The organism is Streptomyces sp. NPDC001401 (assembly GCF_042895385.1).
In the GTDB taxonomy this organism is placed as follows: Bacteria; Actinomycetota; Actinomycetes; order Streptomycetales; family Streptomycetaceae; genus Streptomyces.
Map to the genome: position 1 here is coordinate 397,845 of NZ_JBIAWI010000007.1, position 56,653 is coordinate 454,497.

Here is a 56,653-nt window from a genome sequence, read left to right on the forward strand (position 1 = left end):
TCAGGCCCGCACTGCTCGAACGTCAGCCGGAGACCGAGCGGTTGACGCACTACCCGAAGGACACCCACGACGACTTCCTCAGGGCCGGCTTCTACCGGATCCTCCAGCCGCGGCGCTACGGCGGCTACGAGTTCGGCCTGCCGGTCTTCTACCGCGTGGTCACCGAGATCGCGCGCGGCTGCCCCTCCACCGGGTGGGCACTCTCGCTCACCGCCGCCCACGTCCTTCAGGTCGCCACACTCTTCGACGAGCGGGCGCAGGACGAGATCTTCGGCGCCGACGGCGATTTCCGGGCAGCGTCCACCGTCGTACCCGTCGGGGTCGCACAGCCCGACGGCGACGGCCATGTCGTCCTGGACGGCACCTGGCCGTACTCCTCCGGCGCCCCCTACTCCACGCACTACGTCGGCCAGACCCTGCGTGCCCCGGCCGCACCGGGCGAGGCGCCGGGACCGCCGGTGCTGTTCGTCGCGCCGCGCTCGGTGTGGACGGTGCTCGACGACTGGCACGGCGTCCTCGGCCTGCGCGGCAGCGGCTCCAACAGCATCCACATGGAGCAGGCCCGCATCCCGGCGTACCTCACCCGCGAGGCGTTCCTGCTCGACCTGCCGGTCGAGGGCGGCAGCGTCGGCTCGAAGCTGCACGGCAATCCGATGTACGCCGGGCGGGCACCGAGCTTCTTCCACGGTGAGCTGGCCGCCATCATGATCGGCACCGCGTACGCCGCCGCCGACGAGTACGCCCGGATCGTCGCCGCCCGCCCGCTCACCCTGGAACCCGACCGCACCCGGGCCGACCTGCACGACTACCAGCGCCACCTCGGCGAGGCGCTCGGCATCATCGACATGGCCGAAGCGGCGCTGCGCCAGACCGCGCAGGACTGGATGGAGACGTGCCGGCGCAACGTCACCGGCGAGGCCCCCTTCACCGTCGTCGAGGACAACCGGCTCGCGCTGATGTTCCTGAACGCCGGGCGCGCGGCCTGGGACGTGCTGCAGGGCATCCTCTTCCGCACGGCCGGCTCCCGGCATGCCCGCGACGGCGAGCGGATGCAGCGCTACTTCCGGGACGCGGCCACGTACTGGACACATGTGGGGGCCGGCATGGCGGAGCCGCTGGCCCGCCGGGTCGGCTGCGATCGCCTGGGGCTGCCCTCGGCGGACATACCGCTGATTCCCTGAGCCGATTCCCTGAGCCGATTGCCTGAGGCGACTACCTGAGGTGAATTCCTGCCGAACGGATGAATGGGCTCGCCCGGATCGGGTACGCGAGCAGGACCGTGCCGGGGGCCGATCTTGTCCCGGGCGAGCCGTACGACCGCCGCTACCAGGGGATCTGCCATGGAGATACCTGCCAACGACCACACCAGCACACCGGCCAGGCAGGCGCTGGACGCGCTGGCCGTGAACACCGAGGACACGGCGGCGCTGGACACGCTCGCCGGCAGCGAAGTGCTTGTTCCGGTGCCCGACGACGCAAGCCAGGAGGAAGACGGGGATCCGGGCGCGGTGGCGCTGCCGGTCCTCGAGCAGCCGGGCGGCGACCCGGTGGTGCCCGTGTTCACCTCGGAAGGGGAGATGGCCGGACTTCTGCCCTTCGTCTCCCGCTACCGCCTGGTGCCACTCGGTGCGCTCGCCTCGCAGTGGCCCGCCGACGATCTGTCGCTCACCATCGACGCCGGATCCGAACACCCGCTGACGCTCACCTCGGAGGGCGTACGAACCCTCCTGGCCCGGCCCTGACGGCCACCGACTGACCCAGGGGAGGCGCCGGGCCCGGGAGATGAACGGCGCCGACCCCGCTCATACCCGGGCGCCCACGGTCGCCGTGCCAGACGATACGACTGCTGCGGTCGCCGCGTCGCTGCCGGATGCGCGGCGACTGCCCGCAGAACACGGCGGATGGTGGCATTTCACACGCCGTTACAACGGCCGACGCAAAGAGGCGCGGTGCCCGCTCCTACAGGTGTCCCGGCTCGTATTCGAGCCGATGACCAGACCACTGGACTTCTGGTCCGCGCCGACATCGACAGCGCCGTACTCCTTCAGCCGCAGAAGGACACCTGCCGGATCGACGAAGTAGCCGTTGCCGACGTCCGCCCAGGTGACGTCGCCGATGCTGTCGTAGAAGGTGACCAGGTCGGCAGGAACGGGGCTCATTACCAGCCATGCCCTGTCCAGCCTCCCAATCCAGCGCCGTGGCGCGTGAATTACGGGGAGAGGTCCGGTCCGGCTATGTAGCGGATGCGACGGTCGGAATGGTTCCGGTCGGTGACGTCGGTGCTGTCGACGTATTGGTCGATCGCGCCGACCGGCGGCAGTGCGCGCAGGGCGGGATCGCCGATCGAGGCGATCAGGGCATCGGTGAAGCGGTGGGCGTCCAGGACCAGGAACGGCCTGGTGTGGAAGGGGCGGACCTTCACGTCAAGAGGCTCGGTCAGCCCGAGGCTGTTGTGCATGCCGGCGGCAAGCTCGTATGCCGGCGACAGGTGCTGCTCGCGTTCCTGCCAGCTGCACGCCGACAACGCGCTCGCAAGGAGCGGGGTGAGTTCCGGGGCGCAGGGCAGTGCGGTGAACGCGGTGCCCAGCCACTTGCTGTAGGGCGGGTAGACCCGGTGCATCAGGAGGCACAGCTTCATCAGGTCGCGCACCTGCCGGGCGGCGACCACGGCGGAACCCAGGTCGTCACCGACCTCGCCGCAGCGCCCGACGAACGGTTCTTCCTGGGACAGGCGCATCCACTGGCAGGCCAGCACATAACGCCACACGTCATCGGGATACCAGGCCAGAGTGGTGCGGTAGGACTCGAGCAGGCCGAGGCCGTCGTGGAAAACCGCGCCGCCGGTCAGCTCCCGCAGCAGTTGCGTCGGGACGATCAGCCACTCGCGCGCCGACAACCCCTGGGCAGGGTCGGCGCCGAGCTGATCGGTGAAGAAGGCCCGCGGATCATTGACGTGCACCCAGTGCCGGGCCGGTGTGCCGTCAGGAAAGGGAAACCGAACCGGGTAGCCGCGGAACCGGGCCGGCAGTCGCCGGTCAAGATCCGCCTCCAGGCGTTGCGCACGGGTTTGGAAGTCTTTGCCGGCCAGGAACACCTGCAGGCGCGGACCCCAGGCGTGGTCGGTGGAGCGTACGGTGTCGAACCCCTGCACCTCCGAGCCGTAGCCGATCAGGGCCGCCGAGTACGCCACGCCGTGCAGCACGGTGTCCAGGATCGGGGCGACGACCTGCCGGTAGAACAGCTGGGCCAGCTCGAGACCGGGAAGAAAACGGCGCGTCACGCCCGCCACCCTGGCAGAGCCATGTGGATGGCAGCCAGCCGATATTGGCGTCCTCGCCCGGTGACCGCTGCCCGGATCACGCACCGAGCTGCCTCGGTTTGGCGTGGGCGAGGATTTGGAGGCCGGCAGGGGAGACGGTTGCCGTCTTGTCGTCCAGACCTCACGGTCGAAGGCCGGCGGCCGCCCTGCGGATCTGCGGCACCACTGCGCGAGGGCGATCGGGCGGCAACGGCCGTCGGCCATCAGGCAGATCTTCGTGGTCGGTCCGCCGAGGGAGCGTCCGAGGGCGTGGTCATGCGGCTCGCCGGCCGGGTTCCGTTTGGGCGGGCTCCGGCGGCGTGCTGGTGAGCGAACGCGATCGTGGAGTCGACGGTGACGGCCCGGTCGAGGTCGCCCTCGGCGTCTGCCCGTGCGAGCAGGGCGGTGAAGATCGGTTCCTGCGTGCCGTCGACCGTTCACACCCGCAACCGCCGCCCCGTGCTGACCGACCAAAATCAGCCGAACAGGGCCTGAGCTCGGCCCAGTTGGCAGCGCCGGCGACGCCTCCGGGTTGCCGGTGCGGCACCCCGGAGAACCCCCGTCATCACAGGTCACAAGGCCCGCCTCCGTCGCCACGGCACCGGCAGGCGGTCGCCGATCCGTGGCCACATCTTCAAAACGTAGGCACAAATTCCACACATCCCTCTCTTCATACGGGTCGCGATGGTCTAGATTGACCGTGCCTCACATGCTGGGACACGAGGCGACAAATGGGGATCTATGGGTCCGCTGCTGCGGGCAGTCAGTACTTGCGTCTTCGGGGCCGGACGTGGGGGCGATCAATTCTTGGAGTCCGAGAGGGCTTCGGGTGCGTTGAGCATCCGAGGTTTCGACGGGTTTCCGCGCACCTCAAGAGCCGGGCAGGACATGCGAGTCTGCTGCTGCCGGGTGGGGTGTTCACATAGCTCTCAAAGAGCCGCATGCGCGGGGGGCGGGGGCCTCCCGAGGGGGGAACAGCACGGCGGGAGGCGGGGGCCTCCCGGGGGAGGGACAGTGCGGGGGGCGGGGGCCTCCCGCAGGGGGCGAAACAGTGTTGGGCGAACACGTCTTACCACTGGGGACCTTGGGGGGTTCTGTGCGGCAGGGGGGAATAGTCGGCCCTTTTCCGTCGGCGCGCGGGCGTCTGGCGAACGGGGCAATCAGCCAGCCTGCGATCGACTGGGAGCATCGGTACCGCCGTACCGTGATCATCAGCGACACCATGGCCACCGCCTTCGTGGTGGCGGGGATCGGCGACTTCTTCGGGGCCCGGGACGCGGCCAACTGGCACGAGAAGTGGGGAATACTCGCCTTCGGCACCCAACTGCTGGTGCTGGGAGCGCTGGCGGTGAGCCGGTCGTGGGCTCCGGCCGTGCTCGGCCAGGGCGCCGAGGAATTCCGCCGTCTCGGACGCTCACTGTTCACGGCGACCGTCGTCCTGGCGCTCGGCGGGATCGCCCTGACCTCGCGCAACATCAAGCTCTGGATCTTCGTCGCGGTCCCCGCGATCGCGCTCGTCACCATGACCGCGCGGTATCTGCTCCGGCTCTGGCTGCACAAGCAGCGCAAGGAAGGGCGGTGCCTTAGACCGGTGCTCGCTGCCGGGAGCCCGGACACCGTGCGCGACCTGATCACCCGTACCCGCAAGTTCCCGCACCTCGGCTGGCGTGTGGAGGCGGTGTGCACGACGGACGGTCGCGGGCTCGACGGTGACGAACTGGACGGAGTGCCGGTCGTCGGCCAACTGTCGGACGTCGCCAAGCACGTTCGCCACGACGGCTACCGTGTCGTCGCGGTCACACCGGACCCGCACTGGTCACCGGACCGGCTGCAGCGGCTGGCCTGGAACCTCGAAGGCAGCGATGCCGAGATGGTCGTGGCCCCCGTGCTGATGGAGGTGGCCGGCCCGCGGCTGCACGTCGACGCGGTGCTCGGGATACCGCTGCTGCGGGTCAGCATGCCGACCTTCACCGGGGGCCGCCGGGCGATAAAAGAGGTCGTCGACCGGGTGGGCGCGGCGCTCCTGCTGGTGCTGTTCGCGCCGCTGATGGTGCTCGTCGGGCTGCTCGTGCTGGCGGACAGCCGGGGCGGGGCGTTCTACCGCCAGCGCCGGGTCGGCAAGGACGGCCGCGAGTTCACCATTCTCAAGTTCCGCACCATGGTCACCGGGGCCCACGGGGCACGTGCCCAGCTGGCCGGCCGCAACGAGGGCGCAGGCCTGCTGTTCAAGCTCCGCCGGGATCCGCGGGTGACCCGCGTGGGAACAGTGCTGCGCCGGTACTCGCTCGACGAGCTTCCGCAACTGTTCAACGTGCTCACCGGATCGATGTCGCTCGTCGGACCTCGGCCTCCGCTGCCGGAGGAGTCCGCCGCGTACGGCCCGGACATCCGGCGGCGGCTGCTGGTCAAGCCCGGGCTCACCGGCCTGTGGCAGATCAGCGGACGCAGCGACCTGCCGTGGGAGGAGGCGGTCCGCCTCGACCTGCGGTACGTGGAGGACTGGTCGCTCGCCCTGGACACAGTGATCTTGTGGAAGACGCTGCGTGCCGTCCTCCACGGGCAGGGGGCGTACTGATGCGCGGGGGTCGTCCGACCGGCGCGAGGACCGCAGGCCGCAAGGGCCTGCCTGGGGGGAGAGACGGGGCATGAGAGTCAGCGTTTTCGGGCTCGGCTACGTGGGCTGCGTATCGGCCGCGTGCCTGGCCAGCATGGGGCACGAGGTCATCGGGGTGGACGTCAACCAGGTGAAGGTCGACCTGGTCAACGACGGCAAGGCCCCGGTGGTCGAGGAGCGGATCGGCGAGCTCATCGCCGAGGTGGTGCGGACCGGGGCGCTGCGCGCCACCGGCGACGTCCGCGAGGCGATCATGGACAGCGAGGTGTCGCTGGTCTGCGTGGGCACGCCGTCGGAGCCCAACGGCAGCCTGTGCACCACGTACTTGGAGCGGGTCACCGAGGAGATCGGCGCCGTGCTGGCCGAGGGGGCCAAGCAGGGGGGTCGGCACACCGTCGTGTTCCGCAGCACCATGCTCCCGGGCACCTGCCTGAACCTGCTGGTGCCGATCCTGGAGAAGTACGTCGGCGGCACGGCCGGGGTTGACATCGGGGTCGCAGTCAACCCGGAGTTCCTGCGCGAGGGCACGAGCGTGCGGGACTTCTTCGACCCGCCCAAGACCGTCATCGGCGAGCTCGACCCGGCAAGCGGCGACGCGGTGTTGGCGCTGTACGACGGCCTGCCCGGTGAGGTGTTCCGCGTGCCGGTCCCGACCGCCGAGGCGATCAAGTACGCGGACAACGCGTTCCACGGCCTCAAGATCGGCTTCGCGAACGAGCTGGGCGCGGTGTGCCAGGCGCTCGGGGTGGATTCGCACCAGGTGATGGACGTGTTCCTGGCCGACCGCAAGCTGAACATCAGCCCCGCCTACCTGCGGCCCGGCTTCGCCTTCGGTGGCTCCTGCCTGCCCAAGGACCTGCGCAGCCTGGTCCACGCGGCGCAGCGGGCCGACGTCTCGGTGCCCATCCTCTCGCATGTGCTGCCCTCCAACGCGGACCATCTGCAGCGCGCGGTGGACCTGGTCGAGCGCACCGGCAAGCGCCGGGTGGGAATGTTCGGGCTGTCCTTCAAACCCGGCACCGACGACCTGCGCGAGAGCCCGCTCGTCGAGCTGGCGGAGAGGCTCTTCGGCAAGGGGTACGACCTCAAGATCTACGACGCCAATGTGAGCCTCTCCCGGCTGCTCGGCGCGAACCGCGAGTACATCGAGAGCCGGCTGCCGCATCTCGCGCAGCTGCTCGCGGAGTCCGTCGACGAGGTGCTCGAGCATGCCGAGGTGTGCCTGGTCGGGACCAGGGATCCGGCCGTGCTGTCGGCGCTGCCCCATGGCGACGGCCCCGTGATTGTCGACCTCATCCACCTTCCCGACGCCGATGCGCGCCGGGCCGAACCTGGGTACGTGGGCCTTGCTTGGTGACACAACCGGCGGCGACGGGCCGACCCGTCGCGCGCTGATTCTGGTGGAGAACCTGTCGGTGCCGTTCGACCGGCGGGTGTGGCAGGAGTGCACGACGCTGCGCGACGCGGGCTGGGAGGTGCACGTCATCTGTCCCCGGGGGGAGAAGCGGGACACGGAGCCGGAGGCGGTGATCGACGGGGTGCGCATTCACCGCTACCCGTTGCGCGCGGCCACCGGCGGGCCGGCCGGCTATCTGCGGGAGTACGGATCGGCGTTGTGGCACACGATCCGGCTGGCCCGCAAGGTCGGCCCGGTCGACGTGGTCCATGCCTGCAACCCGCCCGACCTGCTGTTCCTGCCGGCACTGTGGCTGAAGCGGCGCGGCGCGCGGTTCGTGTTCGACCAGCACGACCTGGTGCCCGAGCTGTACCTGTCCCGGTTCGACCGCGGCAAGGATCTGCTCTACCGCGCCGTGTGCGCGCTGGAACGGCGGACCTACCGGGCCGCGGACATCGTGCTCGCCACGAACGAGAGCTACCGGGACGTGGCGATACGCCGTGGCGGCAAGCGGCCGGAGGACGTCTTCGTGGTGCGCAGCGCGCCCGCGATCGAGAGGTTCCAGCCGGTGCCGCCGGAGCCGGAGTTGAAGCGCGGCAAGCCTCATCTGCTGTGCTATCTCGGCGTCATGGGCCCTCAGGACGGCGTCGACTACGCCCTGCGGGCCCTGGCGAAGCTGCGCGACGAGCTCGGGCGGACCGACTGGCATGCGGTGTTCGTCGGCTCCGGCGACGCCTTCGACGCGATGGTGGAGCTGTCCGGGCGGCTGGGTCTCTCCGAGCAGGTGCAGTTCACCGGGCGCATTCCGGACGCCGACCTGGTGCGCTACCTGTCCACCGCGGACGTGTGCCTTTCGCCCGACCCGCGCAATCCGCTCAACGACGTGTCGACCATGAACAAGGTCCTGGAGTACATGGCGATGGGGCGGCCGATCGTCTCGTTCGAGCTCCGGGAGGCGCGCGTCTCCGCCGGTGACGCCGCCGTCTACGCGCCCGCCAACGACGAGGCCGAGTTCGCCGAGCTCATCGCGCTGCTCCTCGACGATCCGGAGAAGCGGGCCCGGATGGGGAAGATCGGCCAGGAGCGGATCGGCGGGCCGCTGTCCTGGCAGAACTCGCAAGCGTCGCTGCTCGCCGCCTACGCCGCTGCCTGCCGGGACCAAGCTCCGGTGTCGGCTGGTGGGCCGGTCCGTACGGGGAAGAGGCTGCTCCATTGAGTGATGACACGATCCGTCTGGCCACGATCGGACGGATACTCCGTCGGCGGTGGCGGCTTCTCGCCGTACTCGCCGTGGTGGGTGCGCTCTTCGGCTACGGCAGCTCGGTGCTGGTGTTTCCGCCGCGGTACACGGCGTCGGCATCGGTACTGCTGCCGGGGCTGTGGGAGGAGCGCGAACTGCTGACCCAGGTGGACATCGCCACCAGCTCGGCGGTGGTCGACCGCGCGGCCGCCACGCTCGGCTGGAAGGGTGTGAACGGCGTCGAACTGCAGGATCAGGTGAGCGCCAAGGCCGCCGACGGGAACATCATCAAGATCTCCGGTACGGCCGACACCCCGGAGCGCGCGCAGCGGCTCTCCGACCAGGTGGCCCAGCAGTTCGTCACCTTCGCCGCGGGGATCGCCGGCGGCAGTGCCGACCCCGCAGTGGCCACGGGGACCGAGGCGCTGCGGAAGAAGGTGGCGGAGACCAACCGCCGCATCACCGACCTGGCCAATGCGGCCGACCCGGGGCAGACCGTGGAGAGCGTGCAGGCCCGCACCGAGCTCGAGAAGCTGCGCACCTCGCTGCAGGACGCCATAAAGAAGCTGGACGAGGCCAATCCGGCCACCAACAAGGCCAGCATGGTCGTCATGGGGCCGGCGCCCCGGCCGACCGGCGCGGCAGCGCCGACGAGGATGCAGCTCATCGTCGGCGGGGCGCTGCTGTTCTTCCTGCTCGCGGTCGTCGGCCATCTCGCCGCCGCACGGGTGAGCCGTCGGCTGCGCACCGAACCGGAGATCGCCGCGGCGCTGGGCTCGGCGCTCCTCGGCACCGTCGACGTGCCTGCTGAACGGCGTACGCACGGGCCGGAAAGCAGTGGCCGACGGGCCCGGATCCGCCGGCTTCTCGGCGTTGACACCCGGTGGGACATACCGACCCCGCAGAGGTCGGGCGACGAGGCCGACAGACGGATCCGCTACCGGCGGGTGTGCGCTCGCCTCCGGGAACAGCTGCCGGCCCCCCGGCGGCTGCTGGTTGTCGTACCGGAAGGCGACGAGGTCGCCCGCCGGGCCGCCGGGCAGCTCGTCGCCGAGGCCAAGATCGATCCGCTGCTGCGGGTGGTGGACGTTTCGGTGGACCGGCCGATCGTGCCGGACCGCGGCACGGAGTCCGGTGCCCTGGTCGTCCTGAGCGCGGGCAGCTGGACGGCGGAGGAGCTCACCGGCATCGCCGAGGCGTGTGCGGACGCCAGGCACGAGGTCGTCGGCATCGTCGTCGCCGGCCTCGTTGTCGCCGGCACGGTGCGCAGCGGTCCGACGCCGACTGCCGAAAGTCCTTTGGACGATGCCACTTTGACGTTCGCGGTTCGCGGCCATGCGACGGGAGGTTCAGCGTGACGACAAGCACGACTTCGGAGTCGTCGGCCGCCACTCCGCTCATCGACCTGCAGGCGCTGGTGGTCGCGGTCCGCAGGCGCCGCCGTCTCTGGTGCGCCATGGCGCTGCTGGGACTGCTGATCGGCGCGGCGGTGGCGGTCCTGCTGCCACCGGCGCCGGCCGCGGTGACCAAGGTGCTGGTCGCGCATCAGGAGGACCAGCCGAACGACACCGGAACGCTGATCCGCACCGACGTCCAGCTGCTGGGGACCACGCGGATCGCCGACCAGGCCCTGCGGTCCCTCAAGTCCCCGGAAAAACCGGAAGACTTCATGCGGGACTACCGGGGCACCGGATTGTCCAACAACGTGCTCCAGATCGATGTGACCGGTGACACCGACGCGGAAGCGGTGGCCCGGGCCAAGGCACTGGCCGATGCGTTCGTCGCCGACCATGCCAAGCGGGTACGGGACATCGCCGACGCCGAGGCCAAGGGCCTGGTCGCCCAGCGCGACCGCATGCAGAACGAGCTCGCCGACGTCAACAAGGAGATCGGCGGCCGATCGCCGGACAGCGACCCGAAAGCGTCGGCGGGCATGGAGTCGCTCTTCGCCCGCCGGGCCGAGCTCACTTCGCGGATCGCCGACTTCAGCCAGCGCGCCGAGGAGGCGCGCATCGGCACGCCCCAGCTCATCGCCGGCACGCAGATCGTGGACGGCCCTCGTGCGGTGCGGCAATCCCTGCCCAAGGCAGCCGTCACCAACGCCGTGATCGGGCTCGTCCTCGGGCTCTTCCTCGGGCTCGCGCTGGCCGCGGTCGGCGTGGTGGTGGCGGACCGCCCCGTGCTGCGCCGGGACATCGCGGCGAACCTCGGCGCCTCGGTCATCGCGGAGCTGCCCCGCCGGTCGGGCAGGCCGTGGCAGCGCCGACGGACCCGGGTGGCACGCGAACGCCTCACCACGAGCCTCGCCCGCACCGTGCGCGGCTCCGCGGAACCGCTGTCGCTGCTGGAACTGGGCTGTGCACGCAGCACCAGCGTGATCGCCCTGAGCCTTGCCCGGGCAGTGGCGGCGGATGGGCCAGTGGTCGTCGTCGACGGTCTGCCCGGCCCGCAGCTCGCCAAGCACCGCCCGAAGCCGGGAGACCCGACCGTGGTCAGCGGCGAGCGTGCCGCGACCGTGTCGCCTCAGGAGCGCCGGATCGGCGTCGGCTCGGTGGCGCCCGGCACGGCGTGGACCGACCTCCAGTACCTGGGCACCCAGACCGTGCTCGTCGTGCGTGCCGGGCGCGGTAGCGCCGCATGGCTGCACACCGTGGCGCGGCAGCTCGCGGAACAGCGCATTCCGGTGATCGGCGTGGTGCTGATCGACCCGGATCCGCGTGACCGGACCGACGGCACGCTGTGGGACGGGCTGCACACCGCGCTGCGCGGTAGGGCCGAGAAGCCGCCCCGGCAGAGCGGGACGGGCCTGCGGCGGACGGAGCGCGAGCCGATGTGGGCCGCACGGGTCCCGGACAACGACCAGGAGGTGAGGTAGGACATGTGTGGCATCGCAGGCACTTACCGATGGCCGGACGGAAAGGTCGTGACCGACCGGCTCACCGACACCCTCGCCCACCGCGGCCCGGACGGGGCGGGCCGCTACGGCCACCCGGTCGCTGACGGCGAAGTGCAGCTCGGGCACCGCCGGTTGGCGATCATCGACCTGTCCGAGACCGGCGCTCAGCCGATGGTCTCGGACGGCCTCGCCCTGACCTACAACGGCGAGCTGTACAACGCGCCCGAGCTGCGTGCCGAGCTGGCAGCCGCCGGGGTGCGCTTCCGTGGCACCTCCGACACCGAGGTGCTCCTCGAGGCCTGGCGGCGCTGGGGCACGGACTGCCTGCCCCGGCTGCGCGGCATGTTCGCGTTCGGGATCTTCGACGAGCGCACCGGTGAACTGGTGCTCGCCCGCGACCAGTTGGGCATCAAGCCGCTGTTCCTGCTCCGGCGCGGCGCGGGCCTGGTGTTCGCCTCCGAGCTCAAGGCGCTCGCCGCCGCGACCGGCGGGTCGCTGGAGGTGGACCATGCGGCGCTGGTGGCCTCGCTCCTCTACTACTGGGTGCCGGACTCGCGCTGCGCGTTCCGCGAGGCGGAGAAGCTGCCGCCGGGCAGCTGGCTGCGGATCCGTCCCGACGGCCGGGTGGAGCGCGGCAGTTACTGGAACCTGAAGGACGTCGCCGCCGAGGGCCGGGAGCGGGCCCGGGCAGGAGAGCAGCCGGACCTGGCCGCCATCGTCGAGGAGTCGACCCGGCGCCACCTGCTGTCCGACGTACCCGTGGCGACGTTCCTCTCCGGCGGCCTCGACTCCAGCTACCTGACCGCGCTTGCGGCCCGCCACCAACCCGGGATCTCCGCCTACACGATCGGATTCCGCGCCGAGGACGCCAAGTTCGAGGCGATGCCGGACGACCTGCGCTATGCCCGGCAGGTGGCCGAGCAGTTCGGTGTCGACCTGCACGAGATCGAGATCGCCCCGAACGTGCTCGACCTGCTGCCGCAGATGACGTACCACCTGGACGAGCCGATCGGCGACCCCGCCGCGATCAACACGTTCCTGATCTGCTCGGCCGCCCGCGAGGCCGGGGTCAAGGTGATGCTCTCGGGGATGGGTGCCGACGAGCTGTTCGCCGGCTACCGCAAGCACCTGGCCAACTTGCTCGCGCTGCGCTACCAGCGTGTCCCGCGGCCACTGCGCCGCGGGGTGTCCGGGGCCGTGGACCGGCTGCCGGTCGCCACGTCCCGGCGGGGGTACCGGTCGGTGCGCTTCGCGAAGCGGTTCCTCTCCTTCGCCGATCTGCCGGAGGAGACCGCGTTCCGGCGCAGCTACACCATGTACGACCAGGACGAGCTGCTCGCCCTTCTCGATCCGGACCTGGCGGGGACGGTCGAGGACGTGCTGACCGAACATGCGGACGTCTACCAGGACAACGACCTCGACGACTTCGTCAACCGCATGTGCCTGACCGACGCCCGGATGTTCCTGCCGGGCCTGAACCTCACGTACACGGACCGCTCGAGCATGGCCGCGTCGACCGAGGTGCGGGTGCCGTATGTGGACGTCGAGGTGGTCAAGGCGGCGTTCGCCGTGCCCGGCAATCGCAAGATCGTCGGACGGCAGGGCAAGGCCGTCCTCAAGGAGGCGGCCACCTCGGTCCTGCCCCGGGAGATCGTGTACCGGCCCAAGGGCCTGTTCAGCGCCCCGCTGCGCGCCTGGATGAGCCGGGACCTGGCACCGCTGGTGCGCGAGGTGGTCAACGACGGCGAGCTCGTCCGCTCCGGGTTCCTGCGCCGCGACGCGCTGGCGCGCATGGTCGCCGAGGACGCCGCCGGACAGCAGGACTTCTCCAAGCATCTGTGGCATGTGCTGACCCTCGAGTACTGGTACCGCGACGCGACCTCCGGGTCCGGCCAGGGCGCTCGCTCGGCGGCGTAGAAGACGGCGTAGAAACAAGGGGACTTCGGTGAAACAGGTTGTTCAGAACTACAAGAGCGGCGAGCTGGCGGTGCTCGACGTTCCGGTGCCGGGGTGCAAGCCGGGCGGTGTGCTGGTCCGCAGCGCCTTCTCGCTGATCTCCACCGGGACCGAGCTCATGAAGGTGTCCGAGGCCGGCATGTCGATGCTGGGCAAGGCCCGCTCACGGCCGGACCAGGTGGCCAAGGTCATGCAGAGCGTGGCCACCAACGGGCTGCCCGCCACCTACCGCAAGGTGATGGGCAAGCTGGACTCGTACACGCCGTTGGGCTACTCGCTGTGCGGGGTGGTCGAGCAGGTCGGCGCCGGGATCGACGACGTGAAGGTCGGCGACCTCGTGGCCTGCGCCGGCAACGAGCACGCGCTGCACGCCGAGCTGAACTGGGTGCCGAAGAACCTCTACGCGCCGGTGCCGGACGGCCTCGCGCCGCAGCACGCGGCCTTCGGCACCGTCGGGTCGATCGCGATGCAGGGCGTCCGCCAGGGCGAGCCACAGCTCGGCGAGGTGGCGCTTGTCATCGGCCTCGGCCTGATCGGGCAGCTGGTCGTGCAGCTCCTTGTCGCCTCGGGCGTCCGCGTCGTCGGGGCCGACCCCGATCCGGTGCGCTGCGAGCTCGCCGAGCGCCTGGGCGCCGCGGCCTGCGGCGACCCCGCGTCCGCGGCCGTGGAAGCCGCCGTCGCCGAACTCACCGACGGGCACGGCGTGGACCAGGTGTACCTGGCCGCCGGCGGCGGCAGCAACCAGCCCGTCGAGCTGGCCGCCCGGCTCTGCCGGGACCGCGGCCGGGTCGTCGACATCGGCAAGTGCCGCCTGGACCTGCCGTGGAACGCGTACTACGAGAAGGAGCTCGACGTCCGGTTCTCGCGCAGCTACGGCCCCGGGCGCTACGACCCGGAGTACGAGCTCGAGGGGCGGGACTACCCGATCGGCTACGTGCGCTGGACCGAGCGCCGCAACCTGGCGTGCTTCCTCGACCTCGTCGCCCGCGGCAGCGTCGACGTGGAGCCCCTGGTCTCCCACATCGCCGACTTCGACGACGCGGTCGAGACGTACCAGCGCCTGAAGGACGGCGAGTTGAAGGCCGTGGCCGTGCTGTTCCGGTACCCCGAACACGCGGGGGAAGCGGAGGAGGCGGGGGCCCCGACGGTGGCCGTGCCCGCGGTGAAGCGACCCGCCGGCGGAGCGTCCACGCCGACCCGGGCCGCCAAGACGCCGGTGCGCCTCGCGTTCGTCGGCGCGGGAAACTACGCGACGTCGATGCTGCTGCCGCACCTGGCACAGCGCGAAGGCGTCGAGTTGTCCACGGTCGTCACCACGACGGCGCTGTCCGCGGCCAACGCGCAGCGGAAGTTCGGCTTCGCCGAGGCGACCACCGATCTCGACGCCGTGCTCGGCGACAAGTCCATCGATGCGGTGTTCGTGGTCACCCGGCACAGCTCGCACGCCGAACTGACCCGGAAGGCGCTCCACGCCGGCAAGACGGTGTTCGTGGAGAAGCCCCTGGCGCTTACCGAGGACGAACTGGCCGGCGTACTCGCGGCGGTGGAGGAGTCCGGCAACGACCGGCTGCAGGTGGGCTTCAACCGCCGGTTCGCGCCGCTGCTGCAGGAGGCCAAGAAGCGGTTCGGCACCCGGACCGGCCCGGCGAGCCTGCGCTACCTGGTCAACGCGGGCCGGCTGCAGCACGGCAGCTGGTACCTCCAACAGGGCACCGAGGGCTCGCGGTTCGCCGGCGAGGGCGGACACTTCATCGACACGGCGAGCTGGCTGCTCGAGGCCGACCCGGTCTCGGTGTACGCGGTCGCCACGTCCGGCCACGAGGACCTGCAGGTCGTCCTGCGCTACCCGGACGGGTCCACCGCCACCATCAGCTACGTCACCACCGGTGCGCCCGGCTTTCCCAAGGAGACGCTGGACCTGGTCGCGGACGGCAAGGTGCTGCGGCTCGACGACTTCGTCCGTGCCTCGGTGTACGGCCGCAAGAAGTGGGTCAGTTCGCGGCTGCCCAAGGCCCGGGACAAGGGCCAGGAGGCCGAACTGGCCGCGTTCATCAAGGCCGTACGGACCGGCGGGCCGATGCCGGTGCCGCTGGAGTCGCTGGTCGCCACCACCGCGGCCACCCTCGCCGTGCAGACCGGCCTGGCCGGCGGCGCGCCGGTGACGTTGGAGAACACACCATGACCATGAGCGCGGGCTGGTACCTGCGGCGGCTGTCCCGGATGGGACCGCAGGAGGTCGCGGGCCGGGTGAGTGACGCGGTGCGCAGGCGGCGGTGGCGGTCGGCGCGGCCCAACTGCCCGAGCGTGACCGACGCCCGGTTCACCGCGGTCCTGCCGGCCGGGACGATCGCCGCAGTGCCTCCGGATGCTGCGAAACGGCTCATCGCCGAGGCGGACCGGCTGATGTACGGGCACGCCGAGTTCTTCGGTGTGGTCCGCGACGACCTGGACGACCCCGACTGGTGGTGCGACCCGAAGACCGGGCGCCGGGCTCCGTGGGGCTACGCCTTCGACGTGCCGTACCGGAACGAGGACGCGGTCGGGGACATCAAACAGATCTGGGAGCTGTCCCGGCACCAGTACCTCACCCAGCTCGCCGCCGCCTACGCGATCACCGGGAACGAGCGGTACGCCGAGCGTGTGGCCGAGCACCTGCGGTCGTGGTGGGCGGCCAACCCGCCGCTGCGCGGTGTGCACTGGATCAGCGGCATCGAGCTGGGCATCCGGCTGCTGTCCTGGGTGTGGATCCGCCGGCTGCTCGACGACTGGCCGGGCGCGGCCGACCTGTTCGAGGACAACCCGGTGGCGCTGAACCAGATCTGGCACCACCAGCGCTGGCTGGCCGCCTTCCCCAGCCGGGGGTCTTCGGCGAACAACCACGTCATCGCCGAGACGGCCGGGCAGTTCGCCGCAGCCTGCGCGTTCGACTGGTTCCCCTCCTCGGAGCGCTGGCGGGCCGACGCCCTGCGGTCGCTCGAGCGGCACCTGCGCGGCAACACCTTCCTCTCCGGCCTCAACCGTGAGCTGGCCTCCGAGTACCACGGCCTGGTGCTGGAGCTCGGTCTGGCCGCGGTGGCCGAGGCGGACGCCGCGGGCGTGCAGGTCCCCGCCACCGTCCGCCTGGTGCTGCTGCGGATGACCGACGCGCTCGCGGCCGTCGTGGACAACCGGCTGCGGCCGCCGCGCCAGGGCGACGCGGACGACGGGCACGGTCTGGTCGTGGACGGAGCGGGCACCGACCGCTGGGCCTCGCTGCTGGCCACCGGCGACGCCGTGTTCGGCCGGCTCGACTGGTGGCCGGCGGTGACCGGCACCGATGTGCGCACCCCGCTGCTGGCCGCGCTCATCAAGCCGTACTCGAACACTGGAACCGCACCGGCCGTGACCCGCCCGGCAAGCCGACCGGGCCACTTCGCCGACGCGGGGCTCACCATCCTGCGCGGCCCGGAGGAGATCTGGTGCCGCTGCGACGGTGGTCCGCACGGCTTCCTGTCCATCGCCGCGCACGCCCACGCGGACGCGCTGTCCGTGGAGGTCCGGCACGACGGGGTCGACGTGCTCGCCGACCCGGGGACGTACTGCTACCACGGGCAGCCCGAGTGGCGGCAGTACTTCCGGTCGACCCTCGGCCACAACACCCTGCAGCTGGACGGCGCCGACCAGTCCGTCTCCGGCGGCCCGTTCCTGTGGACCCGGCATGCCAACACCCGCGTCCTGGCCGCCGACACATCCGACGAGGGCGTGGCTCGCTGGAGTGCGGAGCACGACGGCTACCAGGACTCGGTGCACCGTCGCCGGGTGGAGCTGACGGCCGAAAGCCAGGAGCTGCGGGTGGTCGACGAGGTGCGCGGCCCGCGCCGGGCCGTGCAACTGGCGTTCCACCTCGGCCCGGCGATCACCGCGGACCTGGTGGGGAACCGGGCCGAGCTCACCTGGACGCGGGACGGCGAGGACCGCTCCGCGGTGCTCGACCTGCCCGGCCAGCTGTCCTGGCAGGCGCATCGCGGCGAGACCGACCCGCCGCTGGGCTGGTACTCCGCCGGATTCGGGCGCAAGGAACCCGCCACCACGCTGGTCGGCACCGGCTTCACCGACGGCACGGAGGGCTTCATCACCGTGCTCAGGTTCCGCGGCTAGGGGGGGCGCGTGGGGAGCAAGATGCGGCACTGGGCGTTGGCGGCGGCACCGCTGGCGCTGGCCCTGCTGACGACCGGCTGTGAGAGCGCGTCGGGCGCCGGGGCGGAGCCGAAGGCCACGTCCACCACGTCCGCCACGTCCGTGGACCGATCCGTGGCCCGGGTGTGCGCCAAGCCCGCGGCGGGACCGGCGAAGGCACCGTCGGGCGCGGTGACCGTCGACCCCAAGGTGGTCGGTGACCTGGCGGCGAAGACCAAGAGCAGCCCCCCGAACACCACGTTCTGGCTTCGGCCCGGCAAGCACAGGCTCGACCCGGACCGCTACGCCCAGGTCATCCCCAAGAAGGGGGACCGCTACATCGGTGCGCCCGGCGCGGTGCTCGACGGCCGGAAGAAGAACCAGTACGCGTTCGCCGGTACCGCCCGCGACGTCACCATCGGCTACCTGACCGTGCAGGGCTTCGTGGCGCCGCCGGACGAGGGCGTGGTCAACCATGACTCGGCCGACGGATGGGTGATCGAGCACGCGACGATCCAGAACAACTCCGGCGCCGGGCTGATGGCCGGCGCCCGCCAGCAGGTCCGCGCCAACTGCCTGCGCGACAACGGCCAGTACGGCATGAACGCGTACAAGGCGGGCGGCCGTATCACCGGCCTGGTGGTCGAGGGCAACGAGATCGTGGGCAACAACACCGGCGACTGGGAGCGGAAGCGGAAGGGCTGCGGCTGCACCGGAGGCATCAAGTTCTGGGACGTCAACGGCGCCGACGTCAGCGGCAACTGGGTGCACGACAACCGCGGAACCGGGTTGTGGGCGGACACCAACAACAACGACTTCCTCATCGAGAACAACGTGATCGAGGCCAACGACGGTGCCGCGCTGATCTACGAGATCAGCTACAACGCGGTCATCCGGAACAACACGATCCGGCGGAACAACTGGGTCGAGGGGCGCAGGGCGGCCGAGAGCGGCGACGGCTTCCCGTTCGCGACCGTCTACGTGTCCGAGTCCGGCGGCGAACCACGGATCCGAGCCCGCACCAACAAGATCGAGATCTACCGGAACGTGCTGGAGAACAACTGGTCCGGGATCACCCTGTGGGAGAACGCCGACCGGTTCTGCAACAGCCCGGCCAACACCTCGTCCGGTGACTGCACTTTGCTGGTGAAGGACACCAAGCGCTGTGCGAAGCCGGCGATCGCCAAGGCACCGCTCTACTCCGACTGCCGGTGGAAGACCCAGCGGGTCGACATCCACGACAACCGCTTCGTGCTCGACAAGTCCGTCCTCAAGTGCACGGAGAAGTGCGACCGGATGGCGCTCCTCGCCAACTACGGAACCTATCCGGACTGGTCGCCGTACAAGGGCGAACGGGTGGCTGACGCGATCACCACCGAGCAGCACAACCGCTGGCACGACAACGTCTACATCGGACCCTGGAAATTCGTGGCCCAGGACACGAGCCGGGTGCTCGACTTCGGGCAGTGGCAGACAACGCCGTACCAGCAGGACGCGGGCAGCACCCTCGACCCACGGGCCGGTGGTTGACATGGGCGTGAACCTGACGCGCGGACCGGGCACTGCGGGAACGCAGCCCGGCACCGAACCGCGCTCCGCAGGCACACCGAGGATCGTCGGGATCGTCTGGGGGCTGCTGGTCCTCAACACCCTCGGCTCCGCAGGGGCGAAGACCATCGTCCCGCTGCCCCGCTCCCTCATCCAGATGGTCACCATGGGCGCGCTGGTCTCCGCGTTCGCGCTGGCGCTCACGGTCAATCTCCGACTGCGCATCCGAGCCAGCGCCTACGTGTTCCTGCTCACCCTGCTGCTGGTGACGAGCGTGATCTCCAGCGCGAACCTGGAGTCCGGGTTCGGCGCGCTGTTCCGCTGCTTCCGGCTGACTCTCTTCGTCGGCACGCTGTGGCTGCTCAGCCGCTGGTGGGTCGGCAGCGAGACGTTCGTCCGGCACCACATCCGGATGTACTTCGCGGTGCTCGGATCGGTGGCCGCCGGCCTGGTCGTCTCACCGGGCGCGGCCTTGCCCGACCTCTACGGCGGACGCCTCGTCGGCGCGTTGTGGCCGCTCACCCCGCCGCAGATCGGGCAGTACGCCGCGGTGATCATCGGGCTCACCGTGCTGCTCCTCCTGGGGCGCCGGACCGACGGGGCCAGCGCGGCGGTGGTCATCGTGCCGTCCCTGGTCCTGCTCGCGCTGACCCATACCCGGACGGCCACGCTCGGCCTGCTCCTCGGGCTGGCGTTGGCGATCTGCTCGCTCATCCTGACCAGCGCCGCCGCCCGCCGGTTCTTCACCTGGACGGTGCTGTGCGTCGTGGTGGCCGCGGTGGGGTTCGCTTCCGCGCTGCAGTCGTGGTTCCTGCGCGGGCAGAGCCAGGAGAACTTCTCCAGTCTCACCGGCCGGGCCAAGGTCTGGAACGCCCTGCTGGCTGCGCCCCGGTCGACCTCGGAGCAGTTGTTCGGCGTGGGCCTGGGCGACAAGTCGTTCGGCGGGCTGCCGATCGACAACAGCTGGCTGGCCGTCTACAACGAGCAGGGTCTGATCGGCGTCACCCTCGTCGCGGCGATCCTCATCGTGCTGGGCGGCGTCGCGTTGCTGCGGCCACCGTCGCTGCAGCGTGCCTGCGCGATCTTCCTGATCAGCTACTGCGCGATCGCGTCGTACACCGAGGCCGGCCTTGGCGACGCCTCGCCGTATCTGCTGCATCTGGCCCTGGCCGCCTCACTCCTTGCGGCACCCGCCGAGGCCGCTCCGCTCTCGACGCCCGACGTTCCTCGACGACACATCCCGCGCTGGGCCCGGAGATCGGAGGTGATCTGAGCATGCACGTCCTCGTGGTGCACAACCGCTACAACTCGGCGCAGCCGAGCGGGGAGAACAAGGTCGTCGACCAGGAGGTGGAGCTGCTGCGCTCGGCCGGCCACCGGGTCGAGGTGTTCGAGCGGCGCAGCGACTCCATCGCCGACCGGTCCCTGCTGGGCAAGGTCGCGGTGCCGCTGCTTGTGCCGTGGAACCCGGCGGTGCGCACGGAGCTCGCCGCCAAGCTGCGCACTGAGCGGCCGGACGTGGTGCACGTCCACAACGTCTTCCCGCTCCTGTCGCCCGCGGTCCTTGCCGCCTGCGCCGACGCCGGTGTGCCCGCCGTCGCCACGCTGCACAACTACACCCAGGTCTGCCCGCCCGGCACGCTGCAGCGAGACGGCCGGCCATGCACCGAGTGCGTCGGATCGGCGCCGCTGCCCGCCGTCCGGCACGGCTGCTACCGCAACTCCCGCCTTGCGACGGTGCCGCTCGCGGTCAGCCTGTCGGTCAACCGGCGGCGGTGGTGGTCCGGCGTGGAGCGGTTCTTGTGCATCTCCGCGGCGCAGCGCGACGTCCTGGTGCGGTCCGGCATGCCGGCCGAGCGGCTGGCGGTGAAGCACAACTTCGTGCCGGAGCCGGGCACTTGCCGGTCCGGTGACGGCGAGCATGTGCTCTATCTCGGCCGGCTCGCGGAGGCCAAGGGCGTACGTCTGCTCATGGCCGCGTGGGACGAGATCGCGGCGAGCGGCGGCGTGGGCGTCCCGCTCGTGATCGCCGGCACGGGGCCGCTGGAGCGAGAGGTGACCGCCTGGGCGGCCGGCCGGGACGACGTGCGCTACGTCGGCCTGTTGGACCCGGCGGAGTGCCAGAAGGCCATCGCACGGTCGGTCGCCGTGGTGGCTCCCTCGACGTGGCTGGAGGCGTTCGGCCTGGTGGTCGTCGAGGCGATGGCGGCCGGGGTGCCGACCGTCGCCGCCGGGCACGGCGCCTTCGTCGAACTCGTCGAGGACGGCGTCACCGGGCTGCTGCACCGGCCGGGCGAGGCAGCCTCGCTCGCGTCCTGCATACGCCGGATCACGGCAGATCCGGACCGCAACCAGGAGATGGGCCAGGCGGCCCGGCTCCGTTACGAACAGGGTTTCAGCCCGGCGGTCGGTCTTGACCGCCTGGTTGATGAGTACCGCACCGCGATCGCGGGTCGGTCAGCACAGGCTCGCGGCGGGGACACCCGCGCGAGCAGGGGGGATGGGGACAGTAGATGACACGATGCCGACTGTGCGGCTCGGAAGCGATGGCGAGCGTCGTCGACCTTGGGGCGACGCCACCATGTGAGAGCTTTCTCGCCGCGGACCAACTGGATCAACCGGAGCCCGCGTACCCGCTGCACCTGCGGGTCTGCACCGACTGCTGGCTGGCGCAGATCCCTCCGCTGATCACGCCGGAGGAGACGTTCAAGGAGTACGCGTACTTCTCCTCGTACTCGACCTCCTGGGTGGAGCACGCGCGCACCTTCGTCGCCGACGCCGTGGAGCGTCTTGCCCTCGGCCCGGACGCCTTCGTGGTCGAGGTCGCAAGCAACGACGGGTACCTGCTGAAGCATGTGGTGGACCGGGGGATCCGCTGCCTCGGCATCGAGCCGTCGGTGAACGTCGGCGCCGCGGCGCGGGATGCGGGTGTGCCCACCCTCACGGAGTTCCTGAGCCCGGACACCGGCTCCGCCGTCCGCGCCGAGCACGGCCCGGCGGACCTGGTCGTGGCCAACAACGTGTACGCGCACATCCCCGACGTCGTCGGGTTCACCCAGGGGCTGCGCGCCCTGGTCGCCGACGACGGCTGGGTCTCCATCGAGGTGCAGCACCTGCTGACCCTGATCGAGGAGAACCAGTACGACACGATCTACCACGAGCACTTCCAGTACTACACGGTCGCGTCCGCGATCCGTGCCCTGGCGAGCGGCGGACTCACGCTCGTGGACGTCGAGTTGCTGCCCACGCACGGCGGCTCCATCCGGCTGTGGGCCCGGCCGAACGAGGTGGCCGGCGAGCCGACCCAGCGGGTGACCGACGTACTGGCCCGGGAGAAGGCCGCCGGGCTGCAGGAGCTGTCCGGGTACACCGAGTTCTCCGCCCGGGTCGCCAAGGTGCGCCGGGACCTGCTGCGGTTCCTCATCGACGCGGCCGAGCGCGGCGAGACGGTCGTCGGCTACGGCGCCCCGGGCAAGGGCAACACCCTGCTCAACCACTGCGGTATCCGGCCCGACCTGCTCGCGTACACGGTCGACCGCAACCCTTACAAGCACGGCAGGTTCACCCCGGGCACCCGCATCCCGATCCTGCCGCCCGAGCAGATAGCCGCCGACAAGCCGGACTACGTCCTTGTCCTCCCGTGGAACCTGCGGGCCGAGCTGGTCGAGCAGCTGTCCTTCGTGCACGACTGGGGCGGCCGCCTCGTCTTTCCCATCCCGGAACTGAGCATTGTCGAGGTCAAGCGATGAAGGTCGTACTGTTCTGCGGCGGTTACGGCATGCGGATGCGGAGCGGCGCCGCAGACGACGTACCCAAGCCGATGGCGATGGTCGGCCCGCGCCCGCTGATCTGGCACGTCATGCGCTACTACGCGCACTTCGGGCACACGGAGTTCATCCTGTGCCTCGGCTACGGGGCGCACCACATCAAGAACTTCTTCCTCAACTACGAGGAGACGACGTCCAACGACTTCGTGCTCCGCGGCGGGAAGACCGAGCTGCTGTCCACCGACATCGCCGACTGGACGATCACGTTCGCGCAGACCGGCATCGAGTCACCGATCGGGGAGCGGCTGCGCCGGGTGCGCCACCACCTGGACGGCGACGAGATGTTCCTCGCCAACTACGCCGACGTGCTCACCGACGCCCCGCTGCCGCAGATGATCGAGAACTTCGCCCGGCGCGACGCCGGTGCGTCGATGATGGTGGTGCCGCCGCAGTCCTCGTTCCACTGCGTGGACCTGGGCGAGGACGGCCTGGTGGGGGGCATCACCGCGGTGAGCGACATGCCGCTGTGGGAGAACGGCGGCTACTTCGTGCTCCGCCAGGAGGTCTTCGACCACATACCGGAGAACGGGGACCTGGTCGCCGACGGCTGCGCCCAACTGGCCAAGCAGGGACGGCTGGTGGCGCATCAGCACCGCGGCTTCTGGAAGCCGACCGACACCGTCAAGGAGCGGGCCGCGCTCGACGAGGCCTACGCCCGGGGCGACCGTCCGTGGGCCGTGTGGGAGCGCGACGGCGCGAGTGCCGGAGCGAGAGCGTGATCCGGCTCGGGGCAGGACCCCTGGACCGGATCGTCGCGGTGGGCGCGCACTGCGACGACATCGCCATCGGCGCCGGCGGCACGCTGCTGACGCTGTGCCTCGCGCGGCCGGGTATCCGCGTCGACGCGCTGGTGCTCTCCGGCGGCGGCACCGACCGGGAGCAGGAGGAGAAGGCTGCGCTCGCCGCCTTCTGCCCGGGCGCCGACCTGCGGCTGACCGTGCTCAAGCTGCCGGACGGGCGCATGCCCGTGCACTGGGACGAGGCCAAGGCCGCGGTCGAGGAGCTGCGCGGGCAGACCGAGCCGGATCTCGTCCTTGCCCCGCGTACCGATGACGCGCACCAGGATCACCGCGGCCTGGCGCAGCTGATACCCACCGCGTTCCGCGACCACATGGTCCTCGGCTACGAGATCGTCAAGTGGGACGGCGATCTCGGCCGCCCGTCGGCGTACCAGCCGCTGTCGCCGGAGATCGCCGAACAGAAGGTGCAGCTGCTGCAGGAGCACTACCCCTCGCAGCGGCACCGGCCCTGGTACGACCGGGAGGCCTTCCTCGGCCTTGCCCGGATCCGCGGCATCGAATGCCACGCGCGTTACGCCGAGGCGTTCGCCGTCACCAAACTCACGCTCAACCTGGGGAACTGAACTATGCGCGTACTACTGACCGGACACCAGGGCTACCTGGGCACCGTGATGGCCCCGGTCCTCAAGGCCGCCGGGCACGAGGTCGTCGGCCTCGACGCAGGCCTGTTCGCCGACTGCGTGCTGGGCGAGCAGCCCGCGGACCCGTCCGGGCACCGGGTGGACCTGCGCGACGTCACGGCCGAACACGTGGCCGGGGTGGACGCCGTGATCCACCTGGCCGCGCTCTCCAACGACCCGCTGGGATCGCTGGCGCCGGAACTCACCTACGACATCAACCACCACGCGTCCGTACGGCTGGCACGGCTGGCCCGCGACGCCGGAGTGCGGCGCTTCCTGTACGCGTCCACCTGCTCGGTCTACGGCGCCGCCGGCGGCGACGACCTGGTGACCGAGGACGCGCCGCTGCGCCCGGTGACCCCGTACGCCGAGTCCAAGGTGCGCGTGGAGGACGACCTGCACGCGCTGGCCGACGACGACTTCACCCCGGTGTTCATGCGCAACGCCACCGCCTTCGGCTACTCGCCCCGGCTGCGCGCCGACATCGTGCTGAACAACCTGGTGGGCCACGCCCTCCTGTCCGGTGAGGTGCTGGTGCTCTCAGACGGCACCCCCTGGCGCCCGCTGGTGCACGCCGCCGACATCGCACGGGCCTTCACGGCCGCGCTGACCGCGCCGCGCGAGGCGGTGCACGACCGGGCGTTCAACATCGGCAGCGAGACCAACAACGTCACGGTCGCCGAGATCGCCGAGCAGGTCGCCGAGGCGGTGTCCGGCGCGAAGGTGAGGATCACCGGGGAGAACGGCGCCGACCCGCGCTCGTACCGCGTGGACTTCTCCCGGTTCCGCGCCGCGATCCCCGGCTTCGACTGCGAGTGGTCGGTGAAGCAGGGCGCGCTCGAACTCGCCGACGCCTACCGGAAGTTCGACCTGACCCGGGAGGACTTCGAGCAGCGCTTCACCCGCCTCGCCGTGCTGCGCGCGGCCTCCGACGCCGGCGCTGTCGACGACACCCTGCGGTGGCGCCGATGACCGCTGTCGGCGAAGAGATGCACGCCCTGGTGGAGCGGATGTACCCGCTCTGCCGGAGCATCACCGGCGACGGTGTGCGCGCCACTCTGGACATCGTCGGCGAGTACGTCCCGCTGCAGGTGCACGAGGTGCCGACCGGGACGCAGGTGCTCGACTGGACGGTGCCGCAGGAGTGGAACATCCGCGACGCCTACATCGCCGACACCGCCGGCAACCGGGTCGTCGACTTCGCCGCGTCCAGTCTGCACGTGCTCGGCTACAGCGTGCCGGTGTCGGCGACCATGCCGCTGTCCGAGCTGCGCGAACACCTGCACACCCTGCCGGACCACCCGTCCTGGGTGCCGTACCGCACGAGTTACTACAAGCCGGAATGGGGGTTCTGCCTGGCCCAGGAGACCCTGGACGCGCTGCCGGACGGCGAGTACGAGGTACGCATCGACTCCACCCTCGCCGATGGCCACCTCACCTACGCCGAGCACGTGGTCCCCGGTCAGGTCCCCGACGAGGTGATCGTCTCCTGCCACGTCTGCCACCCGTCGCTGGCCAACGACAACCTGGCCGGCATCGCGGTGGCGACGTACCTGGCCCGGACGCTGGCACAGGAAACGCCGTACTACACCTACCGGTTCATCTACGCGCCCGGCACCATCGGGGCGATCACCTGGCTGGCCCGCAACGCGGAGCGGGTGGAACGGGTCAAGCACGGGCTCGTGCTGGCCTGCGCCGGGGACCGGGGCCAGTTGACGTACAAGCAGAGCAGGCGCGGCGACGCGGAGATCGACCGGGTGATGCGGCATGTGCTGGCCGCATCCGAACGCCCGCACCGCGTCGACGAGTTCACTCCGTACGGGTACGACGAGCGGCAGTACTGCTCGCCCGGGTTCAACCTCGGCGTGGGCTCGCTCAGCCGGACCCCGTACGCCGGGTACCCCGAGTACCACACCTCGGCGGACAATCCGGACTTCGTGACCCCGGAGGCGATGGCGGACACCCTTGCCGTCTGCCGTGAGGCGTTCGCCGTGCTCGACCGCAACCGCAGGTACCTCAACCTCAGCCCGTACGGCGAACCACAGCTGGGCCGGCGCGGGTTGTACGACGCGCTCGGCGGCCGCAGCGACACCAAGCAGGCCCAGATGGCCATGCTGTGGGTGCTCAACCTGTCCGACGGCGAGCACAGTCTGCTGGATGTCGCCGAGCGGTCCGGGCTGCCGTTCGACACCGTTGCCGTCGCGGCCGACGCCCTGCACGGCGCCGGGCTGATCAAGGCATGACGCCGATGACCATCGAGGGGGAGAAGACGAGGCCGAAGGCGGCGACCGCCAGGAGGGCCCTCGTCGGCCGGTTGTCCTGGGGGCTGGCCGACCAGGCGGCCTCCAGCATCAGCAACTTCGTGGTGGGCATCTACGTGGCCCGCTCGCTGGGGGTGACCGCGTTCGGCGTGTTCAGCCTGGCCTGGGTCACCTACGGCGTGGTGCTCAACGTCTCCCGCGGCCTTGCCACCGACCCGCTCGTGGTGCGCTTCAGCGGCGTGCCGGAGGCGTCCTGGCGGGGGGCGGTGGCCCGGTCGACGGGTACCGCCCTCGGTGTCGGCGGGGCCCTCGGCGCGGCGTGTCTGGTGGCCGGGCTCGGCCTCGGCGGCCGCGTGGGGCCCGCGTTCGCCTGCCTCGGTGTCATGCTGCCGGGGCTGCTGCTGCAGGACGCCTGGCGGTTCTCGTTCTTCGCCGCCGGCGCCGGGCGGAAGGCGTTCGTCAACGACGTCGTGTGGGGTGTCGCGCTCGTCCCGGCCATGGTGGTGGCGGCCCGAGTGGGCAGCGTGGCCGCTTTCGTGCTCGCCTGGGGCGCGTCCGCCACGGTGGCCGCGGGGTACGGCTACCTCCAGTCCGGCATCCGGCCCCGGATGACCGAGGCGCGCGGCTGGCTTCGCGAGCAGCGCGATCTCGGCTACCGGTACCTGGTCGAGAACGTCAGCCTCAGCGGCGCCAGCCAGCTGCGGGCGTACGGGCTCGGCGCGATCGTCGGGGTCAGCGCGGTGGGTGCGGTGCGGGGCGCCGAGCTCCTGATGGGTCCCTTCCTCGCCGTACTCATGGGTCTCTCGCTGGTCACGGTCCCGGAAGCGGCACGCGTGCTGCGGCAGGCCCCGCACCGCCTCGGCAGGTTCTGCCTCCTCCTCGGTGGCGGGCAGGCCGGTGCCGCGCTGCTGTGGGGCGCGGCGCTGCTGCTGATGCCGGACCGGCTCGGCGAACTCGTCCTCGGCGACGTCTGGCACTCCTCCGCAGCGCTCATCGCGCCGATCACCCTCGGCGTGGCGGGCGCGGGCCTCGGCACCGGCGCGGCGGCCGGACTGCGCGCGCTCGGCGCGGCCCGACGCAGCCTGCGCTGCCAGCTGTTCGCCTCCGCCTGCTATGTCAGCGGCGGGCTCGGCGGGGCGGTCATGGCCGGCACGGTCGGCTCGGCCTGGGGCGTCGCCGCGGCAACCGTCAGCGGCTCGGCCGTGTGGTGGCTGCAGCTGCGGTCCGCCCTGCGCGAGCACCGCCAGAACTCCATTTCCGAAGTGAGGACCTCATGACCGCCCAACCCAGGCTGAGCATCGGCCTGCCCGTGTACAACGGCGAGGAGTACCTGGCCGAGTCGCTCGACGCCCTGCTCGGCCAGACCTACGAGGACTTCGAGCTGGTCATCTCCGACAACGCCTCGACCGACGGGACCCAGGAGATCTGCCGCAAGTACGCCGCGCAGGACTCACGCATCCGCTACCTCCGGCTGCCCCGGAACATCGGCGCCACGCCGAACCACAACCATGTCTTCGCCGAGTCCCGCGGCGAGCTGTTCAAGTGGGCCTCGCACGACGACCTTTACGGCCGTGATCTGCTGCGGCGCTGTGTGGAGGCGCTGGACGAGCGGCCGGACGTGATCCTCGCGCACGCCGACCAGGCGGTCATCGACGGCGACGGCCAGGTGACGGTCCCCTACGAGTACACGCTCGCCACCGACTCCCCGCAGGCGCCGGAGCGCTTCCGCAGTCTGCTGTTCGAGCCGGGTGGCGACGACTTCTACGGGGTGATCCGGGCCGACGCGCTGCGCCGGGTGAAACCGATGGACAGCTACCACCACGCGGACCGCACCTTCGTCGCCGAGATCACCCTGCACGGGCGCTTCCACCAGGTGCCGGAGCTGCTGTACTTCCGCCGCGACCACCCCACCCGTGCCGAGCGGGCGAACCCGTCCAAGCGCGCCCGGTGCGTCAACCTGGACCCGCGCCGGGCAGGCCTGCTGCACCCGACGCCCCGGCTGCTCGCCGAGTACATCTGGGGCTTCGCCTCGGCGATCCGGCGGGCGCCGTTGTCCCCGGCCGACCGGCGCGCGTGCTACCGCCACCTGGCCTCCTGGATGACCAGCCGGGTCCGGCCGGGCGCCGGCGAGCGGGTCGAGGACCGCGCCCCGGTCGACCCGGCCCTGCTCACGGTCTCCGTCGACGCCCTCGTCGCCGGCCGTGAGGGGAGGCAGGCATGACGTCCGCGGACGAAACTCCGGCGCACGTCGGGGTGTTCGGCCTGCTCGGCTCCGGCAACCTCGGCAACGACGGGTCGCTCGAGGCCGTCCTCGGCTACCTCCGGGCCGAGCACCCGGATGCGGTCGTGGACGCGCTGTGCGGCGGACCCGAGGCCGTGACGACCCGGTTCGGGATCCCCGCCACGCGGCTGCACTGGAACCGCGCGGAGTACCGGACCGCCTCACGTGTGGGCGCGATCGCCTCGAAGGGGCTGGGCAAACTCGTCGACGTCTTCCGCACCGCCGCCTGGGTGCGCCGGCACGACGTGGTGATCGTGCCGGGCATGGGCGTCCTGGAGGCCACACTGCCGCTGCGGCCGTGGGGCTTCCCGTACTCGCTGTTCCTGCTCTGCGCGAGCGGCCGGCTGCTGGGCACCCGGGTCGCGCTGGTCAGCGTCGGCGCCGCCGAGATCCGCAACCGGCCCACCCGGGCCCTGGTGCGCTGGTCGGCGCGGCTGGCCGCGTACCGCTCGTACCGGGACGCCCAGTCCCGTGACGCGATGCGGGCGATGGGCGTGAACGTCGCACGCGACGAGGTCTACCCGGACCTCGCGTTCTCTCTGCCGACGCCGCAGGCCAGTGCCCCTTCGGGCACGCCGGGCCTGGTCTGCGTCGGAGTCATGGACTTCCACGGCGGCAACGACGACCGCGCCCGGGCCGAGGAGATATACCGGCGCTACCTCGACGGGACGATCCGGTTCGTCCGCACGCTGGTCGAGGAGGGCAGGCCGGTCCGGCTGCTCACCGGCGACCAGTGCGATGCGTCGGTGGTCGCTGCGATCCTCGACGCGGTGGACTCACCGCTGGTCACCGCTGCCGAACCGGCCTCACTGGCCGACCTGATGAAGGAGATGGCGGCTGCCGACACCGTGGTGGCGGTCCGCTACCACAACCTGATCTGCGCGCTGAAGACCGGTACGCCGGTGCTCGCTCTCTGCTACGCGGCCAAGAGCGACGCGCTCATGACGGAGATGGGCCTCGGCGCGTACTGCCACCCGGCGCGCGAGGTCGACGCCGACCGGCTGCTCGAGCAGTTCCGGGCGCTGGAGAAGCATTCGGCCGAGCTGCGGCAGACCCTCACCGAGCGGAACCAGGCCGCCGCCCGCCGACTCGACCACCAGTTCAACTCCTTGACCACGGCCGTGTTCCCAGCGGCCGACCACGCCCCCACCTCGCGGAAGGCTCCATGAAAGCGACCGAAGTCCCGGAGATCGCCGGCGCGTACCTGTTCGAGCCGACGCCGTACGCCGACGAACGCGGCTTCTTCTGCCGCACCTTCGACGCCGACGTGGTCCGCTCGGTGGGCCTCGACCCGAACGCCTTCGTCCAGGACAGCGTGTCCCGCTCGGTCCGGGGCGTGCTGCGCGGCCTGCACCTGCGCTCCGGCGCAGGCGAGGCCAAGCTGGTGCGGTGCTCGTACGGAAAGATCTTCGACGTCGTCGTGGACCTGCGGCCCGACTCGCCGACCTACCGCAACGTGGCCTCCTTCGAGCTGTCCGGCGAGACACAGGTGACCCTGTACATCCCGGCGGGGTGTGCGCACGGCTTCCAGGCGCTGACCGAAACCGCCGACACCTCGTACCGGATCGACCGCCCGCACGATCCTGCCGAGGACGTGACGATTCGCTTCGACGACCCGGAGCTCGCCATTCCCTGGCCGCTGCCGGCCACATCGATGTCCCAGCGGGACCGGGAGGCGCCGAGCCTCGCCGAGGTCCTGAAGCAGAAAGAGAGCTGAAGCCAGCGTGGACACCGAAGAGACCGTAGAAACCGAGGAGTTCCTCCTGCCCCGGTCGCGGACAGCGAACGAGCGGCTGCACGCCATGATCCCCGGGGGCGCGCACACCTACGCCAAGGGCGACGACCAGTACCCCGAGAACCTGGCCCCGGTCATCAGCCACGGCCGCGGTGCCCACGTGTGGGACGTCGACGGCAACCGCTACATCGAGTACGGGTCCGGCCTGCGATCGGTCAGCCTCGGCCACGCCCACCCACGCGTGAACGAGGCGGTACGGCGAGAAATCGACCGCGGCAGCAACTTCGTCCGGCCGTCCATCGTGGAGCTCGAGGCCGCGGAACGCTTCCTGGCCACGGTGCCGACCGCCGAGATGGTGAAGTTCGCGAAGAACGGCTCCGACGTCACCACCGCCGCGGTGCGGCTCGCCCGCGCCGTCACCGGGCGCCCGCGGGTGGCGATCTGCGGCGACCATCCGTTCTTCTCCGTCGACGACTGGTTCATCGGCACCACACCGATGTCCGCCGGCATTCCGGAGGCGACCAACGAGCTCACCGTGGCGTTCCCTTACGGGGACCTGGCCGCCACGGAGGCGTTGCTCAGCCGGTACCAGGACGAGGTCGCCTGCCTGATCCTCGAACCCGCCACCCACACCGAGCCACCGCCCGGGTACCTCGCCGGCCTGCGCGAGCTGGCCGACCGGCACGGCTGCGTACTGATCTTCGACGAGATGATCACCGGCCTGCGCTGGTCCGAAGCGGGCGCCCAGGGCCTGTACGGCGTCGTCCCCGACCTCTCCACCTTCGGCAAGGCGCTGGGCAACGGGTTCGCCGTCTCCGCGCTGGCCGGGCGCCGCGAGCTGATGGAGCGGGGCGGGCTGCGTCACTCCGGCGACCGGGTGTTCCTGCTGTCCACCACCCACGGTGCGGAAACGCACTGCCTGGCAGCCGCGATGGCCGTGCAGACCACCTACGTCGAGGAGGGCATCACGGCGCGGCTGCACGCCCTCGGCGAGAGGCTGGCCGCCGGTGTTCGCGACGCCGCGGCGAGCATGGACGTCGGCGACCACATCGTCGTCAAGGGCCGGGCCAGCAACCTGGTCTTCGCCACCCTCGACGAGAACGGGCAGCCGTCGCAGGAGTACCGCACCCTGTTCCTGCGCCGACTCCTCGCGGGCGGGGTGCTGGCCCCGTCGTTCGTGGTGAGCAGCGCGCTCGACGACGCCGACATCGACCACACCGTCGACGTGGTGGCCCAGGCATGTGCGGTGTACCGGAAGGCACTGGACGCCGCCGACCCCACCCCCTGGATGGGCGGACGGCCGGTGAAGCCCGTATTCCGCCGCTTGGCGTGACGTGACGTCAGCGACGCTCCAGCCGACCGGCATCGGCCATCCGATCGACCAGCCGGTCGGCTGTCCGGTCGACCAGCCACGCGGTCGCCGGTATCACCGCCAGCGCGGTGCACCAGCCGCCGAGGACGTCGGTCGGATAGTGCGCGCCCAGGGCGACCTGCGCCCAGCCCATGGCGGCGCCGGCAACCAGCGCCGCGCCGAGCACGAGTGACGTTCCGGCGGTCCTGCCGAGGCCGAACCGGCCGGTCGCGAGCAGCGCCACCATGAGGGCGAGCGCGGTGAGGAAGGCGGTGTGCCCGCTCGGATAGGACAGGTTGCCGGGGCCGTGGATGGTGCGTCCCACCAGGTGTTTGAGCAGCGTCGCCGTCCCCACGGTCACCACGACGCCGACGATGACGAGCACCGCCGCGCGAGGGCTCCGAAGCAGCAGGCAGCCGCCCACGACGGCCACGACCAACATCACCGATCCGGCGGGATTCCCCAAGAAGTCCCAGAACAGAGCGACACCCCGCCACGGAGGCCGCACACTGTCCGCCGTCGGCGAGACGAGCCACCTGTCCACCCTGCCGGGCTCGCTGTGGCCGGCGTACATGACCCCGAGCACGACGACCACCAGCGCGGCGAGGACCGCGATCAGCCCGAGCCACGGGCGCAGCGACGGGGACAGCACCGCGGGCCCCGGTCGGCCGGTCACACGTTCACCGCGTCCGGTCGACCTACGGAAGTGACCTTCTTGTCCGCCGCGCGCAGCATCGGGCGTTGCGGGCACTGGTCGCCGACTGCCTCTACGGCCCCGGCGAAAGCCCACACTTCATCGCCGAACTCGACCACGCCGAGGCCACATACGTGGCGGCGGTCGAGCCCCGCAAGAACCGGTTCCGCTCCTGCCAGGCGATCCAACGCGAGCCCCTCCGTCGTGTCCGACCCACCCAGCGACCATAACCGACCCGCGGGCGCCCGTTCCTGGCCTGCACGACTCGCGGCAAACCGCCCCCGGGCAGTCACGCAGTGTGAGCCGCGCCCTGTTTCGCAGCGCCCCTGAAGCCATATCTATCATCTTGGCGTACGGGACATACGAGCAGTGCCGAAACAACTCCCGGAGGAAATAGCGGAGTTAAGAGGTTGTCTCACATGACAAGTTTCGCGAGCTTCTTGTAGCAGGTCACGGCGGCGGCCATGGCCAGCCCTCGGCTCTGCCAGTCGTTGCGGACCACGAACGGGATCTTGAGACCACGAGCAGCCCATGGCAGGCTCACGCCGCATGATCGATGAATTCGCGAAAGACAACCTGCACGGCAGGCTGCGGCGGGACCGCAAGGCGCTGCTCTGGAAACTCGACGGCTTGTCCGAATACGACGCCCGCCGACCTTTGACAGCGACCGGGACCAACCTCCTCGGCCTGGTCAAACACGTGGCCACTGTCGAGGCCAGATACTTCGGCGAGGTCTTCGACCGCCCTTCCCCGGAACCGCTGCCCCGATGGCAGGACTACGACGGCAACGACCTGTGGGCGACCGAGGACGAGACCCGCGATCAGATCATCGCGTTCTACCGGCGCACATGGGAACACTCGGACGCGACGATCAACGAGCTTCCCCTCGACGCCCCCGGCCACGTGCCGTGGTGGCCGGAGCCTTATCTCAACACGAACCTGTTCGCCATCATGGTCCATGTCCTGGGCGAGTCCATCCGGCATACCGGGCACGCCGACATCCTGCGCGAGGGCCTCGACGGCCGGACCGGGTTGCGCGCCGAACACGAGCAGCAGATCGACGAGGAAGCCCGCGCAGCCTACTGCGCGAAGATCGAGCAGGCCGCCAGGTCGGCCGCACCAATCAAGGCTTAGAGGCCTCTAAAGCGGGCCAACAAGATCTTGAAGGCCGCTTTGGTGAACGCCTGAACAAGGAGATCAGGACCGAACTCACCGCATAGCCTCAAAACGAGATCACCGAGTGGCCGTCGATACACCACCTCGGCGGACGTGACCGTGCGGGCATCCCATTGAGTCGCCCTGGTCACCGGCTTGTCCTAGACCGTGCGGACCGAACCTGGCACTGCCATCATGGGCGACGACAGCGGTTGGTGGCTGCCCGCCGAGGTCGATTGCGAAGGGCGACGGCATGTCCGATCAGTCCGTTCATTCCAAAAGTCATCCCGAAAGGGGCCGTCTCAGCACGACCGAGCGGACCATTGCCGGTACAGCGGCAGCGGTCGTTCTGGTCATCGCCTTGGCCCTCGCCGTCATGCCGCCCGAGCACCGGGTGGCGCTGCAACAGTGTCCGAACGCCGCAGCGGGATGCATCGTCACTGTCGACAACGACCTCACCACACTCGCTGTCGCCCTTTCAGCCCTCGGGGCGCTCGCAGCCCTGATTGCGATCCTCGGTGTCCGGTTCAACACGGTTAAGGCCGGCGGCGCGGAGCTGGGTCGCGTGGACACCGACGGCCTGGCCTACGTCCCCCCGCCGGTCGAGGAGGGTGTAGCCGATGCCGGACCGCCCCAGACCTCGCCGGACGAGCCGTCGACAGATCAGCCGATCAGTGTGAAGGTGCAGCAGGGCCTCGGCACGACGCTCGGCAGGGCCCCGATTGCGGTCACTCACCTCACCGAACCAATGCCATCGGTGGACCCGCTACTTCTGCGTGATTACCGATCGGCGCGCAAAAAGGGCCAGCACGGGCACTTTCTGACACATATCCTCAACCCGGCCAAGACTCCAGGGCACTACTCTGTTGTGCTCCGGGTAACCCCCGACACGGGCGCCACCGAGAAGGTGCGGTCTGCATCATTCTTCTTCGGGAAGTACTGGGGGAACAAGGTCTTCGAAGGCCGGCGTGGAACGGACGGACGAGTCGGCATCGTCACCGAGGCCTACGGGCCGTTTCTCGCGCTGTGCGAGGTCCAGTTCGAGAGCGGCCGCCGCATCCTGCTGGACCATTACTGCGACTTCGACATGGCTGAGCTGCTGCACTAGCGGAGTGACCGACGCGCCAGGGCACTGGTCTGGCCGTGGACTCCGATGGTGCGCCGCCGGCCACTCGAACCCCGGCCCCGCCGATCAAGACTCAGAGACCCTTGCCCGGGTTCAGGATCCCCCCGCGGGTCGAACACGTCCTTCAGCCGCCGCTGTAGCGCGTGGGCGGCGGGCCCGAGTTCGTCGGCGACCCACTGACGCTTCAGCACCCCCACGCCGTGCTCGCCGGTGAGGGTCCCGCCGAGGCGTAGCGCCAGTGCGAAGATCTCGCCTGCGGTCTCCCAGGCTGCTTCGGGCAGTCGGTCCAGGGTGGGATCGACCACGATGATCGGATGCAGGTTGCCGTCCGCCGCGTGCGCGATGGTGAAGACGGGTACGCCGTGACGGGCGGAGACGGCCCGGATCTCCCTGACCGCCTCCGCCAGCCGGGACCGGGGGACCGCGATGTCCTCGATGAGCGGGCGGCCCAGCTGTTCCAGCGCGGGCAGGGCGAGTCGGCGGGCGGCCAGCAGCCTCTCCGCTTCCGCCGGGTCCTGCGTGGTCTCCACCGCCGAGGCCAAGGGCTTCAGCACCTGCGCGACCGCCGCCGCCTCGGCCGCCGCGCCCGCGCCGTCGCACTGCACGACCAGCAGCGCGGCGCCCCGCTTCCGCAGCGCCGGGTCGATCGCCTGCAGCACCGGTCCGTCGACCAGCTCGGCCAGCGCGGGCACGACTCCGGCACGGGCGATGGCGTACGAGGCCTCGGCCGCCGCCTCGAACGAGTCGAACCAGGCGGCGAGCGTCGCCGTCGCCACGGGGAGCGGTCGCAGCCGCAGCGTCGCCGAGGTGATCACGGCGAGGGTGCCCTCGGAGCCGGTGAGCAGTGCGGTCAGGTCGTAGCCGGTGACGCCCTTGACGGTACGGCGGCCGGTCGTGATCACCGTGCCGTCGGCGAGGACGGCCTCCAAACCGAGCACGCTGTCGCGGGTCACGCCGTACTTCGCGCAGCGCAGTCCGCCCGCGTTGGTCGCGATGTTCCCGCCGATCGTGGACAGCGCAGCGCTCGCCGGATCGGGTGCGTGGCGCAGGCCGTGTGCGGCGGCCGCCCGGTCCAACTCGGCGGTGATCACGCCCGGTTCGACGACGGCGAGCTGGTCGTCCGCCGACAGTTCGAGGATGCGGTTCATCCGGGACAGGTCCAGCACGAGCGTGCCCTCGCCGGCCGTGGCTCCGCCCGACAGTCCGGTGCCCGCCCCGCGCGGCACCACCGGGACGCCCAGCGCGTGTGCGTGCCGGAGCGTGACGGTCACGTCCTCCGTGCGTTGGGCGTGCACAAGAGCGAGGGGTTCGCCGCCCGGGCGGGCGCCGGAGCGGTCGGTGGCGTGCGCGGCGAGCGCGGCCGGGTCGGTGGTCAGCCGGTCGGGCGGCAGATCGCGGGCCAGCAGGCCCAGGAACTGCGCGGACACGGTCGTTTCCGGTGCTGCCGTCACGGGTTCAAGGCCTTCGTTCCGATCGCGAGCAGGGAGATGTCCTCCTGGGGCGCATGCACGGGCGCGCACTGGATGTCGCGGAAGTGCCGCTCCAGGGGGTTGCCGCGGGCCAGGCCCGGATTGCCGAGCAGCCGCACGGCCAGCTCGACCGCTCGCACGCCGTGCCGGTCGGCCAGCACCCGTGCGCCGAGGGCGTGTTCGGGCGCGTACGAGGCGTCGCCCGCGTCGAGCTTCGCTGCCCCGTCGAACACCAGCTGCTCGGCCGCGGCCAGCAGCAGTTCGATCTCCCCGGCGGTCCGCCGGAAGCGTTCCGTACGGGCCACCGGATGACCGAGGTTGGCGGGCACGCGCGCGTGCGCGAAGGTGTGGAAGAAGGACTGCGCGGCGCGGGCGACGCCCAAGTAGAGGGCGGCGAGCGGGAGATGGAGGGCCGCGCCGGCCCGATTGTCCTGCTCGGCCGCCGGTCCGTGCGGGCCGATCCCGATGACGTGCTCGTAGGGGACCTCCACCTCCCGGAACGTCACGTCGTGACTGCCGCTGGCGCGCAGCCCCAACTGGTCCCAGCGGCCGGTGACTTCGATGCCGGGCGAGCCGCCGGGCACCAGGAACGTGCCCACACGCGGCTCGGTCTCGTCGGTGGTCGCCCACACCAGAAACCAGTCCAGCCCGTCCGCGCCGGTCACGAACCGCTTCGTCCCGCTGATCGCCCAGCCGTCGGCCGTCCGCCGGGCCCGCGTGGCGGGCAGTCCGCCCCGCGCGGGGGAGCCCAGGTCGGGCTCCACGCGCGCGTGGTTGACGAGAACGGGACGCTCCAGCGATTCCTTGACCACGCGCGCGTACAGCTCTTCGGGCCAGTGCGGCTGCGCGGCCTGCCGGGCGTGGGTGGCGAGCGTCATCGCCGCGATCAGCGCGACCGAGGGATCGCCCTGGCCCAGCGCATGCAGGATGCGGGCGCTCTGCTCGACGCCGGCGCCCGAACCGCCGTACTGCTGCCCGATGGTGGCGGTCAGCAGTCCGGCCTCGTGCGCGATGTGGAGGGACTCGGCGGGGAAGGTGCCCGACCGGTCGTATCCGGGAGCCAGTTCGGCGATGCGCTCGATCACGGTCGGGTCGGTCACAGCGCCTTCTTCAGGTCGGCATTGAGGCCCGTGGTCCAGAACGACTTCACGTCCAAGTGGTCCTTGAGTGCGCCGAGTTCGGTGAAGGCGTCGGCGACCTTCTGCTGGGAGGCGATCGTGTCGTCGCCGACCGTGCGCGCCTGTGTGGGCCGCTGCTTCTGCTGAGCGATCAGGTCCTTCTGCGCCTGGGCGAGGGGCTGGTGCGTGTTCTCGGCGATCACCTTGGCGAAGGCGGCCTCGTGGCCGTCACGAACGTATGCGTACGCCTTGCTGATCCGTGCGACCAGATCGGCCACCGCCGCCTTCTGCGCAGGGCTCTTCAGCACGCTGTCCCGGGCCGACCAGAGGAAGTTGCCCGACAGGATGTCCGCGCCCGAGCCGACCGTGCGGGCGCCGTGCTGGTGGGCGGTGATGATCGAGGTGCCGTAGGAGGCGAAGGCGTCGATGCTGCCGCCGTTGAGGGCGGCGAGGCCGTCGTTGGGCAGCAGCGGCTTGGCCTCGACCTCCGACCACTTGAGGCCGGCCTGCTTCAGCAGCTCGTAGAGGAAGTAGTGGGCGGTGGTGTTCTGGACGTAGCCGACCTTCTTGCCCTTCAGGCCCGCGATGCCGGTCACCTTCGAGCCCTTGGGGACGACGACCTCCTGGTTCAGTGTCGAGCCGCGCTGGACGGCGACGACCTTGAAGTTCGGTTTCCCGTCGGCCGCCGCGAAGACCGGAGGGATCTCGCTGGAGGAGGCGACGTCGAGCGCCCCGGCGCGGATGGCCTGGAGCTGCTGGTCACCGCCCTGGAACACACTCCATCTGATCTTGTACGGGGTGTTGTCGAGGTGGGCGAACTTCAGCACCGCCTCCTCGACCTTCCAGCCGGTGGCGCCGACCTTCAGGGTGACGGAGGACGGATCGGACGAGGACTCGGCCTGGGCCTCGTTCCCGCAGGCCGCCGCGAAGGGCAGCAGCAGGAGGGCAAGGGCGGCGGACGCGCGGATGGTGCGACGGAACACGGAATCTCCATGGGAGCGGTCAGGCGGCCTGAGTCGTAGCGGCGCGGTGGGCGAGCTCCTGCCGGACCAGCGGCAGGACGTGACGGGCGTAGTCGATGGCGTCGTTGAGCGGGTCGTAGCCGCGGATCGAAAGCAGGTCGCAGCCGATGTCGACGTAGTCGAGCAGCGCCTTCGCGACCGTCTCCGGTGAGCCGACCAGCGCGGTCGAGGCGCCTGCGGCATTGGTGGCGACCGCCGGGGCGGTCCACAGGCAGCGGTCGTGGACCTCGCCGCGCTCGGCGATGTCGAGCAGCCGCTGGGATCCGACGTTGGCCGGGCGGCCGGTGGTGCGGTAGTGGCGCAGCAACTCGGTGTTGTTCGCCTGGTTCTTGAGCACCCCGAGCGTGCGGTGGGCCTTCTCCCAGGCCAGTTCGTCGGTGGGGGCGATGATCGGGCGGAACGACACCCAGATACGGGGACGGGGGCGCCCGGCGGCATCCGCGACCGCGTTGACGGCGGCGATCTGCTCGGCCGTCTCCTTGAGCGGCTCGCCCCACAGGCCGAAGATGTCGCCCTGCTGCCCGCCGACCCGGTAGGCGTCCTGGGAGGAGCCGCCGACGGAGATCGGCACGAGCCCGTTCACCGGCTTCACGTCCGAGTAGTAGCCCTCGAACTTGAAGTACCTGCCCTCGTGCGAGACGGGCCCGTCGGCCTGCCACACCTTCCTGAGGATCTGGATGTACTCGTCCGAACGCTCGTACCGCTGGGCCTTGCCCAGGTAGTCGCCCTCGCGGTGCTGCTCCTCGTCGCTGCCGCCGGAGATGATGTGCAGCGTGAGCCGGCCGTTGCTGATCTGGTCGAGGGTCGCGAGGGCGCGGGCGGCATGGGTCGGGAAGATCACGCCGGGCCGGTGGGCGAGGATCGGGCGGACCCGCTCGGTGTGGGTGGCGACGAACTGGGCGACCTGGAAGGCGTCCGGCGAGGCCGAGTGGTAGGCGACCAGGGTGTGGTCGAAGCCGCCGTCGTCCAGGGCACGAGCGTACTTGCGCAGGTGGGCGATGTCGAAGCCGGTCCGGCTCGCGGCGGCCGGGCCGGAGGCCCCGGCGTCGGTGTGGACGGCGCTGATGAACTCGACAGGCATGAATGACTCCAGTGGCTACTTGAGGAGAGATGTGTCGGCCGACTTCGCCACGTCGACGTTCGGGTCCAGAACCCCGATGCCGTTCATGAGGTCGGCCACGCCCTGCACGGTCTTGTTCACGTCGGAGGTGAGCGGCAGGACCTTGCTGTACGCGGCCGAGGCCAGCGTCTTCGCCACCGTGGCGTCGGCGCCGTTGCGCTCCTCGATGGCCTTCGCATAGGCGTCCCGGTGAGTGCTGGTCCACTGCAGGGCCGATCCGAGACGCCGAAGGAAGTCGGCGAGCGCGGCCTTCTTGGCGGGGTCCGCAAGGGCCTTGTCGGAGGCGTTGACGAAGCCGTAGCCGCTGACGCGGCCGTCTCCGCCGTCGACGAGCAGCTTGCCGCCCTGCTCCAGGCCGACCGCCTGGTAGACACCGAAGGTCGCCCAGATCTTGACCTTCCCGGAGGCGAAGGCGGCCTGCGCGTCGGTCGGCAGCAGGTACTGGACCTTCACGTCCTTGTAGCTGAGGCCGTTCTGTTTGAGCACGTTGGCCAGCAGATACTCCGAGATGCTGCCCTTGGCCGAGGACACCACGACCTTCTGGCCCTTGAGGTCCTTGACGCTGTCGATGCCGGAGTCGTTGCGGACGACGATGCCGACGTGCGTGCCGTCGTTCTTGAGGGCGGCGACGTTCTTGACCTGCACCCCGCCGCTGAGCGCCTGCAGCGCCGGCAGGTCGGCGGAGTACCCGGTGTCGGCGGCGCCTGCTTGAACGGCCTGGTAGAGCGGGGCCGCGCCCTCGAACTCGGCCCACTTCACCCGGTACTTGGCGCCCTTGAGCGCGCCCGAGGCCTCGACGATGGTCTGCAGGGTCTTGGCCTGGTCGCCGATGGTGAGCGTGGCCTGCTCGGAGGAGGCGTCCGCCGAGGAGTCCGCGCCGCAGGCGGTCAGCGCCAGCAGGGCGGAAAGGCTCAGCGCGGCGGCGGGGATTCTGCGGATCACGAGGGGGTTCCTTCCAGGGTGTGGGTCACGCCGAGCCAGTTCAGGAGGCGGGCGCGCAGGGTCACGAACGCGGGGGCGGTCAGGTCGCGGGGGCGCGGCAGGTCGACGGTCAACTCGTGGGCGATACGGCCCTCGTCCATGACCAGCACCCGGTCGGCGAGCAGCAGCGCCTCCTCCACGTCATGGGTGACCAGGAGGATCGCGCAGCCGTGCAGCCGCCACAGCTCGGCGACCAGTTGCTGCACCTTGCCGCGGGTCAGCGCGTCCAGGGCGCCGAACGGCTCGTCCAGGAGCAGCAGTTCGGGCTCGCGCACCAGGGCGCGGGCCAGTGAGACGCGCTGGGCCTGGCCGCCGGAGAGGGTCTTGGGCCAGACGGTGGCGCGGTCCGCGATGCCGACCTCGTCGAGCGCCTTCAGCGCGAGGGCCTTGTCGGGCCGCCCGCGCAGTCCGAGGACGACGTTGCGCCACACCTTCAGCCAGGGCAGCAGCCGCGGCGACTGGAAGGCGGCACTGCGCCGCGCGGGCACCGTCACCTCGCCGCCGATCCCGTCGTCGAGCCCGGCGAGGATCCTCAGCAGCGTCGACTTGCCGCAGCCGCTGTGCCCGAGCAGGGCCACGAACTCGCCCTCACGGATGTCGAGATCGAGGTCGTGCAGAACCGTGTGGCCGTCGAAGGCCCGCGAAAGCCCCCGTATTTCCACGCTGTTGGGCATTTCTAGGCCTCGCCCTCGAAGTTGGCCCGCCAGGTCAGCAGTCGCCGCGACAGGATCCGTACGGCGAAGTCGCAGGCCAGACCCAGCAGCGCGTACACGACCAGGCACAGCACGATGACGTCCGTGCGGAAGTACTGCTGGGCGTTGCTCATGAGATAGCCCAGCCCCGCGTCCGCGTTGATCTGCTCGGCGAAGACGAGCGCCAGCCAGGCGGTGGACAGTGCGTACCGGAGCCCCACGAGGGCTCCGGGCAGCGCGCTCGGCAGGATCACGTACTTGATCAGCCCGAGCCGGCCGAGGCCCATCATCCGTGCGGCCTCGACCAGTTGGGCGTCGGTGGAGCGGATGCCGCCGTAGATGTTGAAGTACAGCGGGTAGGTCACACCGAGCGCGACCAGCGCGATCTTCGGGGTCTCCTCGATGCCGAACCAGACGATGAACAGGGGGATCAGGCCCACCCAGGGGATCGCCCGGAACATGCCCATCGAGGAGTCGATGACGTCCTCGCCGAGCCGGAACAGCCCGGCCAGCAGGGACAGGCTCAGTGCGACGGTCGCGCCGATCAGAAAGCCGGTGGCCGCGCGTCGGCCCGATGCGGCGATGGCGCTGGGCAGTTCACCGTTCTTGGTGAGTTCGACGGCCTGTTGTACGACGTCCACGGGGGAGGCCAGTACGGACTCGGGGAGGACGCCGGTGGCCGAGGTCAGGAACCACAGGAGCACGAGGCCCACGGGGCCCGCGGCCCGGCGGACGGAACGGGGGACGGTGAAGCGGCGGCCGGTTTTGGCGGTGCCGCGGAAGGTGACGCGGGCGCGCCGTTCAGGTGCCTCGGGGAGGTCCTGCTTCGACAGCACTCCCGCGTCGAGCGGTCTCGTCGTCATGGCGGGTTCCTTCAGGAGGGCGACGGCCCGGTCGCGGCCGGGCGGGCGGGGTCGGCGGACCAGGCGGACCAGGAGCCGGGAAAGAGCACCGCCTCGAAACCGGCGATCTCCAGCGCGGCGATCTGATGGGCGGCGGTGACGCCCGAGCCGCAGTAGACGCCGATGCGCGAGGCCGCCCCGGCGCCCTTCTCCTCGAACCGCTTGCGCAGCACGTCCGGCGGCAGGAAGACCCCGTCGGCCGCGAGGTTCTCCCCGGTGGGCGCGGACACCGCCCCCGGGATGTGCCCCGCCCGTGCATCCACCGGCTCCACCTCGCCCCGGTACCGCTCGCCGGCCCGCGCGTCCAACAGCAGCCCGGTTACGGCGAGTTCGGCCGCACCGTCGGCATCGGTGACCGGCAGACCGCCCGAGCGCAGGACGACATCCCCGGGCGGCGGGTCGACCGGGATCCCGGATTCCAGCGGCAGTCCGGCGGCCCGCCAAGCCCCCAGCGCCCCGTCGAGCAGCGTCACCTGGGCGACACCCGCGTACCGCAGGAGCCACCAGGCCCGCGCGGCTGCGGTGTTGCCCAAGTCGTCGTGGACGACGATCCGTTGCCCCTCACGAAGGCCCCACCTGCGCGCCGCTGCCTGCAGATCCGCAAGCGCGGGCAGCGGATGCCGCCCGCCCTCGGCACTGGGCGGCGCGGCCAGCTCGCGGTCCAGGTCGACATACACGGCACCCGGAATGTGCCCGTCGGCGTAGTGGCCGTGGCCGTGCGGATCGCCCAGCGCCCAGCGGACGTCGAGCACGAGGGGCGGGGCGTCGGAGGCGAGCAGCTCGCGGAGCTCGGCCACCGTGGTCGTCACGCTCATGCCAGGCCCTCCACGATCGCGGGCAGCTCGGCCGACAGCCGCAGCCGCTCCAGGAACAGCACGACCGTGGCGGCGGCGGTGCGGTGCAGCGCGTCGTTGAGGACGTCGTGCCGGCCGCCGTTGAAGGTCACCGTCCTGACGCCCGCGTGCCCCGCATACGCAGCCAGCGCCCGCTCGACCGGGCTCACCGCGTCGTCCTTGCCGTGCAGGGCGAGGACCGGGACGCGCACACGGTCGAGCCGCAGCTCGGGCAGGTCCGGGCTCGCCTCCAGTGCCCCGCGCCGGAAGTCGGGATCCTGGGTGAGGCGGCCCTGATGGGTGGGGCAGGCCGTACGGGCCTCGGCCTCTTCCTCCCAACTCCCGGACGTCCAGGGCGTGGTGGGCAGCCCGGCCAGGATCAGCGCGTCGACGCTCTCGGTGTGCTCGGCGGCGAGACGAGCGGCGTAACGGGCCCCGCTGTCCGAACCGACCAGCACCTTCGGACCGGGCAGCGACTCGTCGGCGAGCAGCTTGGCGGCGTCGTCGAGCACGGACGGATCGGCCGACGCGTCGCCGAGGGCACGCACCCGGTAGGCGTCGAAGGCGAGCCGACGGCCGAACCGCTCGTACACACCACCGTGCTCACCCCGTCCCGCGAGCACGATCAGCGTGCCGCGCGCGGCGAGACCTTCGGGTTCGTCCCAGGAGAAGGATGAGGACATGAGGGGGCAACTCCCGTTTCAGGGCAGGGGACATGCAGGGAAAGAGGGCACACGTGAGGGACTGTCACGTGTCAGCGAAGCGAAGACGTGATCAGCTCGTACGGCGGCGGCGCACCGAGAGGGAAGTCAGCGACAGCGCGCGCTGCACGCCACGCCGAAGTCGATGACTCGGCGCTGCGTCAGAAGGGCAGCAGAAGCGGTCGCGTGCAGCATGCGCCCATCATGACCGGCGGCGAGCGACCGCGTCCAACGATGAATCCGCATCGAAACCGATCAGGGATCGCGATCGATCGACGGCAGCGGTTACTGTCACCGCATGCCCCAACCTGTCCTCGACATCGTGGCCCTGCGCAGCCTGACCGCGATTGCCGACTGCGGCGGCTTCCACCGGGCCGCGCAGGCGCTCTCGCTCAGCCAGTCGGCGGTCAGCCAGCATGTCCGCAGGCTGGAGAAGACACTGGGGCGGCCCGTCGTCGAACGCGAGGGCCGCGGCACCCGGTTCACGCCCGAGGGCCGGCTGCTGCTGGAGCAGGCCCGCCGCATCCTCGCCGTGCACGACGAAGCCGTACGCACCCTGCTCGACGCGGACGGCGACACCGTCACCGTCGGCTCCACCGAGCACGCCGCCGACCAGTTCCTGCCCCGCCTGACCGCGGCCGTCCAGGAGGTGCGCCCCGGCTGCCGGGTCCGCTTCCGCATCGACCGCTCCGCCCGCCTCGTCGATGCCGTGGAGCGCGGCAGCGTCGACGTGGCGGTGTACGTCACCGAGGCGGCCGCCACCGAAGGCACCCGCGTCGGCGGCCTCCCGCTGACCTGGCACGCCGTTCCCGGCTGGGAGCGCCCGACCGCGCCCAACCCGGTGCCGCTGGTCGCCATCGAGGACCCGTGCGCGATCCGCCGCCGCGCGATCGCGACCCTCGCCGCACACGGCGTGCCCGCCACGGTCGTCGGCGACGCTGGCTACCTCGCCGGCGTCCTCGACATCGCCCGCACCGGCGAGGGCGTGGCCCTGCTCGCCGCGGTCGGCCCCGCCCCCGACGGTCTGACCCCCTACGCGGGCCTGCCGTCCGTCACGCCGATCCCCATGAGCGCCCTGGCCCGCCCGGGCGCCGACCCGGCGACGGCCGAGGCCGCCTTCGCCGCTGTACGGGATCTGCTGCGTCAGGAGTGAGACCCGTGCTGCCGCAGTAACGTGATCGCATGGAACAGCGCATCACATTGATCACGCTGGGAGTCTGCGATCTCGCCCGCGCCAAGCGCTTCTACGAGGCGCTGGGCTGGCGGGGCCAAGAGGTCGAGGAGACCGTCTTCTTCCAGGCGGGCGGTCTGGGGCTGGTCCTGTGGAGCCGCGACAAACTCGCCCGGGACTGCGGCCTGGAGCCCGGACCTGCCGGGGGTTTCGGCGGGATCGCCCTCGCCCACAACGTCCGGTCCGAGGCGGAGGTCGACGCACTGCTCGCGGCCGTGGACCGGGCCGGCGGCACCATCACCAAGCCGGCGGCCACCAACGCCATCGGCTTCTACTCCAGCGCATTCGTCGACCCGGACGGCCACGCCTGGGAGATCGCCTACAACCCCGGGTTTGCGCTGGCCGACGACGGGTCGGTCACGCTGCCCGATTTCGGCGGCGAATAGGGCCTGGTGAACCGCGCGTTCACGGTGCAGGATCCAAAGGTGCGGCGGGGGAACCGACGATCAGACGATCAATCGGGAGTGGACACCGATGAAGGACCGCACCTACCTCAAACCGCCCTGGATGCAACGCCACGTCGGGAACCGTCTGGCGCCCCTGTTCGGACGGTCCGTCGTGTCCCGGCTCTCGGTGCGCGGCCGGCACAGCGGGCGCTGGCAGACGGTGCCCGTCGCTGTCCTGGAGCACGAGGGCGAGCGCTACCTCGTCTCCTACCGCGGCCTGAGCGACTGGGCACTGAACCTGCGCGCCACGCCCGACTGCCGGCTGACCGTCCGCGGCTGCACCGACGACCTGACCACGGAGGAGGTGCCCGAGGCCGAGCGTCCGCCCCTGCTGGCGGCCTACCGCGAGAAGTACGGCAGCATGCCCACCGTCTCCGCGGTGCTGACCGCGCTGCCCGACCCCGCCGACCATCCCGTCTTCCGCCTCCGCGACCAGCACTGATCGCCGTACCTGATCGCCGTTCCTCGAAGCGGTCCACAATGGCCGCATGGAATGGATCTCCGGCGTGGCCGGCGGGCTGCTGCTGGCGGTCATGTTCTTCAGCGTCCTGCGCACCCTCGTGGTGCCCCGCGGCCTCTACTCGATCCTGGTGTTCCGGCTGTGGTGGCTCCTGCGCCGTCTGCTGCGGCTCGGCGCGCCCCGCGGCGGTTACGAGGCCATCGACCGCGCACAGACCTGGCTCGCTCCGCTGATCCTGATCGGCATGCTCGCCACCTGGCTCGGCGGAGCACTGGTCGGCTACGGCCTGCTGCTGCACGCCGTGTCCGAACTGGACTGGAGCGACTCCTTCAGGGAGGCGGGCTCCAGCCTGCTCACCCTCGGCTTCGCCGGCGGCGCCAGACTGCGCCTGTCCGTGCTCGACTTCGTCGCGGCGGCCACCGGACCCGTCCTCATCGCGCTGCAGATCGCCTACCTGCCCACGCTGTACGCCGCCTACAACCGCCGCGAACTGGAGGTGACCCTGCTGCAGTCACGGGCCGGCGAACCCGCCTGGGGCCCGGAGATCCTGGCCCGGCAGTGGCTGGTCGACACCGAGACCGCGCTGCCCGAGCTGTACCGGGCCTGGGAGCGGCTGGCCTCCGACATGGGGGAGAGCCACTCCACGTACCCCGTCCTGATCGCGTTCCGCTCGCCCCGCCCGTACCGCCACTGGCTGGTCGGCCTGGTCGCCGTCATGGACGCGGCGGCCATGCAGCTCGCCCTCACCCCGCGCACCGCGCCGCCGGAGGCACGCCTGGTGCTGCGGGCCGGCTTCACCGCCCTGCGCGACATCGCCCGCGCCCTGCGCATCCCCTTCGACCCCGACCCCGCCCCCGACACCCCCGTCCAGCTGGGCTACGTCGAGTTCGACGCGGCGGTCGCGATGCTGGAGGCGGCGGGCTTCAGCGCCGAACGCACCACCGCCGAGGCGTGGCCGCACTTCCACGGCTGGCGGGTCAACTACGAGGCGATCGCCTACGAGTTGTGCCGCCGCTGCGATGCGGTACCCGCCCTGTGGACCGGCCCGCGCGACTTCGCCTCGACCCCGGTTCCGCCGCGGCGCCCGGCGGATCGCCGTCCCGGCGAAGGGCGGCCGGGACAGCAGGGCCCCTCTCGCGGAAGCGGGCCCTGATCAGAGGGCATCCGGCGTGCTTGCTAGCGTTCGCCCGTGCCCGCGGAGATCACCCTGCTCGTCGACGAACTCGTCGCCCGGATGAAGGCCGGCTCCGGTTACCGGCCGGCGCTGGCCCGGCTGGCGGAGGCCGCGCGTGCCGGCGGCGCCGAGAGCGCGACCGCGGTGATCGAGGCGCTCGCCCCGTGGCTGCCCGGCCTGCAGGGCGACTACGCCGCGACGGCCGTGCTGGCCGGAGCCTGCGTGGAGTGGGGCGGCTCGCCCGAGGCCCTGGTCGACGTCCTGCCGCAGCGCGCCTCGGAGGCCATGATGCTCAACGCGGCGGTGCCGGAGTTCTGGGCCCGGGCGACACGGTGGAGGCCGCTGCCCAAGCCGGAGAGCGCGAGCACCGACCGCCTGGTGAAGACCCTCGGCAGGCTGGTCCGGTCTGGACAGGGGATGGACGAAGGGGTCATGACCCGCATCGCCATGTCCTGGTTCGACATGGACGACTGGCTCCTGCCGCTGATCACGCTCCTCACCGACAGCCGCTTCCGGACCGCGGTCGCCGCCCCGGTCAAGGCCCAACTGCGCGCGCACGCCGCCGCCGTCGCCGACCGTTCACAACGTGCCGCCTGGGTCGGCCAGTTGGCCGCCGTCCTCGACGACGAGCCGCTGCTCGTCCTGGACCCCCGCACCCGCAGGGGGTACGCCCTGACCATGGGCGGAATCGGGGACAACTTCCAGTTGCACACCCTCCTCACGGACCGGCTGATCGGCGATCCCGAGCAGGGGTTGGTCGCGGGCGAGCGCCCTGCGCGCAAGTGGGTCGAGGCGGCAACCGACGGCGATGCGAACCTGGGTGCGAGCGACGCTGCGATACGCCGCTTCCGCCTCTTCGACGGCCATGGCGCCTACGTGTACCCCGAGGGCGTCCCCGCCGACATCGAGCCGCTCGACGGCACCCGTGTGCTCGTCCTGCATCCGCCCAACGGCACTTTCGGCATGGGAGTCGGCCGGGTCTTCGAGCACATGATGCCCACGCTCCGACTGGAGCGTGTACTCGAATCGGCCGAGACACAGGCCTGGTTCGACCAGGTGGCGCCCGCCGTCGAGAACGATCTGATGGCGGGTCAGGCCGAGACCGGGACCGGCTGAGGGAACGCGACCCCCGTCAGCTCCTCCGAGACGGTCCACAGACGGCGGGCGGCGGCCGGGTCACTGGCTGCCGGTGAGCGGCCGACCAGGGTCGGGGCGCCGCGCATCTCGCCGAGGCCGTCCGGGCCGACATAGCTCGCGCCGGGCAGGTCCTGCACGGCGGCGTACAAGGTCGGCAGCGCGCCCGCCTTGCTGTCCTGGGCCACGACGCGGTTGCTCGCCCACATCAGGGCGCGCCGCAGCGCACTCGCGTCGTGGCTCTGGAGATTCGTGGCGGCGTAGCCGGGGTGGGCGGCCAGGGCCCGTACGGATGAGCCCGACTCGGCGAGGCGCCGCTGCAGTTCCAGGGTGAACAACAGGTTGGCCAGCTTGGACTGGCTGTACGCCGTCATGGGGGCGTACTCGCCGGCGAGGTTGAGGTTGTCGAAGTGGATGTACGGGGTGCCCGGCATCTTGTGCGCGCCGGACGACACGGTCACCACCCGGTCGGTGATGTGCGGCAGCAGCAGGTTCGTCAGGGCGAAGTGCCCCAGGTGATTGGTGCCGAACTGCATCTCGAAGCCGTCCTTCGTGGCGGACTCCGGGACGTTCATGACACCGGCGTTGTTGACGAGCAGGTCCAGGTCGCCCCGCCAGCTCCCGGCGAACTCCCGCACGGACGCGAGATCGGCGAGGTCGAGGCGGCGCACCTCCACGCTCCCGCGCACGCCCGCGGCGGCGGCCTCGCCGCGCTTGGGATCCCGCACGGCGAGCACCACATGCGCGCCCGCACCGGCCAGCGCCTGAACGGTGGCGATGCCGAGCCCGCTGTTGGCGCCGGTCACGACGGCGGTGCGGCCGGTCTGGTCGGGGATGTCGGTGACGTTCCACTTGCTGGGTTCAGTAGTCATGCCCGCCAATGTAGGCGGCGCCAACAATGCTGTCAATGACAACAATGGTGACGCCGCCAACAATGTAGGCGGCACAAACATGACCGATACACTGACGCCCATGCACACCCGCACCCGCCGCTACCACCACGGAGACCTCCGCGCCGCCCTGCTGACCCGCGCCGAGGAGACGCTGCGCGAAAAGGGGCCGGCCGCGCTGTCACTGCGCGAACTCGCCCGCGACCTCGGCGTCAGCCATGCCGCCCCGAGCCGCCACTTCAAGGACAAGCAGGCCCTGCTGGACGCGCTCGCGCTCACCGGCTTCGAGCGGCTCACCGCCGTCCTCGGGGCCTCACAGAACGGCGTCGGAGAGGCGTTCGCCAAGCGGCTCGACGCGATGGTCCGCGCGTATGTGGGGTTCGCCCGGGCCAATGCCGAGCTGCTCGACCTGATGTACTCGATCAAGCACGATCCGGAGGCCTCCGATGCGCTGCTCGAGGCCACCCAGCGCTGGTCGGACCTGGTCGTCCGGCTGATCGGCGAGGGCCAGGCCCAGGGCGAGGTGCGGCAGGGCCCGATGGAGCGCGTCGGCCTCCCGGTGTTCGCGACCCTGCACGGCTACGCCGATCTCGCGGTGACCGGCATGCTGCCCCCGGAGGCGGACGAGCACGGGCTGGACGACGTGATCGCGTTCATCCTGCAGGGGTGCGCGCCCTAGGCCGGCCCGCCCCGCCATAGGCACACGGAGTGCCGGCGCCGCAAACGGCGGATCACCATCCGACTGCCGTGGCTCCGCATGCCCCACACCCAGATCGAGATCACAGCGGAGTTGGTGCGGGACCTGCTGCGCGACCAGCGCCTTGACCTGGCCGATCACCCCTTGAAGCTCGGCGCGTGTGGCTGGGACAACCAGTTGTGGCGGCTCGGCGACGACCACGCTGTCCGATTGCCCTGGGCGACGCAGTCCGCGGACGCGCTGCTGTGCGAGAAATGCGCCTGGCTGCCCGCCCTCGCCCCGCACCTTCCCCTGCCGGTCCCCATCGCGCAGCGCCTCGGCAGGCTCTCGGAGCGGTTTCCGCGGCCCTGGCTCGTCACCACCTGGGTGCCGGGCGAGCCCGCCAACCAGGCCCCCTCCGCGCGCGTCGCGGAGGCGGCCGACACCTTGGCCGCTTTCCTGACGGCCCTTCACCGACCCGCTCCCACCGGAGCGCCCGGCCGTGACCGCGGCGGGCCGTGCCGACGGATTCGCCAAGATGCTCGCCTCGGCCGCCGAGCCGGGGGCTGATCCCCGCCCCGGGCGCAGTCCGCGCGACCTGGGAAGACGCCACCGCCGCACCCGACTGGGCGGGCCCGGCCACTGTGGCCCCATGGCGACCTGCATCCGGCCAGCGCTCTCACCACGGACGGCACTCTCTGCTCCTGCCGGACGGCGTCACCGACCGCTTCCACGACGCCCATCAGCCAGTCCCGGACACCGCGACCCTGCGCCGCGCCCGCGGCTGGGCGGTGCTCCGCGCACTCGGCTGCATCCTGATCGGAAAGGCCCGCGCCCGGGGCCGGGGCACCTCTGCCCGGCGCGAGCGCAGCCGCCCAAGGTCCATTCATCGGGATTCGTCAGACCCTCACCCCATCGGCGAGCTACCGTACGAACACGTCGCGCTACCGACGGTCAATGAGGAGGAATCCTGTGTCATCGCCCTGCGACCCCCAGCACGCTCCCGCCGGCGACGTGGGCGCAGCGCTCATGATGGTCGACTCTCGACTCAGGGCCATCTACGACGACAAGCCCCAGACCGACGCCGAACAGCGAGCGCTGACCGACCAGTTCGCCGCGTCCTTGGGGCCCGGTGGAGTCGACGACCTGGTGGACGGCGCGTGCACGGTCATCTACATGTTCATGCAGTGGCTGCGGATGGCCTACGAGGATCACGGCAAGGACGTCATCGAGTACGTGGTGCCCAACCTCGTGGCCTCGATGCGCATGATGCCCAAGAGCATCGGCGCCGAGGCCATCCCCACCATGGCCGGCCTGCTCGTCGCTGCGGGCACCGGCCTGAGCCCCAGCCTGTGGCGCAAGCAGTACGGGTACTGGACCGAGGGGGAGATGAATCCCCTGGAAGCCACTGCCTTCCTGCTCGCGGAGCACATCAACCGACTCACCGACGACCGCGAATTCGCCACCCGCATGATCGCCGAAGCGCTGTCCATTGCGGACGACGGCTGACGTACGGCCTCCCTGCGAGGGCGGACGCGAACGGGCTGTCACACGAGGGAACGCGCGATGCGGAATCCGACGTCGTCGACCCGGAAGGTCGGGTGGCTGCGGCGCCGCGCGGAGGCCCGGCAACTCCAGTGCTCATCAAACCAACCACCGCCGCGTAGCACCCGGTAGGTGCCGTAGACCTCGGCGTCGTAGACGTCCCAGCACCAGTCCCAGACATTGCCGAGCATGTCGTAAAGCCCCCACGTGTTGGGGCGTTTGCCGCCCACGTCGTGGATGCGCTCGTGCGAGTTGCCGCGGTACCAGGCGATCTCGTCGAGCTCCCCGTAGCGCGGTCCTGCCGTACCGGCACGGCAGGCGTGCTCCCACTCGGCTTCGGTCGGCAGCCGGTACCCGTCGGCAGACGCGTCCCACTCGATACCTTCGCCGTCGGCACCGAAGTGGTACGCGGGCGTGAACCCCCCGCGCCGGGACAGCGCGTTGCAGAACCGCACCGCGTCCCACCAGGAGACACACTCGACGGGCAACTGGTCCCCATGGGCGGTACTCGGCCGCCGGCCCGTGACCTGCCCGTACAACGCCTGGGTGACCGGGAACGCCGCGAGTTGGTAGGGCGCAAGCTCGACCGACCAGCTGCGCTGCGTTCGCCGGTCCGACAGTGTCACCTGTCCCGGCGGGATGGCGATCATCTCGTTCCCCGTCATCACGTCCATGATCAGAAGATCCTAACGAGACCTCCCAGTGCGAAACGGCAGGGCCGGACGAGATCGACTGAGACAGCACCCGGCGGCCGGGCGGCCGGTCGATCGAAGCCTCGAAGGGCGGAGGTTTGCGAAGTCGAGTGACATGGATCACTAAAGATCTACGCGGCGCGTGCAACTGCGGCCCATGGGGGCACTGTCTGACAGGGAGGTGGGCCCCTCAGGGCCGAGGAGCGAGAGAGCGGGGCAGGTCGTGGGACGGCGCAAGGGCGGCATAGGGATCGCACTCGTCACGGTCGCGATGCTGGTGGGCACGAGTGCCTGCGGCGGGGGCGGCAGCAGCAAGGCGAGCGGGGACGACGCAAAGGCGCCAGGAAAGGCGAGTGCCTCGCCGTCACCGACGAAGCCCGCGGGCCCGCCGATGCTGCTGGAGACGATCACCCCGCAGACCGGAACCACGGTCGGCGTGGCCATGCCCATCTCGGTGATCTTCACGAACCCGGTGGCGGCCAAGGCACGGGCCGGCGTCGAGAAGCACATGAAGGTGAGCGCGTCGCAGCCGGTGGCCGGCGCCTGGCACTGGATGGGCGACAGGCGCGCCGACTGGCGGCCGAAGACGTACTGGCCCTCCGGTACGAAGGTGAAGGTCGACGCCGACCTCAAGGGCGTCAGCAACGGCAACGGGCGCTACGGCGTGCACGGTTACACCCACACCTTCACGATCGGCGACGACGTGCGCGCGGATGTCTCGGTGACCGGCCACACCATGAAGGTGACCCGGAACGGCACGGCGGTACGCACCCTGTCGATCAATGCGGGAAGCGCCGAGTACCCGACGTGGAACGGCACGATGGCCGTCATCGACAAGCAGGAGAAGGTCCACATGACCTCCTGCAGCGTCGGCATCAGCTGCGACAAGGGCAGCGCCAACTACTACGACCTGACGTTGCCCTGGGACGTCCACCTGACCCAGTCCGGCACCTACGTGCACTACTCGACCGGCGACCCCAACCCGGGCAGCGGCAGCGCCCGCGGCTCGCACGGCTGCGTCCACCTGTCCATGTCGGACGCCAAGTGGTTCTACGGCCAGGTCAAGCAGGGTGACCCGGTCACCATCACCGGCTCCCCCCGCGCCAAGGCCCCGGCCGACAACGGCTACGCCGCCTTCAACCTGAGCTGGGACCAGTGGCTCGCGGGCAGCGCGTCCGGGGAGCAGACGACCGCGACGCTGTGACGCGCTGAGGCGGCGAAACGGTCGGCGGTTCGTCTGCAGCACTGGAGGATGTCGAGAACGGCCCGGCGATTCCGTCCCAGGGGTGAGCGCGACCACCGTGGCTCACCCCACCAAGGAGACCCAGCATGGCGATCCAGCGGATGGACAACGTCCTCATCGTTGTCGACGACCTTGACGCTGTCATCTCGTTCTTCGTCGAACTCGGCATGGAGCTGGAGGGCAAGGCGCCGATCGAGGGCCGTTGGGTGGAGCGTGTCATCGGGCTCGACGACGTCCGACAGGACGTCGCAATGCTGCGGACCCCGGACGGTCACGGCCGAATCGAGCTGGCGAAGTTCCACGCGCCGAAAGCGATCAGCGCCGAACCGAAGGACGCGCCGACGAACACGCTGGGCATTCGTCGCATCATGTTCGCGATCGACGACATCGAGGACGTCGTTGCCCGCCTGCGCAGCCACGGCGCCGAACTCGTCGGCGAGCTGGCGCAGTACGAGGACAGCTACCGGCTCTGCTATGTCCGCGGCCCCGAGGGCATCGTCGTCGGACTGGCCGAGCAGCTCGGCTGAAGACCGTCAGCCGGACAGGCCTCATCCCTCGGAAGAACCCTTGCCCACGGCCCGCCCGCCCAGCAGCCGACCCAGCACCTCACGCTGCAGCGGCAGCACCTCGGCGTGCAGGGCGCGGCCCTTGCCGGTCAGGGCGACATACACACCGCGCCGGTCCTCCGCGCAGACCGAGCGGACCACCAGGCCGTCCTTCTCCAGCCGGCCGATGAGCCGGGACAGTGCGCTCTGGCTGAGGTGGACGCGTCCCGCGAGGTTCTGCACCCGGCACTGGTCGCCCTCGCCGGGCGCCTCGGACGCGAGGATGTCGAGCACCTCGAAATCGCTCGCGCCCAGGCCGTGCGGGTGCAGGACCCGGTCGATCTCGCACATCGTGCGGGCGTGCACGGAGAGGATGTCCCGCCATTTCTCCTCGAGCCGGGCGTCGGCCGTCTTCACTGCCATACCCGCACGGTAACACCGAAACAGCCATTCGTTGACTGTGCAATGAATGCGGGTGCATGCAGCTTGGCGGTCGTCAGGCGGGCGGGTCCTGCAGCAGCCCGACCAGATTGCCGTCTGCGTCCTTCAGCGAGGCGATCAGCCTGCCGTTGCCGACGTCCTGGACGTCCTGCACCACCTCCGCACCGGCGTCCACCAGTGCGGCGAGCCGCCCACGGATGTCGTCGACGTGCCAGTACGGCACCGGCCCGGTGAGGCCCTTCGCGTGCCCGTTGGGGTCGAGGCCGACGTCCTGTCCGGCGTCCTTGAAGCCGACGTAGTACGGCTCATCCGCGTACGGCTCCACCTGCAGCAGGGCGCTGAACAGGGACTTCGCCCGGGCGATGTCCTTGACGGGGTAGATGATCGTCTTGAGGCCGGCGGTCATGGCGTGCTCCTCCGCAGTGGATGGTCCGACGGATTTCGTCGGTGCTTTCACGCTAGGACGGGGGAGGGGGAATCGGCTTCTTCGATCCTGATCGGTTGACCGGGAAAGTCAGAGCCGAGGGCGCGCCGACGGCCGGAACGCCGATCAGCGCGCCCTCGACGGGGTCCTTGCACGAGGTCCTTGCACGGGGTCCTTACGTCGACTCCCGCTTCACCAGCTCCGTCGGCAGAATCACCGCCGCCGGGTCCTCGCCCCCTATCTGTGCCAGCAGCACCCGTACCATCTCGGCGCTGATGCGGTCGTAGGGCTGGCGGATCGTGGTGAGGGCGGGGGTGGCCTCCGTCGCCGCGATGGAGTCGTCGAAGCCGCCCACCGACACGTCCTCGGGGACCCGGCGGCCCGCCCGGCGCAGCGCCGTCAGGGCGCCCTGCGCCATCAGGTCGGAGGCCACGAACACGGCGTCCATGTCCGGTGCCTGTGCCAGCAGCCGTTCGCAGCCCGCCTCGCCGCTGGCCCGGCTGTAGTCGCCGGAGACGATCAGCCGCTCGTCGATCTCGACGCCCGCTTCCGTGAGTACTTCCTTGTAGCCGGCGAGGCGGTCGACACCGCCCGGGGTGTCCAGCGGGCCGCTCACCATGCCTATGCGGCGGCGCCCCCGCGACAGCAGGTGGCGCACCATGTCACGGGCGCCGTCCCGGTCGTCGGCCGCCACATAGCTCACCTTGGAGCCGAGTCCCATGGGCTTGCCGCACTGGACGAGGGGCACCCCCGCCTCGCGCAGCTGCTCCGCGACCGGGTCCCCGGAGTGGCTGGAGACCAGCAGCACCCCGTCGACATGCCCGGCCGTGATGTACCGCGTAATGCGCCGCCGTTCGTCCTCGGTGCCCGCCAGCATCAGCAGCAGCGGGATGTCATGTGCGGCCAGCGCCTGGGTGCACGCGCTCAGCAGGACATTGAAGTTCGGGTCCTCGAAGAACCGCTCCTGAGGCTCCGTCAGCAGGAAGCCGACGGAGTCCGAACGCCCGGTGATCAGCGAGCGGGCGTGCCGGTTCACGACGTAACCCGTCTTGCGGATCGCGGCGTTGACCGCCTCCTGGGCGGACGGGCTGACGTAGTGCCCGCCGTTGAGCACCCGCGAGACGGTGCCCCGCGAGACACCCGCCTCGCGGGCCACGTCGTGGATCGTCGGCGGTCTGCGTCGGCCCCCCGTGCTGCTCATGGTCATGACTTTACGGCCCCGGAGAGCAGATCGAGGCTCCAGAAGCGCTGGATGACCAGGAAGAGCGCGATCAGCGGGAACACCGCGAGGAACGCGCCGGTGATGACCCCCGTGTACAGCGCCGGGGTGTTGGCGCCCTGCTCCAGGAGCGTGTAGAGGCCGAGCGTGATCGGGAACTTCTCGTCGTCGCTGAGCATGATGTACGGCAGCAGGAAGTTGTTCCAGATCGCGACGAACTGGAACAGGAACACCGTCACCAGCCCGGGGATCATCATCGGCAGCGCGACCCGGGTGAAGATCCGCCACTCGCTCGCGCCGTCCATCCGCCCGGCCTCCACCACGTCGCTGGGCACGGCGGCGGCCGCGTAGATGCGCGCGAGGTAGACGCCGTAGGGGGAGAGGACCTGCGGGAGCAGCACCGACAGGTACGAGTCCGTGACGCCCGCCTTCGCCATCAGCAGGTACTGCGGGACGGCGAGAATGATCGGCGGCATCAGTACGCCTGCGAGCAGGACGTTGAAGATCGTCTCGCGTCCGCGGAAGCGGTAGGTCGCGAGCGCGTAGCCGCTGAACGACGACACGCAGGTCGACAGCAGGGCGCCGAGACCGGCGTAGAGGGCGGAGTTGCCCATCCACTTCCAGTAGACGCCGCCGCGGTAGGAGTTGAGATCCTTGATGTTGTCGACGAAGCCCGAACCCGGCAGGAACGTGAAAGTCGAGAACAGCTCGGTGCTGGACTTGGTGGACGCGATCACCACCC

The 56,653-nt window shown here is 70.8% G+C and carries 53 protein-coding genes and 2 pseudogenes (2 of these 55 only partly in view); 35 read left to right on the plus strand and 20 right to left on the minus strand.

From position 1 onward, the window contains the following. Both ACFY10_RS25240 and ACFY10_RS25245 read left to right on the plus strand, forming a co-directional pair. On the plus strand, nt 1-1,181 hold the 3' portion of the coding sequence (locus tag ACFY10_RS25240; RefSeq protein WP_390667461.1) for an acyl-CoA dehydrogenase family protein. 61 nt of this gene lie to the left of the window's left edge; the window shows 1,181 of its 1,242 coding nt (coding positions 62-1,242); its start codon lies off the left edge, out of view; the stop codon is at nt 1,179-1,181. Between the two features lie 159 nt (nt 1,182-1,340). Continuing rightward, nucleotides 1,341-1,742, plus strand: a complete 402-nt coding sequence (locus ACFY10_RS25245; protein WP_390667462.1) for an SseB family protein — start codon at nt 1,341-1,343, stop codon at nt 1,740-1,742. A gap of 180 nt (nt 1,743-1,922) precedes the next feature. Here the strand turns inward: ACFY10_RS25245 and ACFY10_RS25250 are convergent, their stop codons facing one another. Beyond that, nucleotides 1,923-2,159 carry a hypothetical protein gene (locus tag ACFY10_RS25250; protein ID WP_390667463.1) on the minus strand — a complete coding sequence of 79 codons (237 nt, stop codon included), beginning with the start codon at nt 2,157-2,159 and terminating at the stop codon, nt 1,923-1,925. 50 nt (nt 2,160-2,209) lie between these two features. Then, nucleotides 2,210-3,280, minus strand: coding sequence for a DUF4037 domain-containing protein (locus ACFY10_RS25255; protein ID WP_390667464.1), 1,071 nt, complete (start codon nt 3,278-3,280; stop codon nt 2,210-2,212). 1,114 nt (nt 3,281-4,394) lie between these two features. On the opposite strand from ACFY10_RS25255, the gene ACFY10_RS25260 reads away from it, so the two are divergent. From ACFY10_RS25260 to ACFY10_RS25360, 21 genes are all read left to right on the plus strand, one after another. Beyond that, a complete protein-coding gene (locus ACFY10_RS25260) occupies nt 4,395-5,873 on the plus strand; it encodes a sugar transferase (protein WP_390667465.1) in 1,479 nt (492 codons plus the stop codon). A 70-nt stretch (nt 5,874-5,943) separates the two neighbouring features. Then, on the plus strand, nt 5,944-7,269 hold the full coding sequence (locus ACFY10_RS25265; RefSeq protein WP_390667466.1) for a nucleotide sugar dehydrogenase: 1,326 nt from the start codon (nt 5,944-5,946) through the stop codon (nt 7,267-7,269). Beyond that, nucleotides 7,226-8,524, plus strand: a complete 1,299-nt coding sequence (locus ACFY10_RS25270) for a glycosyltransferase family 4 protein (RefSeq protein ID WP_390667532.1) — start codon at nt 7,226-7,228, stop codon at nt 8,522-8,524. Before ACFY10_RS25265 ends, ACFY10_RS25270 begins: the two co-directional genes overlap by 44 nt. Next, a complete protein-coding gene (locus ACFY10_RS25275; RefSeq protein WP_390667467.1) occupies nt 8,521-9,906 on the plus strand; it encodes a Wzz/FepE/Etk N-terminal domain-containing protein in 1,386 nt (461 codons plus the stop codon). Before ACFY10_RS25270 ends, ACFY10_RS25275 begins: the two co-directional genes overlap by 4 nt. Beyond that, complete coding sequence (locus tag ACFY10_RS25280) at nt 9,903-11,423, plus strand: Wzz/FepE/Etk N-terminal domain-containing protein (RefSeq protein ID WP_390667468.1); 1,521 nt, start codon at nt 9,903-9,905, stop codon at nt 11,421-11,423. The genes ACFY10_RS25275 and ACFY10_RS25280 overlap by 4 nt, the downstream gene beginning before the upstream one ends. Before the next feature lie 3 nt (nt 11,424-11,426). Next, complete coding sequence (gene asnB / locus ACFY10_RS25285) at nt 11,427-13,361, plus strand: asparagine synthase (glutamine-hydrolyzing) (RefSeq protein WP_390667469.1); 1,935 nt, start codon at nt 11,427-11,429, stop codon at nt 13,359-13,361. Between the two features lie 28 nt (nt 13,362-13,389). Further along, a complete protein-coding gene (locus ACFY10_RS25290; protein ID WP_390667470.1) occupies nt 13,390-15,582 on the plus strand; it encodes a bi-domain-containing oxidoreductase in 2,193 nt (730 codons plus the stop codon). Further along, nucleotides 15,579-17,537, plus strand: coding sequence for an alginate lyase family protein (locus ACFY10_RS25295; RefSeq protein ID WP_390667471.1), 1,959 nt, complete (start codon nt 15,579-15,581; stop codon nt 17,535-17,537). The genes ACFY10_RS25290 and ACFY10_RS25295 overlap by 4 nt, the downstream gene beginning before the upstream one ends. 9 nt (nt 17,538-17,546) lie before the next feature. Further along, nucleotides 17,547-19,085: a right-handed parallel beta-helix repeat-containing protein gene (locus ACFY10_RS25300; protein ID WP_390667472.1), complete on the plus strand. Its 1,539-nt coding sequence runs from the start codon at nt 17,547-17,549 to the stop codon at nt 19,083-19,085. A 1-nt stretch (nt 19,086) separates the two neighbouring features. Beyond that, nucleotides 19,087-20,376 carry an O-antigen ligase domain-containing protein gene (locus ACFY10_RS25305; RefSeq protein ID WP_390667473.1) on the plus strand — a complete coding sequence of 430 codons (1,290 nt, stop codon included), beginning with the start codon at nt 19,087-19,089 and terminating at the stop codon, nt 20,374-20,376. Between the two features lie 2 nt (nt 20,377-20,378). After that, the gene (locus ACFY10_RS25310) at nt 20,379-21,620 is read left to right on the plus strand and encodes a glycosyltransferase (protein ID WP_390667474.1); all 1,242 of its coding nucleotides are present in this window, start codon (nt 20,379-20,381) and stop codon (nt 21,618-21,620) included. Then, nucleotides 21,617-22,852: a class I SAM-dependent methyltransferase gene (locus tag ACFY10_RS25315; RefSeq protein ID WP_390667475.1), complete on the plus strand. Its 1,236-nt coding sequence runs from the start codon at nt 21,617-21,619 to the stop codon at nt 22,850-22,852. The genes ACFY10_RS25310 and ACFY10_RS25315 overlap by 4 nt, the downstream gene beginning before the upstream one ends. Continuing rightward, on the plus strand, nt 22,849-23,649 hold the full coding sequence (locus tag ACFY10_RS25320; RefSeq protein WP_390667476.1) for a glucose-1-phosphate cytidylyltransferase: 801 nt from the start codon (nt 22,849-22,851) through the stop codon (nt 23,647-23,649). The genes ACFY10_RS25315 and ACFY10_RS25320 overlap by 4 nt, the downstream gene beginning before the upstream one ends. Continuing rightward, nucleotides 23,646-24,293, plus strand: coding sequence for a PIG-L deacetylase family protein (locus tag ACFY10_RS25325; protein ID WP_390667477.1), 648 nt, complete (start codon nt 23,646-23,648; stop codon nt 24,291-24,293). Before ACFY10_RS25320 ends, ACFY10_RS25325 begins: the two co-directional genes overlap by 4 nt. A 3-nt stretch (nt 24,294-24,296) precedes the next feature. Next, nucleotides 24,297-25,322 (plus strand): NAD-dependent epimerase/dehydratase family protein, encoded by a 1,026-nt coding sequence (locus ACFY10_RS25330; RefSeq protein WP_390667478.1) that lies wholly within the window; start codon nt 24,297-24,299, stop codon nt 25,320-25,322. Beyond that, nucleotides 25,319-26,593, plus strand: coding sequence for a DUF4910 domain-containing protein (locus ACFY10_RS25335; protein ID WP_390667479.1), 1,275 nt, complete (start codon nt 25,319-25,321; stop codon nt 26,591-26,593). Before ACFY10_RS25330 ends, ACFY10_RS25335 begins: the two co-directional genes overlap by 4 nt. Beyond that, a complete protein-coding gene (locus tag ACFY10_RS25340) occupies nt 26,590-27,888 on the plus strand; it encodes a hypothetical protein (protein ID WP_390667480.1) in 1,299 nt (432 codons plus the stop codon). Before ACFY10_RS25335 ends, ACFY10_RS25340 begins: the two co-directional genes overlap by 4 nt. Beyond that, nucleotides 27,885-28,832 (plus strand): glycosyltransferase family 2 protein, encoded by a 948-nt coding sequence (locus tag ACFY10_RS25345; protein ID WP_390667481.1) that lies wholly within the window; start codon nt 27,885-27,887, stop codon nt 28,830-28,832. Before ACFY10_RS25340 ends, ACFY10_RS25345 begins: the two co-directional genes overlap by 4 nt. Further along, on the plus strand, nt 28,829-30,061 hold the full coding sequence (locus ACFY10_RS25350) for a polysaccharide pyruvyl transferase family protein (RefSeq protein WP_390667482.1): 1,233 nt from the start codon (nt 28,829-28,831) through the stop codon (nt 30,059-30,061). The genes ACFY10_RS25345 and ACFY10_RS25350 overlap by 4 nt, the downstream gene beginning before the upstream one ends. Further along, entirely contained in the window at nt 30,058-30,609 is a 552-nt protein-coding gene (gene rfbC, locus ACFY10_RS25355) for a dTDP-4-dehydrorhamnose 3,5-epimerase (RefSeq protein WP_390667483.1), read from the plus strand. The genes ACFY10_RS25350 and rfbC overlap by 4 nt, the downstream gene beginning before the upstream one ends. Nucleotides 30,610-30,616: 7 nt before the next feature. After that, nucleotides 30,617-31,960 (plus strand): glutamate-1-semialdehyde 2,1-aminomutase, encoded by a 1,344-nt coding sequence (locus tag ACFY10_RS25360; protein WP_390667484.1) that lies wholly within the window; start codon nt 30,617-30,619, stop codon nt 31,958-31,960. A gap of 7 nt (nt 31,961-31,967) precedes the next feature. On the opposite strand, the gene ACFY10_RS25365 is transcribed toward ACFY10_RS25360, so the two are convergent. From ACFY10_RS25365 to ACFY10_RS25375, 3 genes are all read right to left on the minus strand, one after another. Further along, nucleotides 31,968-32,654 carry a phosphatase PAP2 family protein gene (locus ACFY10_RS25365; RefSeq protein WP_390667485.1) on the minus strand — a complete coding sequence of 229 codons (687 nt, stop codon included), beginning with the start codon at nt 32,652-32,654 and terminating at the stop codon, nt 31,968-31,970. Next, nucleotides 32,651-32,860, minus strand: coding sequence for a hypothetical protein (locus ACFY10_RS25370; RefSeq protein WP_390667486.1), 210 nt, complete (start codon nt 32,858-32,860; stop codon nt 32,651-32,653). The genes ACFY10_RS25365 and ACFY10_RS25370 overlap by 4 nt, the downstream gene beginning before the upstream one ends. A gap of 227 nt (nt 32,861-33,087) precedes the next feature. After that, the gene (locus tag ACFY10_RS25375; RefSeq protein ID WP_390667487.1) at nt 33,088-33,216 is read right to left on the minus strand and encodes a hypothetical protein; all 129 of its coding nucleotides are present in this window, start codon (nt 33,214-33,216) and stop codon (nt 33,088-33,090) included. Between the two features lie 5 nt (nt 33,217-33,221). Between ACFY10_RS25375 and ACFY10_RS25380 the strand changes: the two genes are divergently transcribed. Continuing rightward, nucleotides 33,222-33,806 (plus strand): DinB family protein, encoded by a 585-nt coding sequence (locus ACFY10_RS25380; protein ID WP_390667533.1) that lies wholly within the window; start codon nt 33,222-33,224, stop codon nt 33,804-33,806. A 274-nt stretch (nt 33,807-34,080) separates the two neighbouring features. Further along, the gene (locus ACFY10_RS25385; protein ID WP_390667488.1) at nt 34,081-34,935 is read left to right on the plus strand and encodes a pYEATS domain-containing protein; all 855 of its coding nucleotides are present in this window, start codon (nt 34,081-34,083) and stop codon (nt 34,933-34,935) included. Nucleotides 34,936-35,026: 91 nt separating this feature from the next. Here the strand turns inward: ACFY10_RS25385 and ACFY10_RS25390 are convergent. The 9 genes and pseudogenes from ACFY10_RS25390 to ACFY10_RS25430 all read right to left on the minus strand — a co-directional run bounded on the left by ACFY10_RS25390 (nt 35,027) and on the right by ACFY10_RS25430 (nt 43,773). Then, nucleotides 35,027-36,404 (minus strand): annotated as a pseudogene (locus tag ACFY10_RS25390) (FAD-binding oxidoreductase). Next, a complete protein-coding gene (locus ACFY10_RS25395) occupies nt 36,401-37,522 on the minus strand; it encodes an acyl-CoA dehydrogenase family protein (RefSeq protein ID WP_390667489.1) in 1,122 nt (373 codons plus the stop codon). The pseudogene ACFY10_RS25390 and the gene ACFY10_RS25395 overlap by 4 nt, the downstream one beginning before the upstream one ends. Further along, nucleotides 37,519-38,523, minus strand: a complete 1,005-nt coding sequence (locus ACFY10_RS25400) for an ABC transporter substrate-binding protein (protein ID WP_390667490.1) — start codon at nt 38,521-38,523, stop codon at nt 37,519-37,521. The genes ACFY10_RS25395 and ACFY10_RS25400 overlap by 4 nt, the downstream gene beginning before the upstream one ends. A gap of 19 nt (nt 38,524-38,542) precedes the next feature. Further along, the gene (locus ACFY10_RS25405; protein ID WP_390667491.1) at nt 38,543-39,643 is read right to left on the minus strand and encodes an LLM class flavin-dependent oxidoreductase; all 1,101 of its coding nucleotides are present in this window, start codon (nt 39,641-39,643) and stop codon (nt 38,543-38,545) included. Between the two features lie 15 nt (nt 39,644-39,658). After that, nucleotides 39,659-40,624 carry an ABC transporter substrate-binding protein gene (locus ACFY10_RS25410; protein WP_390667492.1) on the minus strand — a complete coding sequence of 322 codons (966 nt, stop codon included), beginning with the start codon at nt 40,622-40,624 and terminating at the stop codon, nt 39,659-39,661. Next, nucleotides 40,621-41,337 (minus strand): ABC transporter ATP-binding protein, encoded by a 717-nt coding sequence (locus tag ACFY10_RS25415; RefSeq protein ID WP_390667493.1) that lies wholly within the window; start codon nt 41,335-41,337, stop codon nt 40,621-40,623. The genes ACFY10_RS25410 and ACFY10_RS25415 overlap by 4 nt, the downstream gene beginning before the upstream one ends. Before the next feature lie 2 nt (nt 41,338-41,339). Beyond that, entirely contained in the window at nt 41,340-42,218 is an 879-nt protein-coding gene (locus tag ACFY10_RS25420; protein ID WP_390667494.1) for an ABC transporter permease, read from the minus strand. A gap of 11 nt (nt 42,219-42,229) precedes the next feature. Next, nucleotides 42,230-43,072, minus strand: a complete 843-nt coding sequence (locus tag ACFY10_RS25425) for a sulfurtransferase (protein WP_390667495.1) — start codon at nt 43,070-43,072, stop codon at nt 42,230-42,232. After that, nucleotides 43,069-43,773 (minus strand): alpha/beta hydrolase, encoded by a 705-nt coding sequence (locus ACFY10_RS25430; RefSeq protein ID WP_390667497.1) that lies wholly within the window; start codon nt 43,771-43,773, stop codon nt 43,069-43,071. The genes ACFY10_RS25425 and ACFY10_RS25430 overlap by 4 nt, the downstream gene beginning before the upstream one ends. Before the next feature lie 316 nt (nt 43,774-44,089). On the opposite strand from ACFY10_RS25430, the gene ACFY10_RS25435 reads away from it, so the two are divergent. From ACFY10_RS25435 to ACFY10_RS25455, 5 genes are all read left to right on the plus strand, one after another. Then, a complete protein-coding gene (locus ACFY10_RS25435) occupies nt 44,090-44,944 on the plus strand; it encodes a LysR family transcriptional regulator (RefSeq protein WP_390667498.1) in 855 nt (284 codons plus the stop codon). A 29-nt stretch (nt 44,945-44,973) separates the two neighbouring features. Next, complete coding sequence (locus ACFY10_RS25440) at nt 44,974-45,408, plus strand: VOC family protein (RefSeq protein ID WP_390667499.1); 435 nt, start codon at nt 44,974-44,976, stop codon at nt 45,406-45,408. 88 nt (nt 45,409-45,496) lie between these two features. Then, nucleotides 45,497-45,910, plus strand: coding sequence for a nitroreductase family deazaflavin-dependent oxidoreductase (locus ACFY10_RS25445; protein WP_390667500.1), 414 nt, complete (start codon nt 45,497-45,499; stop codon nt 45,908-45,910). Between the two features lie 46 nt (nt 45,911-45,956). Further along, nucleotides 45,957-47,081 carry a hypothetical protein gene (locus ACFY10_RS25450; protein WP_390667501.1) on the plus strand — a complete coding sequence of 375 codons (1,125 nt, stop codon included), beginning with the start codon at nt 45,957-45,959 and terminating at the stop codon, nt 47,079-47,081. 36 nt (nt 47,082-47,117) lie between these two features. Further along, nucleotides 47,118-48,218, plus strand: coding sequence for a hypothetical protein (locus ACFY10_RS25455; RefSeq protein ID WP_390667502.1), 1,101 nt, complete (start codon nt 47,118-47,120; stop codon nt 48,216-48,218). Here the strand turns inward: ACFY10_RS25455 and ACFY10_RS25460 are convergent. Beyond that, the gene (locus ACFY10_RS25460; protein ID WP_390667503.1) at nt 48,194-49,108 is read right to left on the minus strand and encodes an oxidoreductase; all 915 of its coding nucleotides are present in this window, start codon (nt 49,106-49,108) and stop codon (nt 48,194-48,196) included. The two genes, ACFY10_RS25455 and ACFY10_RS25460, sit on opposite strands and share 25 nt — an antisense overlap. A 100-nt stretch (nt 49,109-49,208) precedes the next feature. Here ACFY10_RS25460 and ACFY10_RS25465 point away from each other — a divergent pair, with 100 nt between their 5' ends. The 3 genes and pseudogenes from ACFY10_RS25465 to ACFY10_RS25475 all read left to right on the plus strand — a co-directional run bounded on the left by ACFY10_RS25465 (nt 49,209) and on the right by ACFY10_RS25475 (nt 51,311). Beyond that, the gene (locus tag ACFY10_RS25465; RefSeq protein ID WP_390667504.1) at nt 49,209-49,805 is read left to right on the plus strand and encodes a TetR/AcrR family transcriptional regulator; all 597 of its coding nucleotides are present in this window, start codon (nt 49,209-49,211) and stop codon (nt 49,803-49,805) included. 78 nt (nt 49,806-49,883) lie between these two features. Further along, nucleotides 49,884-50,647: pseudogene (locus ACFY10_RS25470) on the plus strand (phosphotransferase); the annotation flags it as partial. Nucleotides 50,648-50,774: 127 nt separating this feature from the next. Further along, on the plus strand, nt 50,775-51,311 hold the full coding sequence (locus tag ACFY10_RS25475; protein WP_390667505.1) for a hypothetical protein: 537 nt from the start codon (nt 50,775-50,777) through the stop codon (nt 51,309-51,311). 38 nt (nt 51,312-51,349) lie between these two features. Here the strand turns inward: ACFY10_RS25475 and ACFY10_RS25480 are convergent, their stop codons facing one another. Then, nucleotides 51,350-52,021, minus strand: a complete 672-nt coding sequence (locus ACFY10_RS25480; RefSeq protein ID WP_390667506.1) for a formylglycine-generating enzyme family protein — start codon at nt 52,019-52,021, stop codon at nt 51,350-51,352. Between the two features lie 241 nt (nt 52,022-52,262). Here ACFY10_RS25480 and ACFY10_RS25485 point away from each other — a divergent pair, with 241 nt between their 5' ends. Beyond that, nucleotides 52,263-53,243 carry an Ig-like domain-containing protein gene (locus ACFY10_RS25485; RefSeq protein WP_390667507.1) on the plus strand — a complete coding sequence of 327 codons (981 nt, stop codon included), beginning with the start codon at nt 52,263-52,265 and terminating at the stop codon, nt 53,241-53,243. 125 nt (nt 53,244-53,368) lie between these two features. Next, nucleotides 53,369-53,809 (plus strand): VOC family protein, encoded by a 441-nt coding sequence (locus ACFY10_RS25490; protein ID WP_390667508.1) that lies wholly within the window; start codon nt 53,369-53,371, stop codon nt 53,807-53,809. Nucleotides 53,810-53,830: 21 nt separating this feature from the next. Here ACFY10_RS25490 and ACFY10_RS25495 read toward each other — a convergent pair whose 3' ends face one another. The 4 genes from ACFY10_RS25495 to ACFY10_RS25510 all read right to left on the minus strand — a co-directional run. Beyond that, on the minus strand, nt 53,831-54,250 hold the full coding sequence (locus ACFY10_RS25495; RefSeq protein WP_390667509.1) for a MarR family winged helix-turn-helix transcriptional regulator: 420 nt from the start codon (nt 54,248-54,250) through the stop codon (nt 53,831-53,833). A gap of 73 nt (nt 54,251-54,323) precedes the next feature. Beyond that, nucleotides 54,324-54,674: a VOC family protein gene (locus ACFY10_RS25500; protein ID WP_390667510.1), complete on the minus strand. Its 351-nt coding sequence runs from the start codon at nt 54,672-54,674 to the stop codon at nt 54,324-54,326. Between the two features lie 193 nt (nt 54,675-54,867). Further along, nucleotides 54,868-55,899 (minus strand): LacI family DNA-binding transcriptional regulator, encoded by a 1,032-nt coding sequence (locus ACFY10_RS25505; RefSeq protein WP_390667511.1) that lies wholly within the window; start codon nt 55,897-55,899, stop codon nt 54,868-54,870. Next, nucleotides 55,896-56,653, minus strand: the 3' portion of a protein-coding gene (locus tag ACFY10_RS25510; RefSeq protein WP_390667512.1) for a carbohydrate ABC transporter permease. 148 nt of this gene lie beyond the right edge of the window; 758 of the gene's 906 nt are visible here — the last part of the coding sequence; its start codon lies beyond the right edge, outside the window; it ends in the stop codon at nt 55,896-55,898. Before ACFY10_RS25510 ends, ACFY10_RS25505 begins: the two co-directional genes overlap by 4 nt.

Excerpts from the sequence above, each read along its gene's own strand:
- ACFY10_RS25245 (WP_390667462.1), top strand. The coding sequence starts at position 1,341 with ATGGAGATACCTGCCAACGACCACACCAGCACACCGGCCAGGCAGGCG.
- ACFY10_RS25250 (WP_390667463.1), bottom strand. The coding sequence starts at position 2,159 with ATGAGCCCCGTTCCTGCCGACCTGGTCACCTTCTACGACAGCATCGGC.
- ACFY10_RS25265 (WP_390667466.1), top strand. The coding sequence starts at position 5,944 with ATGAGAGTCAGCGTTTTCGGGCTCGGCTACGTGGGCTGCGTATCGGCC.
- ACFY10_RS25270 (WP_390667532.1), top strand. The coding sequence starts at position 7,226 with ATGCGCGCCGGGCCGAACCTGGGTACGTGGGCCTTGCTTGGTGACACA.
- asnB (WP_390667469.1), top strand. The coding sequence starts at position 11,427 with ATGTGTGGCATCGCAGGCACTTACCGATGGCCGGACGGAAAGGTCGTG.
- ACFY10_RS25295 (WP_390667471.1), top strand. The coding sequence starts at position 15,579 with ATGACCATGAGCGCGGGCTGGTACCTGCGGCGGCTGTCCCGGATGGGA.
- ACFY10_RS25305 (WP_390667473.1), top strand. The coding sequence starts at position 19,087 with ATGGGCGTGAACCTGACGCGCGGACCGGGCACTGCGGGAACGCAGCCC.
- ACFY10_RS25310 (WP_390667474.1), top strand. The coding sequence starts at position 20,379 with ATGCACGTCCTCGTGGTGCACAACCGCTACAACTCGGCGCAGCCGAGC.
- ACFY10_RS25315 (WP_390667475.1), top strand. The coding sequence starts at position 21,617 with ATGACACGATGCCGACTGTGCGGCTCGGAAGCGATGGCGAGCGTCGTC.
- ACFY10_RS25320 (WP_390667476.1), top strand. The coding sequence starts at position 22,849 with ATGAAGGTCGTACTGTTCTGCGGCGGTTACGGCATGCGGATGCGGAGC.
- ACFY10_RS25330 (WP_390667478.1), top strand. The coding sequence starts at position 24,297 with ATGCGCGTACTACTGACCGGACACCAGGGCTACCTGGGCACCGTGATG.
- ACFY10_RS25335 (WP_390667479.1), top strand. The coding sequence starts at position 25,319 with ATGACCGCTGTCGGCGAAGAGATGCACGCCCTGGTGGAGCGGATGTAC.
- ACFY10_RS25340 (WP_390667480.1), top strand. The coding sequence starts at position 26,590 with ATGACGCCGATGACCATCGAGGGGGAGAAGACGAGGCCGAAGGCGGCG.
- ACFY10_RS25345 (WP_390667481.1), top strand. The coding sequence starts at position 27,885 with ATGACCGCCCAACCCAGGCTGAGCATCGGCCTGCCCGTGTACAACGGC.
- ACFY10_RS25350 (WP_390667482.1), top strand. The coding sequence starts at position 28,829 with ATGACGTCCGCGGACGAAACTCCGGCGCACGTCGGGGTGTTCGGCCTG.
- rfbC (WP_390667483.1), top strand. The coding sequence starts at position 30,058 with ATGAAAGCGACCGAAGTCCCGGAGATCGCCGGCGCGTACCTGTTCGAG.
- ACFY10_RS25380 (WP_390667533.1), top strand. The coding sequence starts at position 33,222 with ATGATCGATGAATTCGCGAAAGACAACCTGCACGGCAGGCTGCGGCGG.
- ACFY10_RS25385 (WP_390667488.1), top strand. The coding sequence starts at position 34,081 with ATGTCCGATCAGTCCGTTCATTCCAAAAGTCATCCCGAAAGGGGCCGT.
- ACFY10_RS25405 (WP_390667491.1), bottom strand. The coding sequence starts at position 39,643 with ATGCCTGTCGAGTTCATCAGCGCCGTCCACACCGACGCCGGGGCCTCC.
- ACFY10_RS25415 (WP_390667493.1), bottom strand. The coding sequence starts at position 41,337 with ATGCCCAACAGCGTGGAAATACGGGGGCTTTCGCGGGCCTTCGACGGC.
- ACFY10_RS25420 (WP_390667494.1), bottom strand. The coding sequence starts at position 42,218 with ATGACGACGAGACCGCTCGACGCGGGAGTGCTGTCGAAGCAGGACCTC.
- ACFY10_RS25425 (WP_390667495.1), bottom strand. The coding sequence starts at position 43,072 with ATGAGCGTGACGACCACGGTGGCCGAGCTCCGCGAGCTGCTCGCCTCC.
- ACFY10_RS25430 (WP_390667497.1), bottom strand. The coding sequence starts at position 43,773 with ATGTCCTCATCCTTCTCCTGGGACGAACCCGAAGGTCTCGCCGCGCGC.
- ACFY10_RS25435 (WP_390667498.1), top strand. The coding sequence starts at position 44,090 with ATGCCCCAACCTGTCCTCGACATCGTGGCCCTGCGCAGCCTGACCGCG.
- ACFY10_RS25440 (WP_390667499.1), top strand. The coding sequence starts at position 44,974 with ATGGAACAGCGCATCACATTGATCACGCTGGGAGTCTGCGATCTCGCC.
- ACFY10_RS25445 (WP_390667500.1), top strand. The coding sequence starts at position 45,497 with ATGAAGGACCGCACCTACCTCAAACCGCCCTGGATGCAACGCCACGTC.
- ACFY10_RS25450 (WP_390667501.1), top strand. The coding sequence starts at position 45,957 with ATGGAATGGATCTCCGGCGTGGCCGGCGGGCTGCTGCTGGCGGTCATG.
- ACFY10_RS25460 (WP_390667503.1), bottom strand. The coding sequence starts at position 49,108 with ATGACTACTGAACCCAGCAAGTGGAACGTCACCGACATCCCCGACCAG.
- ACFY10_RS25465 (WP_390667504.1), top strand. The coding sequence starts at position 49,209 with ATGCACACCCGCACCCGCCGCTACCACCACGGAGACCTCCGCGCCGCC.
- ACFY10_RS25480 (WP_390667506.1), bottom strand. The coding sequence starts at position 52,021 with ATGGACGTGATGACGGGGAACGAGATGATCGCCATCCCGCCGGGACAG.
- ACFY10_RS25490 (WP_390667508.1), top strand. The coding sequence starts at position 53,369 with ATGGCGATCCAGCGGATGGACAACGTCCTCATCGTTGTCGACGACCTT.
- ACFY10_RS25495 (WP_390667509.1), bottom strand. The coding sequence starts at position 54,250 with ATGGCAGTGAAGACGGCCGACGCCCGGCTCGAGGAGAAATGGCGGGAC.
- ACFY10_RS25500 (WP_390667510.1), bottom strand. The coding sequence starts at position 54,674 with ATGACCGCCGGCCTCAAGACGATCATCTACCCCGTCAAGGACATCGCC.
- ACFY10_RS25505 (WP_390667511.1), bottom strand. The coding sequence starts at position 55,899 with ATGACCATGAGCAGCACGGGGGGCCGACGCAGACCGCCGACGATCCAC.